Source organism: Pirellulales bacterium, from assembly GCA_036490175.1.
In the GTDB taxonomy this organism is placed as follows: Bacteria; Planctomycetota; Planctomycetia; order Pirellulales; family JACPPG01; genus JACPPG01.
In genome coordinates this window covers 1-57,671 of the sequence record DASXEJ010000119.1, presented here as the reverse complement: position 1 = coordinate 57,671, position 57,671 = coordinate 1, and the positions used below count along the sequence as shown (strand labels likewise).

The 57,671-nt window shown below is 62.1% G+C and carries 46 protein-coding genes; 31 read left to right on the top strand and 15 right to left on the bottom strand.

What is annotated here, in order from left to right; translation table 11 throughout:
• Nucleotide 1 precedes the first annotated feature (1 nt).
• The gene (locus VGG64_08705) at nt 2–1,117 is read left to right on the top strand and encodes a hypothetical protein (GenBank protein HEY1599668.1); all 1,116 of its coding nucleotides are present in this window, start codon (nt 2–4) and stop codon (nt 1,115–1,117) included.
• 7 nt (nt 1,118–1,124) lie between these two features.
• Here the strand turns inward: VGG64_08705 and VGG64_08700 are convergent, their stop codons facing one another.
• Together VGG64_08700 and VGG64_08695 are read right to left on the bottom strand one after the other, a co-directional pair.
• Entirely contained in the window at nt 1,125–2,426 is a 1,302-nt protein-coding gene (locus VGG64_08700) for a GAF domain-containing SpoIIE family protein phosphatase (protein ID HEY1599667.1), read from the bottom strand.
• 116 nt (nt 2,427–2,542) lie between these two features.
• Nucleotides 2,543–3,367, bottom strand: a complete 825-nt coding sequence (locus VGG64_08695; GenBank protein ID HEY1599666.1) for a hypothetical protein — start codon at nt 3,365–3,367, stop codon at nt 2,543–2,545.
• Nucleotides 3,368–3,739: 372 nt separating this feature from the next.
• Here VGG64_08695 and VGG64_08690 point away from each other — a divergent pair, with 372 nt between their 5' ends.
• Nucleotides 3,740–4,414: a hypothetical protein gene (locus VGG64_08690; protein ID HEY1599665.1), complete on the top strand. Its 675-nt coding sequence runs from the start codon at nt 3,740–3,742 to the stop codon at nt 4,412–4,414.
• 413 nt (nt 4,415–4,827) lie between these two features.
• Here VGG64_08690 and VGG64_08685 read toward each other — a convergent pair whose 3' ends face one another.
• A complete protein-coding gene (locus VGG64_08685; protein ID HEY1599664.1) occupies nt 4,828–5,727 on the bottom strand; it encodes a DUF4349 domain-containing protein in 900 nt (299 codons plus the stop codon).
• A 346-nt stretch (nt 5,728–6,073) separates the two neighbouring features.
• Here VGG64_08685 and VGG64_08680 point away from each other — a divergent pair, with 346 nt between their 5' ends.
• A complete protein-coding gene (locus VGG64_08680) occupies nt 6,074–7,894 on the top strand; it encodes an ABC transporter permease subunit (GenBank protein ID HEY1599663.1) in 1,821 nt (606 codons plus the stop codon).
• Nucleotides 7,895–8,026: 132 nt separating this feature from the next.
• Here the strand turns inward: VGG64_08680 and VGG64_08675 are convergent, their stop codons facing one another.
• Entirely contained in the window at nt 8,027–8,269 is a 243-nt protein-coding gene (locus tag VGG64_08675; protein HEY1599662.1) for a hypothetical protein, read from the bottom strand.
• A gap of 387 nt (nt 8,270–8,656) precedes the next feature.
• Nucleotides 8,657–9,625, bottom strand: coding sequence for a tetratricopeptide repeat protein (locus VGG64_08670; protein HEY1599661.1), 969 nt, complete (start codon nt 9,623–9,625; stop codon nt 8,657–8,659).
• Nucleotides 9,626–9,881: 256 nt separating this feature from the next.
• Between VGG64_08670 and VGG64_08665 the strand changes: the two genes are divergently transcribed.
• Both VGG64_08665 and VGG64_08660 read left to right on the top strand, forming a co-directional pair.
• Nucleotides 9,882–10,304, top strand: a complete 423-nt coding sequence (locus VGG64_08665) for a hypothetical protein (GenBank protein HEY1599660.1) — start codon at nt 9,882–9,884, stop codon at nt 10,302–10,304.
• Nucleotides 10,305–10,951: 647 nt separating this feature from the next.
• Nucleotides 10,952–11,170: a winged helix-turn-helix domain-containing protein gene (locus tag VGG64_08660; GenBank protein HEY1599659.1), complete on the top strand. Its 219-nt coding sequence runs from the start codon at nt 10,952–10,954 to the stop codon at nt 11,168–11,170.
• A gap of 81 nt (nt 11,171–11,251) precedes the next feature.
• On the opposite strand, the gene VGG64_08655 is transcribed toward VGG64_08660, so the two are convergent.
• Both VGG64_08655 and VGG64_08650 read right to left on the bottom strand, forming a co-directional pair.
• Nucleotides 11,252–11,803: a DUF456 family protein gene (locus VGG64_08655; protein ID HEY1599658.1), complete on the bottom strand. Its 552-nt coding sequence runs from the start codon at nt 11,801–11,803 to the stop codon at nt 11,252–11,254.
• A gap of 205 nt (nt 11,804–12,008) precedes the next feature.
• Nucleotides 12,009–12,290: a ferredoxin family protein gene (locus tag VGG64_08650; protein ID HEY1599657.1), complete on the bottom strand. Its 282-nt coding sequence runs from the start codon at nt 12,288–12,290 to the stop codon at nt 12,009–12,011.
• Between the two features lie 419 nt (nt 12,291–12,709).
• Here VGG64_08650 and VGG64_08645 point away from each other — a divergent pair, with 419 nt between their 5' ends.
• Complete coding sequence (locus tag VGG64_08645; protein ID HEY1599656.1) at nt 12,710–13,285, top strand: sigma-70 family RNA polymerase sigma factor; 576 nt, start codon at nt 12,710–12,712, stop codon at nt 13,283–13,285.
• Between the two features lie 66 nt (nt 13,286–13,351).
• Here the strand turns inward: VGG64_08645 and arfB are convergent, their stop codons facing one another.
• Nucleotides 13,352–13,774, bottom strand: coding sequence for an alternative ribosome rescue aminoacyl-tRNA hydrolase ArfB (gene arfB, locus VGG64_08640; GenBank protein HEY1599655.1), 423 nt, complete (start codon nt 13,772–13,774; stop codon nt 13,352–13,354).
• Nucleotides 13,775–13,893: 119 nt separating this feature from the next.
• Between arfB and VGG64_08635 the strand changes: the two genes are divergently transcribed.
• Complete coding sequence (locus VGG64_08635; protein HEY1599654.1) at nt 13,894–15,348, top strand: PQQ-binding-like beta-propeller repeat protein; 1,455 nt, start codon at nt 13,894–13,896, stop codon at nt 15,346–15,348.
• A 60-nt stretch (nt 15,349–15,408) separates the two neighbouring features.
• Here VGG64_08635 and VGG64_08630 read toward each other — a convergent pair whose 3' ends face one another.
• Entirely contained in the window at nt 15,409–16,770 is a 1,362-nt protein-coding gene (locus tag VGG64_08630; GenBank protein HEY1599653.1) for a PP2C family serine/threonine-protein phosphatase, read from the bottom strand.
• Nucleotides 16,771–17,224: 454 nt separating this feature from the next.
• Between VGG64_08630 and VGG64_08625 the strand changes: the two genes are divergently transcribed.
• The gene (locus tag VGG64_08625) at nt 17,225–17,842 is read left to right on the top strand and encodes a PEGA domain-containing protein (protein ID HEY1599652.1); all 618 of its coding nucleotides are present in this window, start codon (nt 17,225–17,227) and stop codon (nt 17,840–17,842) included.
• Here the strand turns inward: VGG64_08625 and VGG64_08620 are convergent.
• From VGG64_08620 to VGG64_08610, 3 genes are read right to left on the bottom strand one after another with little or no spacing between them, the layout of a single operon-like run.
• Nucleotides 17,839–18,996, bottom strand: coding sequence for an MlaD family protein (locus VGG64_08620; protein HEY1599651.1), 1,158 nt, complete (start codon nt 18,994–18,996; stop codon nt 17,839–17,841). The two genes, VGG64_08625 and VGG64_08620, sit on opposite strands and share 4 nt — an antisense overlap.
• 7 nt (nt 18,997–19,003) lie before the next feature.
• Complete coding sequence (locus VGG64_08615; protein HEY1599650.1) at nt 19,004–19,924, bottom strand: ABC transporter ATP-binding protein; 921 nt, start codon at nt 19,922–19,924, stop codon at nt 19,004–19,006.
• A 31-nt stretch (nt 19,925–19,955) separates the two neighbouring features.
• A complete protein-coding gene (locus tag VGG64_08610) occupies nt 19,956–20,738 on the bottom strand; it encodes an ABC transporter permease (GenBank protein HEY1599649.1) in 783 nt (260 codons plus the stop codon).
• A 507-nt stretch (nt 20,739–21,245) separates the two neighbouring features.
• On the opposite strand from VGG64_08610, the gene VGG64_08605 reads away from it, so the two are divergent.
• From VGG64_08605 to VGG64_08495, 23 genes are all read left to right on the top strand, one after another.
• On the top strand, nt 21,246–21,998 hold the full coding sequence (locus VGG64_08605; protein ID HEY1599648.1) for a DJ-1/PfpI family protein: 753 nt from the start codon (nt 21,246–21,248) through the stop codon (nt 21,996–21,998).
• A gap of 144 nt (nt 21,999–22,142) precedes the next feature.
• Complete coding sequence (locus VGG64_08600; GenBank protein ID HEY1599647.1) at nt 22,143–23,681, top strand: leucine-rich repeat domain-containing protein; 1,539 nt, start codon at nt 22,143–22,145, stop codon at nt 23,679–23,681.
• 783 nt (nt 23,682–24,464) lie between these two features.
• On the top strand, nt 24,465–25,349 hold the full coding sequence (locus VGG64_08595; GenBank protein HEY1599646.1) for an NAD(+)/NADH kinase: 885 nt from the start codon (nt 24,465–24,467) through the stop codon (nt 25,347–25,349).
• A gap of 179 nt (nt 25,350–25,528) precedes the next feature.
• The gene (locus VGG64_08590) at nt 25,529–26,815 is read left to right on the top strand and encodes a hypothetical protein (GenBank protein ID HEY1599645.1); all 1,287 of its coding nucleotides are present in this window, start codon (nt 25,529–25,531) and stop codon (nt 26,813–26,815) included.
• A gap of 262 nt (nt 26,816–27,077) precedes the next feature.
• The gene (locus VGG64_08585; protein HEY1599644.1) at nt 27,078–27,980 is read left to right on the top strand and encodes a PfkB family carbohydrate kinase; all 903 of its coding nucleotides are present in this window, start codon (nt 27,078–27,080) and stop codon (nt 27,978–27,980) included.
• A gap of 45 nt (nt 27,981–28,025) precedes the next feature.
• Nucleotides 28,026–28,604 carry an RNA 2',3'-cyclic phosphodiesterase gene (thpR, locus tag VGG64_08580; protein ID HEY1599643.1) on the top strand — a complete coding sequence of 193 codons (579 nt, stop codon included), beginning with the start codon at nt 28,026–28,028 and terminating at the stop codon, nt 28,602–28,604.
• Nucleotides 28,605–29,027: 423 nt separating this feature from the next.
• Nucleotides 29,028–30,065: a recombinase RecA gene (gene recA / locus VGG64_08575; protein ID HEY1599642.1), complete on the top strand. Its 1,038-nt coding sequence runs from the start codon at nt 29,028–29,030 to the stop codon at nt 30,063–30,065.
• 209 nt (nt 30,066–30,274) lie between these two features.
• Nucleotides 30,275–31,717 (top strand): trypsin-like peptidase domain-containing protein, encoded by a 1,443-nt coding sequence (locus VGG64_08570; protein HEY1599641.1) that lies wholly within the window; start codon nt 30,275–30,277, stop codon nt 31,715–31,717.
• Nucleotides 31,718–31,975: 258 nt separating this feature from the next.
• Nucleotides 31,976–34,597, top strand: a complete 2,622-nt coding sequence (alaS, locus tag VGG64_08565; protein HEY1599640.1) for an alanine--tRNA ligase — start codon at nt 31,976–31,978, stop codon at nt 34,595–34,597.
• Between the two features lie 195 nt (nt 34,598–34,792).
• Nucleotides 34,793–34,972 (top strand): 50S ribosomal protein L32, encoded by a 180-nt coding sequence (gene rpmF, locus VGG64_08560; protein HEY1599639.1) that lies wholly within the window; start codon nt 34,793–34,795, stop codon nt 34,970–34,972.
• Between the two features lie 236 nt (nt 34,973–35,208).
• Nucleotides 35,209–36,117 (top strand): ACP S-malonyltransferase, encoded by a 909-nt coding sequence (gene fabD, locus VGG64_08555; protein ID HEY1599638.1) that lies wholly within the window; start codon nt 35,209–35,211, stop codon nt 36,115–36,117.
• Between the two features lie 261 nt (nt 36,118–36,378).
• Nucleotides 36,379–37,149, top strand: a complete 771-nt coding sequence (gene fabG / locus VGG64_08550) for a 3-oxoacyl-[acyl-carrier-protein] reductase (protein HEY1599637.1) — start codon at nt 36,379–36,381, stop codon at nt 37,147–37,149.
• 412 nt (nt 37,150–37,561) lie between these two features.
• Nucleotides 37,562–37,810, top strand: a complete 249-nt coding sequence (locus VGG64_08545; protein HEY1599636.1) for an acyl carrier protein — start codon at nt 37,562–37,564, stop codon at nt 37,808–37,810.
• Nucleotides 37,807–39,060 carry a beta-ketoacyl-ACP synthase II gene (gene fabF / locus VGG64_08540; GenBank protein ID HEY1599635.1) on the top strand — a complete coding sequence of 418 codons (1,254 nt, stop codon included), beginning with the start codon at nt 37,807–37,809 and terminating at the stop codon, nt 39,058–39,060. Before VGG64_08545 ends, fabF begins: the two co-directional genes overlap by 4 nt.
• Before the next feature lie 272 nt (nt 39,061–39,332).
• Nucleotides 39,333–40,616, top strand: a complete 1,284-nt coding sequence (locus VGG64_08535) for a hypothetical protein (GenBank protein ID HEY1599634.1) — start codon at nt 39,333–39,335, stop codon at nt 40,614–40,616.
• 109 nt (nt 40,617–40,725) lie between these two features.
• The gene (locus VGG64_08530) at nt 40,726–42,027 is read left to right on the top strand and encodes a beta-ketoacyl-[acyl-carrier-protein] synthase family protein (protein HEY1599633.1); all 1,302 of its coding nucleotides are present in this window, start codon (nt 40,726–40,728) and stop codon (nt 42,025–42,027) included.
• 296 nt (nt 42,028–42,323) lie between these two features.
• Nucleotides 42,324–43,628 carry an ABC transporter ATP-binding protein gene (locus VGG64_08525; protein ID HEY1599632.1) on the top strand — a complete coding sequence of 435 codons (1,305 nt, stop codon included), beginning with the start codon at nt 42,324–42,326 and terminating at the stop codon, nt 43,626–43,628.
• A gap of 236 nt (nt 43,629–43,864) precedes the next feature.
• Nucleotides 43,865–45,262: a transcription termination factor NusA gene (gene nusA / locus VGG64_08520; protein ID HEY1599631.1), complete on the top strand. Its 1,398-nt coding sequence runs from the start codon at nt 43,865–43,867 to the stop codon at nt 45,260–45,262.
• A gap of 246 nt (nt 45,263–45,508) precedes the next feature.
• Entirely contained in the window at nt 45,509–48,148 is a 2,640-nt protein-coding gene (gene infB / locus VGG64_08515) for a translation initiation factor IF-2 (protein HEY1599630.1), read from the top strand.
• Between the two features lie 98 nt (nt 48,149–48,246).
• On the top strand, nt 48,247–48,717 hold the full coding sequence (gene rbfA, locus VGG64_08510; protein ID HEY1599629.1) for a 30S ribosome-binding factor RbfA: 471 nt from the start codon (nt 48,247–48,249) through the stop codon (nt 48,715–48,717).
• Nucleotides 48,718–48,860: 143 nt separating this feature from the next.
• The gene (locus tag VGG64_08505; protein HEY1599628.1) at nt 48,861–49,754 is read left to right on the top strand and encodes a hypothetical protein; all 894 of its coding nucleotides are present in this window, start codon (nt 48,861–48,863) and stop codon (nt 49,752–49,754) included.
• A 314-nt stretch (nt 49,755–50,068) separates the two neighbouring features.
• The gene (locus tag VGG64_08500) at nt 50,069–52,297 is read left to right on the top strand and encodes a tetratricopeptide repeat protein (GenBank protein HEY1599627.1); all 2,229 of its coding nucleotides are present in this window, start codon (nt 50,069–50,071) and stop codon (nt 52,295–52,297) included.
• Nucleotides 52,298–52,377: 80 nt separating this feature from the next.
• Nucleotides 52,378–53,130 carry a YebC/PmpR family DNA-binding transcriptional regulator gene (locus tag VGG64_08495; protein HEY1599626.1) on the top strand — a complete coding sequence of 251 codons (753 nt, stop codon included), beginning with the start codon at nt 52,378–52,380 and terminating at the stop codon, nt 53,128–53,130.
• 61 nt (nt 53,131–53,191) lie between these two features.
• On the opposite strand, the gene VGG64_08490 is transcribed toward VGG64_08495, so the two are convergent.
• The 3 genes from VGG64_08490 to VGG64_08480 form a co-directional block, all read right to left on the bottom strand.
• The gene (locus VGG64_08490; GenBank protein ID HEY1599625.1) at nt 53,192–54,712 is read right to left on the bottom strand and encodes a multiheme c-type cytochrome; all 1,521 of its coding nucleotides are present in this window, start codon (nt 54,710–54,712) and stop codon (nt 53,192–53,194) included.
• 116 nt (nt 54,713–54,828) lie between these two features.
• Nucleotides 54,829–56,001, bottom strand: a complete 1,173-nt coding sequence (locus tag VGG64_08485) for a DUF1573 domain-containing protein (GenBank protein ID HEY1599624.1) — start codon at nt 55,999–56,001, stop codon at nt 54,829–54,831.
• A 161-nt stretch (nt 56,002–56,162) separates the two neighbouring features.
• A partial coding sequence (locus VGG64_08480; GenBank protein ID HEY1599623.1) for an O-antigen ligase family protein occupies nt 56,163–57,671 on the bottom strand: 1,509 nt, incomplete at its 5' end.

Sequence of the window (57,671 nt, the reverse complement as noted above, 5' to 3'; positions counted from 1 at the left end):
CATGTATTTTCCGGTCGCGCAAGCAGTAATCCTCAGCCTTGTGGCCGTGGCGTTGACAGGTTGCCAAAGCGGCGCCACTTGGCCGTGGGCTAAAAAAGATCCGGCCGTTTCGCAGGCCTATCCTGGTAGCGCCGCCGTGCCGGGCGCCGCCGCGACACCCGGAAGTTATACGGGCAACGCTGCTGGTGGCGTTGCCATGCCCTCCACACAAACACCTGCGTACAACGTAGGCAACAACTACGCGCCTCAGGCGTCCGCCGCGACGACCGGTGCGGGTTTGTATCCTGAAGCGGCCGGCGCCGCGGCAACTGCCTATCCAGGCAGCCCGTCCGCTTATGGAACAGCTTCGACCTATGGCGCGGGTGCTGGTAACTTGGCGGGAGCGGGCACTACGCCAGCGGCCGGTTATCCAAGCACCGGTGCCGCGGCTGCGGCTCCTCAAGAAGGCTTATACAACAGCACTGCTACTGCCGGGGCAGGTGCTTACGGTGCCCCGGCGACGCCCGCCGCCTATGGAGCTCCGGCGGCCGGTGCCTATGGACAGCCCGCAGCCACGGGCGCTTATCCGCAGACTGCTTCGAGCTATCCGGCCAGTGGCGCCGCACAGGCATGGACGCCACCAGCCACGGGCGCCACGCAGAGTTGGGCGCCCCCGACAGGGACGAGCCCGCCGCCTAGCGATACCGCTCCGTACGCGGGCACCGCCAGCGGTAGCCCTGTCGCACAGACTGCCGATAGCCGGTACTCGCCCTACGGCAGTTCGGCCCCGGCCTCGAATGGCTACACCAGCCCGGCCGCTAGCTCGTCTTATCCAGCCGCCACGACGCCGGCGGCTGCTGGTGCGGGTGCGTACCAGGGATCGGCTTATCCGACGACCCCCGCGTCTTCGACCGCGCCCTCGGCGAGTGCTCCGTACCGCCCTGGCGGCACGTCGGACTATGTGCCCACTTCGCAAGGCGGCAGTGTGCCGAGCGGATACGGGGCAACCGGTTCTGGCGTTCATCCTGCCGGGTATGACGAGGCGTATTCCTCGGCACCGGGTACGGCGATGCCTGCGACACCAGCGACCAACGCGCTGGGCACTGGCTTGCCCTCCGATCCGACGATGACTCGCTAACGCGTCGTTACGGATTGCGGCGCGCGACGAGTATCGTGAGATCATCTGCCGGATGGTCCCCCACGTAGAACTGCTCGACTTGCTCGCCGACGTGGCGCACGAGTTCTGCCATCGGTTCTTCGGCATGTTCGCGCACGACTTGCTCCAGCCGCGCGAGACCGAACGGACGATCCTCGGCATCCATTGCCTCGACGATGCCATCGGTGCAGAGCACCACCATATCTCCCGCGGCCAGTCGCAGGGGCGGCGCCGCGGGAAAGTCCGGCTTGTCGGCAACTCCCATAGGCAGGCCTGTTGCCTTGAGCGGTACAAAGCAGTCTGCACTGCGCATGTAGTGTAGCGCCGGCGCGTGCCCTGCGTTGGCATAAGACAACGTATGCGTCACGGGGTCGAGCACCGCCACGACCATAGTGATGAAATGACCGTCGACCAGGTCGCTGGCCAACGACTCGGCCAGCAGCCGCAGCAGCACCTCGGGGGACGAGTGATCGAGCAACAGGGCGCGCAGCGCAGCCCGTGTCGATGCCATCAGCAGGCTTGGCCCCAGACCGTGGCCGCTGACATCGGCAATGATCAAGCCCGTATCGCCGCCGCGTAGCGGCAGCACGTCGCAATAGTCTCCTCCCACGGCCTGTTGAGGAAACCACCACGTGGCGACGTCGTAGCCGGCGATGTCCGCCAACTGGCCCGGCATGAAGCCGCGCTGTATGTCGCGGGCGATCTGCAACGATGCTTCCACGGCCTGGTTGCGCCGTGACCGCTCGACAAGTCGCGCGCGATCGAGCGCGACCGAAGCATGCGCGGCAAATGCTACGATCAATTCCTCGTCGAAGGTGTCGAATGGCCCACCGATGTTGTTCAACAACTCCAGCACGCCGAGCAGGGCATCGTCGTGCGGCGATACGAGCGGCGCCGCCAGGATGCTGCGGGTGTGATAGCCGGTTTGACGATCGACCTGCGAGTTCCAGCGTGGATCGGCCGAGGGATCGGGCACATTGACCAGCGTCCGCTCGCGCGCGGCGTAGCCCGAGATTCCCTGATCGAGCGGATGCCGAATTTCGGCGATCTCCAAATCCGTAGCGGCAAGCGTCACGAGGTCGCCCGTTTGCTCGTTGTACTGGTAGACCGTGGCTCGTTCGCAAGCCAGCGCCTGGCAGGCCTCGGCTCCGATGACCCCCAGAATCTTGTCCAGGTTGATCTCGGCGGCTAATCGGCGCGTCACCTCCAAGAGACGGTTTAGCGCCGCCACCCGCTGCTGGGACGTGTAGATCGTTTCGCTGGCGGCGGGATTTGTCGCGTCTCGTTCCATGCGGTCACTGTAAGCGGCGCATCACTCGGAGGGAAGGAACAGCAGGCGCCGCGGGGCGCGATCAATACCAGGAACGTACTTTGGAAAGAGATCTCGACGTTTGGCACGAGCAGCATCTATTGCTGCGACCTCGCCGCAATCCATTCGCGCGAGACAAATCGCTGCAAGTGCGCCACGAACGTACGCTCCTCGGCGCTGCGATCGGCAGACGCACCTGCGGAGGGGGCCGCTGCGCCGCCGCTGGCGCGATCCCGAATGCGCACACCCCACAGCATGCCATAGGCGTTGCGAAAATCGCGCCACAGTCCGTCCAGTGAATCTGCTGCAGGGCGTTGTCCCGGCCAACCAAGGATCGGCAGCAGACCTGCCAGCGCCGCCAGCGTCAACGCCGCCGGCACGCGAGCGCTTGCATAGATGGGCAGTGCAATCGGCAAGTAATCTGTCATCAGCACCACTTGCGCCAAGCCGAACAAGATGCTCGATGGCCAGAAACGCGTCGGTAAATAGTTTACCCATCCGACCGCGACCAGGATCGTCAGGAACCCACGCCAGGCCGGATCGAGCGCGACGGGTTGTCCGTAGTGGTAGAGCAGATCCTGTAGCGCGGGGAGCGACAAGACGCCCCACAGTGAAGCGACAATGATTTGCCAGGCCCGATCTTGCGGACGCTTGGCCCCCAGCACCGCCATTACGGGACAGAATGTCGCCAGGGCGGCCAGGCACCGGGCCGCGTTGAGCCAACGCGGCGGACCCTCGGTTGCAGTGATCGCCGCCAGCAGCTCGACTCCGGCGACAGAGAGCAAGGCCACCCACGCCCAAACGCAAGGCGCGGCCAGCGTCGTGCCACGAACGTAGGCGCGCGCGCGAACCAAAACGCCGCCAACAATCATGGCCGGCAGCAGTATCGCAGCGATCGGTAGTATTTTCGCAGAGTCGACCATCGTGCGCCGTACGTTACTCACAAACCGCAACAGCCAGCACAATCGTTATACGTGGCGCTGGTGTTGCCAAAAGTAAACACGGGATTTCGCCTGTTCATTCTAACAGCAAGTCGCTGCCCGACAGCAGGATACGCTCGGTCGCGGTGTTTCTGGCAAGCCTTGCCGGTTGGCGAAAAATAAACGGTTGCGTTTGCTCTACCGTCAATCGCGAGGCATGTTTCCCCAGACGCACGTCGCCTACCACGAGCGGCCGCCGCAGTAATCAACCTGCGAGCCAACGTGGATGACGTCTTCACGAACATGGCCCCGTGGGCTTCGTGCGTCGGAATTGTCGGCCTCCCCCTCTCGGAGTCGGAAGGAAGGAAAAAAACCATGTCACAGTTTATCTTGCAACGTATTGGACAGCGGACCGCGATGGGTGCCTTGGCGCTGTTGATCGGATGCGCGATCGTCGTCGATGCGAATGCCATCCATCCACGCCGCCGCGTCGTTGTCTATGACGCTGGTTGCGGTCTGCCGGCCAGCGTCGGACCGGGCAGCTTGAACCCGGCCGGATTCGGCTTTGGCGGCTATAGCTACGGTGGATATCCATACTACGGTTACTGGGGCTACATGCCCGGTCCGTACGCGGGCTTCAGCGGATACGGTCCGCCGGCCGGTCCGGCCTACGGCATGGTGGGCTACAGCGCTTACCCGGCAGCCATTGCTCCGCTAGGTGCTCCAGGCTGCGGTGCGGGTTGCCCCGCTCCCGCGGCGTGCGCCCCGATTTGCGGTCCTGCGTTGTGCGATCCTTGCACCATGACGCCATGTGCCTACCGTCGCTACCTGCGGCGGATGTATCGTGCGATGGCGTGGTGCAGCGTGCCCTGCGTACCCGCGGCCGGTTGCTCGTACGGAGCGCTGCTGGGTGCCGACGTCATTGGCGACGACGACGCGACGGGGATCAACGGCGAAACTATCGAGTTTCAGCCGAACGCCCCCGGCGCTGAATCCGTGGCCCCGCCCGCCCAGGACCGACCGAGCCCCTCGCTCGATCGCACGTTCTGATCAACTCCTTTGCGTCACGGCCGACCACGGATCCGGTCGCGGTGAGTAACGCAAAGGAGCCTACGCAAGACCTTCGGTCGCTGTGCCTGCTGTTTGCCTGTGTCATCGCTGGGGAGAGGGATGGCAAAGGGGGCTGCGGGCGCAAGCAATAACGGGCGTGCCTTGACCGGCACGCCCGTTTTTTTTGCCTGCCTTGCGCCGCAGTCAGCAATCGTCGAGAATGCCGCGACCGGCCGGCGCGGCATGTGTAGGATGCCAGCAAAAATCGGCTCCAGCCACTCGTTCGGGAGTGCCGATACGTTCAATACAATTGCCGGGAGGGCGGGGTAACGCCTAGGTTTACCCCGTTTCAGGATAGAGGTCATGGTAGCTCGACGGATCGAATTACCATGACCTTTTTTGCGCGCCAAGGGCTACCGGTGCGCTGCCTCGTTCGTTCGCCGGCTCCTGCGCCGCACGGCACGCGCCACGATATAGCCGGGCAGGCACGATAGGCCTACAGCCGCCAGCCAAGGCGCCATGGCGGCCGTTGCGACCACGGTTTCTTCTCCAGTCGATTGCAGGCTGTCGATCGACCCGTCGAAGGCACGTCGCACGCGGATGGCAAACGTCGGCGATTGTGGCGGTTCGTAGCCGTGGATCTCGGTGATGGAAAGATTCACCGTGGTCATGGCGGTCAGGTCCGTCAGCACGCGCAGCCGGCCTTGCAGACGCTCCATCTCTTCACGAGCCTGTGACAGGGCGCGCTCGATGGCCATGACGTCTTCCAGCTTGCCAGGTCGATCTTCCAGCAACTTTAGTAACCACTCTTCTTCGCGCGTTTTGTTGCGAATGCGGGCATCGATGTCGAAATACTCCTCGCTCATATCCAGCGACTCAGTGCGCGCACTTTGCAGTTCGCCTAGCCCTTGGGCCGCGCTGACGAACTCTTCGAAGTGCGCCACCGGCACACGGATCTTCCACACCGCACGGCGGCTCTCGCCGGTTGCGCCTGCCAGGTTGGAATCCGCGACGTAAGCGTCTAGCCGTTTCACTAGCGCCACAACGCGCGCCGGGACGTCATCAAAATCATCGACCACCAAAGCGACATGCGCCGTGTACACGATCTTGCGATTCAGCCCCGCGGGCGTCGTGTCAAAGCGATTGGTCGAAAGACCAGACTCGCCATCCGCAGTTTTCGTTGTTGCCATGGCAAAGTTTGCCAGGGCTTCGGCCGGCGGAGGACCCACTGGGCCGCTCGAACCGGAGCAACCTTGCAACACGATTAAGAGCAATAGCGCGCCAACGACGGTGCGGACCATAGGGTGCGACATGAACGTCCCCTCTTTGCGGAAATTCAACACGGCAGAAGCACGATCAGCCTCACAGCGATTGGTGCTCCCTGTGAATAGACGCGGTTGCCTGCCGAATCGTTCCCGTCGTGCGAGCGTGTTTTATTCGCCAGCCACTCGATACGAACGACGGTGCTGATAAATAGATACTGCCCGCGCTATATTTATTCCCGACGGGCGGCACGAGAGAAATGCACCGCTTCCGGCAATAGTCGACACCGACTCCGCAAGCTCACTTCGGCTGACTATAATGGGCCTGACCACGTGGCACTGCCCCGGGGTCGCACCGCATCGCCCGCCCCGATGTTTTGATTTCTTGGAGAGCCCGTTGTTTGCAGGACCAGTCTTTAGCCGCGAGGTGGTGACCGCGCCTCGCCGGCCACGGCTGTATGTCTCGCGCGCGGCTTACGTGGGGGCTTTGCTCGTCTTGCTGAGCACGGCCTGGCAGGTGGTCACCGGCACGCAGACAGTGCGCGATACGGGGGACCTGGCCCGCTTCGGCGTAACGTCGTTTCAGATCTTGGCGCCGCTACAGTTGGCGGTGGCGTTGTTCTTCGCCGCCTTGTCATCGGCCGGCGCCGTCGCGGCCGAAAAAGATCGCCGCACTCTCGACCTCTTGCTGCTTACCCGGATATCAAACAGCGAATTGGTGTTGGGCAAACTGCTGGCGAGCCTGCTGTCTGTGCTGATGCTGATCGTGGCGGCCTTGCCACTATTCATGCTGGTGGCGCTGCTGGGGGGGTTATCGTTTGCCCAGATCGGGCGCGTCATGGCTATCGCCTTGATCAGCGCTGTGGCGGCGGGCAGCATCGGAACAATGTTGGCTTTCTGGCGCGAAAAGACGTTTCAGTCATTAGCCAGCACAATGTTGGCCCTTGTACTCTGGCTGGCCGTGGGCGAACTAGTGGCGGCCGGCACCTTCGGTGACATGTTCGGCGGCACGTCGGCCACGGCCTGGGCTGCGGCCATCAGCCCCTGGCAAGCGACACTCGCCACGACACGCTCTTTCGCCGCCTTGGGCGAAGGGACCGAAAGCCTGCTGGGGCTGCGATCGGCGGCGGATCTGTTTCTACTGGACGCCGTGGGGCTGACTCTGGTGATCAATGGCCTCGCGATTGCGCTCGTGCGCGTGTGGAATCCTTCTCGTGAAGCGCGCCTGCCGACGGTCGAGGACGATGACGATGCGCGGCAGCCCACCGGGGCCGAGCATCGTTGGCGCTTGTCGCGGGCAGACAATGCAGCAACGGCCGTAGCGGCGCCGCGCAGACGCCTGCGCACGCGCCGTGTGTGGGATAACCCGATCTTGTGGCGCGAGGTCCGCACCTGGGCCTACGGTCGCAAGATGCTGTTGATCCGCCTGGCCTATTTGGTGATCTTCGGCGCATCGGCCGTGGCGTTGCACTGGACGCTCGGTGCGCGGCAAGGCGCGACTATGGCCGCGGTGGCGTTACCGCTCGTCCCTCTGTGCGTGCTCAGTTTGGTGCTGATCAACGTGCAATCGGTCACCTCGCTGACCGCGGAGCGCGACGTACGCGCGCTAGACCTGTTGCTGGTCACGGATCTGACGCCGCGCGAGTTCATCTTCGGCAAGATGGCCGGCGCGCTGTACAACACCAAGGAGATGCTGATCTTGCCGGCGCTGCTGTGCGTCTACCTGGCGGTGATGCGGCAGGTAACCGTCGAGAATCTGGTGTACCTGATCGGGGGTTGGCTGGTGATGGTGGCCTTCGTCACGATGCTCGGCGTGCATTGCGGCATGAACTATTCCAGCAGCCGCTTGGCGATCGCCGTGAGCGTGGGAACCGTGTTTTTTCTGTTCGTGGGCGTGGCGACCTGCATGCGGATCATGGTCGCCTTCAGCGGCTCGTTTCAATTCCAGCTGCAGCCGTTTTTGGCCTTCATGGTGGGGGGTGGCGTCGGATTGCTGGTCGCGCTGGGATGGAGAAATACTTCCACGGCGATCTGGATCGCGGCCTTTGCGTGCCCCTTTGCCACGTTTTACGCGTTGACCAGCTTCCTGCTGAACTACACGCTGGCTGTGTTTCTGGTGATTGCCGCGACGTATGGCTTTACCACCGCGGCGATGCTGATCCCGGCGCTCTTCGAGTTCGATGTGGCCACGGGCCGCACCACGGCCGACGAAGGTTGAGCCGCTCGAGACGGTGAGCGAGAGAGAGTCGCAGCGATACGACGCAAACAATTGCGATCTCGCGGCCGCTGCGTTTCGACGACGGCGCGCTGGCGGGTGACATCCGCGGGCGTTGCTGACTAGGAGCAACGCTTAGCGGTGATAACCCAGCGATTTGAACACGGCCAACATCTCGTCGTGCGTGATGAATCGCCGACGGTGCATCAGCTTGTACGCGTCGATCGCGCGGGCCAATTCCTTGGCGTCCGCCGTGAGCTCGTCATGGCTGTCGGCGAACTGCCGACGCTCGCGTCCGGGAGGCCCATCGTAGGAACCGTAACCGCGGCGATCGACAAACGTATCGGGTCCCGCGGTTAGCGCTTCGGGCATGCCCATTCGTACACTCCTAGTAAATTGACCGTTTGTCGAAGGGTCGCCGATGGCGCAACGCCAGCGACTGTGAAACCCGCAACGAGAAACGACCCGAGAAACAATACGTTGTCGTTCAGAGGTGGTCAAAATCTGACCGCTGCCCAGCGGCGAAACCGACCGGTCGTAGCGGTTGTAACGAAACGCGCGGCCGATTCGATCGAAGGACGCGACAACAGGCCACGCACAGAACGGCCGCGGCTGCAGCCGGGTACCCGGTGCCATGCCCACTCCATGCGTGGGCATGCGAAGTAACTTGACCGGAACACGCATGTCCATGTCGGACGTGGACATGGCACCCCAACCATGACACCTGGGTCGCCTTATTCCCGTCGCTGTATCGCCAGTGATTCGCTAGCGTGTTTGCGGCGGAGCCTGGCCGGGAAATCGTGCCATGAGCTGTTGATAGCGCGGGTTGGCCGGGTCGCGCGCCAAGGCTTGTTCCAAGGCGATGCGCGCATCGACGTTGTTGCCGCGGGCCATTTCCGCTTCGCTCAGATGGAACAGAATCTCCGGATTGGCTTTGTCGCGCACCAAAGCGTTTTGGTAAGAGACTACGGCATCGTCGAAGCGTCCCAAGCCCGCGTAGGCCAAGCCTGCTTCGTACAGCAATCCGGGAGGCTCGTCTCCCGGCGGATGCATATCCAGTAGCGACTGCAAATTCGAGAGTGCTCGTTGCGGCTCTCCCGCAGCCAGATAGGTTTGTGACAGCTCGTGCAGAATCTGTTGGTTGCGCGGATCGTAGGTCAGCGCCCGGTGCAGATCGGCCAAGGCCTGGCGATTGTCACCCAGTTGCCGCATGATCTTCCCGCGCACTAGCCAGGCATCAGCCGATTTGGGGTCGAGGTCGATGGCCGCTTCGGCGTCGCGCCGGGCATCCTCGACGTGGTTGGCCAGCAGCCGGAATTCGGCCAGGCGATCCAGCACGCTGGGATCCTCCGGCGCGATCTTGTTGGCCTCGGCCAATTGCGCAATGGCTTCTTCGCGTGCCCCGCGGCGCCACAGTGCCTCGGAATAGTGGCGCCGGGCGTCGACATCTACGGGACAGGCATTAACGGCTTGAGCGAACAACTTTTCCGATGCGGACCAATCCCGCCGATCTGCGGCGGTTACGCCCTGCTGAGTGAGCTGCCGCGAATTGAGCACGGCATGCGACTGGAACCCGCCGTAACCCGGAATGCGGCAACCGGCCGCGACCAGCGCGCAGATTGCGCCGGCGATCGGCAGCAGCCAGGATCGCAGTGCGCGCAGGGACACCGACCGGGCGACGCCGCGCGGCGTCGTCGGACCAGGATCGCGTGCCGCCATCAATCCGGAATCCATAGCGAGCCCGGTTCCCTGAGAATGCGTATAATCGGCCGCAAGCCAGAGCAGAGAAGGGACATAAGGGGGCGGGATAGTAGCAGATTGCCCAGCGGGCGACAATCCTGTCCCCAAGATACAGAGGTATGCCCTGGTGATTGCGGCCGCTTCAGCGGAGCGCGCCCCGAGGATTACGCTAGCATTGACGCGCGCTGCACCCCATTCGACCGCGGCGGCGAGACACACAAGCAAGCAAGCAAGCAATCAATCAAGGATCATGGCAGCAGTATTCGACAAATTAGGCATTCGCTTTCTTTACCCCGAGAACTGGACGCTCGATGAAAGCGAGGCATTGGCCGGCAATCAAGTGGTGACGGTCTATTCTCCGGGGGGTGCCTTTTGGTCCGTGATGATTCATCCGGCCGATGCAACACCGACCAAGCTGGCGACCACCGCGCTGAAAGCGATGCGCCAACAGTATGACGAGCTTGACGCGGAAGAAGTCCACGAGAACGTCGCCGGCCACGATCTGGTCGGCCACGATATGAACTTCTATTGCTTGGACCTGACCAACACGGCCCAGGTCCGCAGCTACCTAACGCCAGAGGCCGCCTATGTGGTCTTGTGCCAGGCGGATGACAGAGAATTCGCAGAGATCGAAGCCGTCTTTCGAGCCATTACGATGAGCTTGCTTAGCTAGCCTGATTCAGCCAGACGGTGGCGATCGCGGTGGATTGCGCCTCAAAGCCGCGCGAGGATTGTTTGTAAGAGTTACAAGCCGCCCCGGGCTGGCGGATGGCGCTCTGGCGACGATGCTAGCAAGCAAGACATTGCCATAATGCGGTTTATGTGCGGCTTTGCCCGCGTGCGCAAAAACTCGCCGCCGCTTTGGCACGGCACCTGCTATTAAGGCCCAACGTCCTGTGACCCAGTCAGCCCTGGGGCTTCCCGCAGCCTCAGGGCCGACAATCCAACAGGACACCGCATTGTAGGACCGTGAATCTTAGACGCCCGTCGCGGCCCACCGCCGCGACGTAAGACCCGAGACGGGTACGAGCCATTTTTTCACGGCTATCGGGCCCGGTTGGCCATCCCGCAGGCCAACCGGGCCCCTTTTTTTTGCGCTCGTTTCCTGGCGCTTCTGCGGGTCAAGATTGGCGCGAATGGCCGCACTTTCGGCATCGCCGGGCGCAATCGTCATCATCGGCTTGGTTGAGCCTTTTCTTATCTGGCCGCTATAATTTCCTGGCATTGGGACGGCCCGGATTTGGCAGAGCGCCCGTTGCCGCCGTGCCCTCTTGGCATGGCATTACAAGGAAGCAGTTCAAACCACGAGGAGCTGTTGCGATGGCAAGCGCTGCGGAAGTTTGTTGCGTCGGTCAGATTGGCGAAACGGCCGGTGCGATTTGGAGAGCTATAGCCGAACAAGGACCGATGAGCGTTTCGCGTCTGGTCAAGGAAATTGACGCGCCGCGCGACATCGTGATGCAGGCCCTCGGCTGGCTGGCGCGCGAAGACAAGATCGACATCGAGGACGGGCGCTCGCGCGTCGTATCGCTTCGCTAGGCAGGTCGGATCGTCGGCGACAGGAGAGTTAAACGCCGTGGACAGTTCTGGCAGCGGCTAGCACTAAGTTCAAATGCGCGTTCAGCTGCTGGCCGCGATCGCCGCTACGACAACCATTACGATGCCCAGCGTCGCCTTGCTGAGTGTGCCCAGCAAGCGGCCCCAGAAGGCGGCATGGCCGACGCGCCAACTGGCGTCCAGGCTGCGGCCAAGGTGCAATTCCCCCAACATGGCGCCGACCGTGGCGCCGGTCGCGCCCCCCAGCACGGCGGCCATTGCCGAACCAATCACCGGCACGGGCAACCCCACGACAGCGCCGGCAATCGCGCCGACAAAGGCGCCGGCCAGAGCTCCCAGGGCGCCGCGTCGCGAACCGCCGGCCCGCGTTGCCGCGGCCGAGCCGGCAGCGAACTCGACCACTTCGCCGGCGAGGGCCAACGCCAATAGCACGGCCAGATTGGCCCAGCCCATCGCAAAGCGCGAGTCGTCCGGCGCAAGCCAGGCCACCGCCGCCGATAGCGCCACTATGAGCCAATTGCCCGGCATGCCGAAAAGCGTCAGCCCCCAACAGAAAAGGAGCGCCGCACAGAAGGTAAGCCAAAGGGGCAAATCGACGAGTAGCGTGGTCAGCATGGCACACCGTTAGGGGCAGATACCAGGCCGTGGGCAAAGTCACATGTACAATTTGTAATTCGCAGGGAGTGCCTGCCGCTTGGAATGCGCAAAAGAAAACCCACCGGAGGCGCTTGGCGGGCACCGGCGGGCGCAGGGTGCAATGCAGTGACAAATTCGCAGCGGCAAACACAACACTGGCCAGATCGAGGCCGATGCGAGCGCGTTACTCTGCGCCGGGCAACGGGTCTTTCTTTTCGGTGATCACCGGGCACTGCGTTGCCATTTCGGCATTCAGCGCGGTGAAGTCCTTCCACTCTTCCGGCAAATTGTCTTCATGGAAGATCGCTTCCACAGGACACTCGGGAACGCAGGCCTCGCAGTCGATACATTCATCCGGGTGGATATACAACATCTGTTCGCCTTCGTAGAAGCACTCTACAGGGCAAACTACGACGCAATCCGTGTACTTGCAGCCAAAACATGGCTCGGCAACAACGTGAGTCATGGGAAACGCTTCTCCTTTCGGCTCACCTTCAACCGTGAGTCAAACAGGTCAAACTGCGGGCACACCACACATGGGCGTTAAGAGTCAAATTCCCGCTCGCCGGGGCACGATTGCTCACGGTCGCCGATCATTCAACACGCCCCAACGGGAAACGTCAAGTGCTTGCCGGAGAAGAGGTTGAAAGCGGCGAAACCGCACAACTGTGGGAATCATAGGTTCACCTCCCAGGCTCGTCAATTGCGCCCCGACCGGCCCTGCTTACTATCTCGAAGTGTCGGCTTGCCTCGATTTTTGATCGGTCTTAGAATCGAATGTGTGGATGGAGGCCATGGCTTTTTGGTGAGCTGGCTGGCCCTCACTTTTGTTTCAGGCAGGGATTGCTCTGCCCGCGCGCGCGGGTCAAACGAGGGCTTGTCTTCGTGGCACTCTCTGAAATCGACCGCAAACTGCTCGACCGTTGTCTCAACCGCAAGCCGCGCGCGTGGGAAGACTTCGTCGATCGCTTTATGGGGTTGGTGATCCACGTCATCAATCATTCATCGCAAGCGCGTTCCATCCGGCTCTCGCCCGAAGATCGCGAAGATCTGTGCGCCGAAGTGTGCATGACCCTGATCCGCGACGACTTCGCCGTGCTGCGCCGCTTTCGCGGTCAGAGTAGTCTGGCTACTTATCTGACCGTCATCGCGCGGCGGATTGTCGTCAAGCATTTACTGGCCAGCAAGTCGGCGGCCATGCTGGCCGTCGCGCCACCTGCGGGATTTCCGGCCGATGATCGCGACCACGAAGATCGTGTCGTCGATCGCGACGAGGTCGAGCGCTTGCTGGAAGACCTCGAAGGGAACGAGGCGCAGGTCGTACGGCTGTATCACATCGAAGGTAAGAGCTACCGCGAGATCAGCACGGCCATGGGCATGCCCGAGAACAGCGTCGGCCCGACGCTTAGCCGCGCCCGCGAGAAGCTGCGCCGCGACAGTGCCGGCCCGACAACGCACTGAGCTCGGCCCGACGGCGCACTGAGCACAGATCTTCCCTGACGCATGGCCGTCGTTCGGCGGCCGCATTCAATCGTCTCGCACGGGGCGGCGCCGTCCTTGCTTCTTGCTGGAATCCTCGCGCTTGGTCTCTAGACGGCGCTCGCGCGAGGCGCGGGTCGGACGCGTCCGCTTGCGCCGTGTCGGGGGCGTGGCGACCTCGAGCACCATCGCCCGCAGCTTTTCCAGGCAGTCGGCCGCGTTGCGCGACTGCTCGCGCGAGCGCTGGCTAGTGATCAACAGGTCTCCGTCACCCGTCAGCCGGCTGGCGTAGCGCGTGACGAACCGCTCGCGCACGTCGGCAGGCAGGCTCGGGCTGCGCGTCACGGCCCACCGCAGCTGGGCCTTCGAGCTGACCTTGTTTACGTTCTGGCCACCTGGGCCCGAGCTGCGCGCGTACGAGAATTCGAGTTCCTCAGGCGGGATTCGAATACGTGAGTTCACGACTAACATGATGGTTCGAGCGAACAGGCAGGGGGAAGCGTCCGAGGGTCAGTTACAGATGGCCAGCGGTGCCACGTCGACATGCCGGATGAATATAGTATAGTCCTGCGCTGTACAGGGAGTCGCTTATGTACTCGGTTCGCACGGGCCTGCTGTTGTTGTCGCTAGTTTTGATAGGCGGGCCGCCGCGCGCCGAGGCCGCGGAACCTGTAAAACAGCAAGCAACCAAAAAACGCTCAGCGGAGAAAACCAGTACCGCGGTCGTGCCGGACCTGGGCACGCGCAAGCAGGGAGAGGACTGGCCGGCATTCCTGGGTCCCACCGGCGATAGCAAATCGCGCGAGACGGGGATCATCGCGAGCTGGCCGCGCGAGGGTCCGCGGATTGTTTGGCAACAACGCGTCGGCGCCGGTTACGGCATGCCGACGATCAGTCGCGGGCGGCTTTTTCAATTCGCCCGCTTCGGCCTGCAGGCGCGTCTCGAGTGTCTACAGAGCGAGACGGGCGCGCCCCTGTGGAAGTTCGAGTATGCGACAGACTATGAAGATATGTACGGATACGACAACGGTCCACGTTGCTCGCCCCTTGTGGACGACGATCGCGTGTATATTTTCGGCGCTGAAGGCATGTTGCACTGCCTCACCGCAGTCGACGGGAAGTTATTGTGGAAGGTCGATACCAAGGAAAAGTTCGGTGTCGTGCAGAACTTCTTCGGTGTCGGGAGCACGCCCGTTGTCTTTGCCGAGCTGTTAATCTGTCAGGTCGGCGGCAGCAGCGAGGAGAGTCGCGACGTTGCGCCGGGCCAGTTGGATCGCGTGCGTGGTAAAGATAGCGGCGTGGTGGCCTTCGACAAGCGCACGGGCGCCGTCAAGTATCAGATCAGCGACGAGCTGGCCAGCTATGCCGGTCCGGTATTGGCGACAATCAACGATCGACCGTGGTGCTTTGTGTTTGCCCGCGGCGGGCTACTGGCCTTCAATCCGACCAATGGGCACATCGACTTCCACTTTCCTTGGCGGGCGCCGGTCCTAGAAAGCGTCAACGCCAGCAATCCCGTGGTTGTCGGTGATCGCGTATTGATTTCGGAAACGTACGGGCCAGGAAGCGCCTTGTTGCGCGTCGAGCCGGGCAAGTACGAAGTGCTGTGGAGCGACAAGGATCGTCGCCGCGACAAGCATTTGCAAACCCACTGGAACACGCCTGTCTACCACGAGGGATACGTCTATGCCTCGAGCGGCCGGCATTCGGCCGAAGCCCAGCTACGGTGCGTGGAACTGGAGACAGGCAAAATCATGTGGAGTCAGCCCGGCCTGAGTCGGTCGAGCTTGCTGTACGTGGACGGTCATTTCGTGGTGCTGACTGAAGGGGGCGATTTGTTGCTGATCAAGGCCACGCCCGAAAAGTTCGAGCCGGTGTCGATGGCCGCGCTCGAAGCCCCGCCCAACGCGGTCGATGCGCCGGGCGTGGGCCCGCGCAAGCTGCTGACCTATCCGGCTTGGGCGGCGCCGATTCTTTCGCACGGGTTGTTGTATGTGCGCGGTCACGACCGGCTGGTGTGCCTGGAACTGATTCCTGCGCACTGAGCGAGGCGCGGTGCCGATCGTAACGAGCGACCGACCTTCATAAGCGACGGTCCGTGTGGTTCAGCCGTTGGTGGGATAATCGCCGGTGTCGTGCTGGTGCCGCGATTGATGCCGGAGCTGATCCATCATGAAAGTGATGGCGTGACAGTGCTGCCGCACGGTTTCGCTGTAATTCTGTCGTTGGTTGGCGGCCATGGCCTTGGCTTCGTACCCCTTGAAGCGATCCCAATCGATCTGCCAGTCTTCTTCCGCGGCCGCATCGTGCAGTTGCTTCACGACCTTAGCCAGGCGCTCGACAATGCTGGCGCTGGCGGCGCAGTTGGTCGTGCGATAGGGTCCCTTTCCCAACTGCTTGCCGTCGAGCCGTGCCGTGGCGCTGATCGAGAAATGCTGCACAGCGATAAATATCCCGGCGATGATCGCCGCTGCCCCCACCGTGGCAGCCAACAACAGATTCCCGACAAACGCCATCGCCAGCGCAGTTAATACCAACACCCCCAGCGTGATCCAGGAAAACGGATGCACGGTCTTCTGCCCGACCGCGCTGCGGCTGCGCACTGGCGCTGCAACTGCCGCGGCATCGCCGACAGTCAACGGGCCAGCGATGCGCACGCCGATTACGGTAACGTTGTCAGGGCCGCCGCGCAGGTTGGCCAGGTCTATCAATGCCTGAATGGCTTCGCTGGGGGGCAAGTTCCCCAGGATGCAGCCGATCTCTTCGTCGTCGACCTGGCCTGATAGCCCGTCACTGCACAGCAGAAACGAGTCGCCTACTTGGATCGGGAACGGGCCTTCCAGGTCGACCTGTACCTCGGCATACGGACCGAGCGAGCGGGTGATGATGTTCTTCGGCACGTTCAGCTGAATGTCGGCGTCGCGCATCTGTCCGCTGGCTTGCATCTCCCACACCAGGCTGTGGTCGAAGGTAAGTTGATCCAGCCGGTTCGCTCGGAAGCGATAGACGCGACTGTCCCCCACGTGCGCCACGAGCGCTCCTTCGGGCAGGATCAACAGCGCGCTGCTGGTGGTGCCCATGCCGCGGAAATCTGGATTGCTCTGTCCGCGCGAGAAGACCCGCTCGTTGGCATCTTGAAAGGCAAAGCGGAGGGCATCGACGGGCGACTCGTCGGGTGCCTTGTAATACGTCAGCGAGACGAAATCGGTGGCCATCTTGCTGGCCAGTTCGCCAGCCGCGTGGGCACCCATGCCATCGGCCACCATGAACAAATGCCCGCGACGCAACCATTCGTGCTCGTCGGGAGAGACGACGGCCACGAACGAATCTTGATTGTTCGCGCGACGCAATCCGACGTCGCTAGCTGCGGCGTATTCGATGGCGTCTCGTAGATTGTGCGTGGGGGCAGACATCAAAGGTCCGGTCGTGGCGGCGCTGCTGTCACTGCTGCGAGCATCGCTCGCCATCCAGCCCACTGTATGTATCTTAGCCCCCCGAGCACCCTGGCAATAGCCAGCATGCTAGCGAGGCGGGCAGCCTTGCGCCTGTTGTAACGATAGCACGTTGCCCGGATGGGGGTCGCCGGAATACCGACAACACGCATCGACCTGGAAGGGGGACCGGACTGCCGCTATACTCCGCCCCTCATTTCACGGTTTTGTCGAGGCATTGTTGGTTCGTGGCTGCCGAGCCGCGCCTGACATCGACAAGCCATTTCGGGCGTTCGCCGCGTTCTATCGAGACAGAATCAACGTTACGAGATTCGTAGTTTTGCGCGCCGCCTAAAAGCGGGCGTATACACATACGACGGGTCCTCCTTTGGCCTTCAGGAAACCAAACTGGCGCGGATACCGAAGCAGCGGCGCATCGTGTGCCGTGGTGATGGCGTTGTTTTGCCTCGTTGGATGCGTGCAGCGGCGGATGACGATCCGCTCGAATCCCCCGGGAGCATACGTCTACGTCGATAACTATCCGATCGGCGTGACGCCGGTGGCGACCGATTTTGTCTACTATGGCAAGCGGCAGTTCCGCCTGGTGGCCGACGGTTATGAAACGCTTACGGTTGACCAGAAGGTGCGTGCCCCCTGGTATCAATGGTTCGGCATCGACTTCATCAGCGAAAACTTGGTCCCGTACAATATTCGCGACGAGCAAACGCTGAACTTCCAATTGGTGCCCCAGCAAATTCCCTCGATTCCCGAGTTGACTGCGCGCGGCGAAGAGTTGCGCACGTCGACGCAAGCGCAACGCTACGTGGCGCCGGTGCCGCCGCCGCAACAGCCTCCACCGGGGACGTATGGCGGGCCGCCGATAGGACCGCCGGGTGTGCCGCCCGCTACGGTGGCGCCGCCGGGCGCCATGCCGCCGATCGGGCCACCAGGCACGCGCGTACCAGCCCCCTCGACGGGTCAGCCGATTTATACGATGCCGCCGCCGAGCGGCCCGGGAGTTAACGTCCCGCCGCCGGCCTACGGGCCGCCACCAGGCGCCATGCCCCCGCCGGGCGCGATTCCGCCGCCGCAGCAGTTGTCCCCCTAACGGGTCATCGGCGTCCAGATGGGCGCGGATGCCGAAGGGGGGCAGACCATGTCCTGGCCCGTTTCGCCTTGCGCGCCGAACAACCCCTGCTTGGCCCCCGTGCTGCCGCGCAACGCACCGCTCACGCCTAGCAACTCGGGGTGGCGCGCGATCTTGTTGGAGAATTCGCGGGCGTCACGCACCACGGGTTGCAACTGCCGAGTGAGGGTCTCGACATTGGCCACTGCCGAGCTGACGCGCCGGTAGAGTTGCGGATCGCTCATCAACTGCCCCAACGAGCCATTGGGATCGTTCAAGTGTTCGGTAAAGATTTGCATTTCTGAAAGCACACGATCGAGCTTCTGCGCCGTGCGGTCGATCGACTCCACGAGTTGCGGCCCACGCTGTCCAAGCGGGCGGGTCAGACCTTCCATGTTTTGCAGATTGCGGTCGGCCGCTTGTAGCGTGGTTTTGAAGCCGTTGACCGCTTCGCGCGTGTCGTGAATCACATCGGGCAGGTCGTTCAGCGCCTGCTTCAACTTTTCCTGCGTATTGACGTCGCCAATGACGGAGTTGGCATTTTCGGTGACGGCTCGAATGCTATCGATCGTCTCCTCGGCTTTGCTGGCCACGCGTGCGATCTGCTCGTCATTGTTTTCCAGCAAGTCGGAAACGCGCCGCGCCAGACGGCCGATCTCGTCGCTGGTCGTGGCCACGCTCTTCACGGCTTCGGCCAAAGTGCCTTCCAGATTGCCGAAGGCTTGCAAGGGGTCAGGGGTGGCGATGCCGACCAGCCGGCTGCCGTCTTCGATCGGGTCGCGGGGAAGTTTTTCGTTCGATCCCACGATCTGGATCACCGCGTCGCCCCCCAGTAGCGAGTTGCTGACTTGGCAGATGTCGTTCGTGTACACCTTGTCCTTGGCCGTGATATCGGCCGTGACCAGCACGCCGTTCTCGTTCAGCTCGACCTCGGTGACGCGGCCGATAAGGACGCCGGATTTGCGAATCGGCGTCTCGCGCGAGACTCCCAGCGCCTGGTGGAAGATAATATAGACCGTTTTCGTCGGCGTGGTGACGTTAGGGAGCGAGCCAAACAATACCACCAGAATGCCGGCGATAATAAAGCTCGCCAGCACCATCACGCCCACCCGAAATTGAACGACGCGTTCGTCCATCGCTATGTCAGTTGTCCTTGCGGGCTGCTAGTTCGCGCATTTCCATAAGCCGCTCGCCCGCCTCGCCCTTGACGAACTGCGACACGCGGTTGTCGTCGCAATCGTCGAGATCCTGTGGCTTGCCGTCGTAAATCACTTGCGGGGCGTCCGCTTCCAGACGTGACAGCGGATACAGCATCACCACGCGGTCGGCCACCTTGCGGGCCGTGTGCATGTCGTGCGTGACGACGATGCTAGTGACCGTGTAGCGCTCGCGCGTGCGGATAATCAGCTCGTTGATCACGTCGCTCATGATCGGGTCGAGTCCGGTCGTCGGCTCGTCGTAGAGCATGATTTCCGGGTCGAGCGCCAGAGCGCGGGCCAGGCCGACGCGCTTGCGCATGCCGCCCGAGAGTTCGGCCGGTTTTTTGACGAGCGCCGTTTCCGGCAGCCCGACCTCGGCCAGCCGCTTGAGCACAATGTCGCGAATCTCTTCGTGCGACTTGCCGCTGTGCTGCCGCAAGGGAAAGGCCACGTTTTGTTCGACGTTCATGCTGTCGAACAAGGCCGCTTGCTGGAACAAGAAACCGAAGCGAATGCGCTGGCGGGTCAGTTCTTTGTCGCTCATATGCGACAAATCGACACCGTCGAACAGCACCTGCCCGCGCGTCGGATGTACCAGCCCAATGATGGTCTTCAACAGTACGGTCTTGCCGCAGCCGCTTTCGCCGATCAATCCCAGGGTCTGGCCCCGCGGAACGTCGAGCGTGATATTGCGCAGCACCCGTTGCCGTCCGAACTGCACGGACAGGTCGTGGATCTCGACCAGTTTGCGGGTTTTCTGCTCGGCGGTGATGGGTTTAGCGCTCACTAGTATCCGTTGGTCACGAGTTGCGACCCATTTGGGCCAAGGTGATGTGCTGGCGATTTGTCGAGTTGCGAGTGTCATGCGGCGGGCTCCTGCCGGCGGCGCCGCTCGCTCATAGGAAGGAAACTCCGTGTGGCCAGAGCATGTAATACAGCCGGTCGAGCATGACCCCCAAGCCGAAGTCGAGTATCAAAATGACGACAAACGAGTTGACGAATGCGCTGTATGCGGCGCGACCAACCCCTTCGGCACCGGGGTCGCAATGGAAGCCGCGATGGCAACTGATCAAGGCAATCGCGGCTCCGAAGAACAGGCTCTTGAAAACGCCGCCGAACAGGTCGAACGCGCCGACGAATTTCTGCGAGTTCTCCCAATAGTGATGGTTGTCGATGCCCAGCATTTGCGTGCTGTAAAACCAACCTCCGACCACGCCCATGAAATCGGCCATGACGGTCAGCGTGGGAATCAACACCAGGCAACCGAGGAATCTTGGCACCACCAGATACTGAATCGGGTTCGCGCCCATGCTCGACAAGGCGTCGATCTGCTCGGTGACGCGCATTGTGCCCAACTCGGCGGCCATAGCGCTACCGACACGGCCGGCCAGCATCGTGGCGGCCAGCACCGGACCCAACTCGCGGACCAACGACATATTGATGATCGCACCGAGTCGCGTCTCGAGATTCACGACGCGAAATTGCGAGTAGCTTTGTACGGCCAGCACCATGCCGATGAAGGTGCCGGTCAATGCCACCACAGGCAGGCTCAGCACGCCAATTTGATAAAAATTCGGCAGCAGCGTTTCGCGCTGTGGCACGCGCGAAACCAGCCACAGCATGGTCCGCGTGCCAAAGAGCATGATGTCACCCAACGCCGAGATCCACGTGATCACCATATCGCCCAGGTCGGCGACCCAGGAGGTAATCGCGTGTGTGATCGACCAGCGTCGGTCCACAGGCGCAAGTGTGGCGTTGTTGAAGGATGCGTTCATCGAGAGGAGTAGGCACTAGAGGGGATGTAAGGACCGCCAGCGCGGCGCCGGGCGCCACGACGAGCAGGTCCCAGTGCGCAGCGCCAGCCGCCGTCGCGCGGTAATCGTAGACGTCTACGATTACTTCGTCCTGTCCGCAGGACCGCTTGAAGAAACGTTACCGGTCGCCGGAACCTGGCTGCTTGCAGACCCTGGGGAATGCGGGCGTTTCGTGCAGCGGGCCGCTGGCCCCGTAAGACAGCGAAGACCGCTTCGCGGGGCTGGGAAGGGATTGCAAACTGAAATATCCGCGTCGCCGCGGCCCGCCGCATAACAGGATTCGCTCGGCACATTTCCTTCAGCTAGTATGCTGGCGGTGGCATCTGGCCAGCCGGGCATTCGCATTACTGACTGCGGGGGGAGTATTTCGCGATGAACACGCTAGCACGAGCAATTCAATTTTCGTGTCGGCTGGCAGGTTCGCTGGTGGTCACTTGGTTGTTGATGCCGACTCTGGCGCTGGCGGCGCCCGGGGAGGAACTCGCTGTTGCGTCCACTGCCCCCGCCGCCCAGGCCAAAGAGACGCGCACGCTAGGCGTCGTACTTTATCCTCGCTTTGAGCTGCTGGACGTTTACGGACCGGTCGAGATGTTCGGCAATCTTGGCAAGCGCCTGAAGGTGGTCATGGTGGCCGAGACGGCCGGCTCCGTGGCCAGCGCCCAAGGACCGCAAGTCGTCGCCGACTTCGCCTTTGCTGATTGCCCGCAACTCGATCTGATCATGGTCCCCGGCGGCTTCGGCACGCTCACCGAACTCAAGAATGACACATTGCTCGAGTGGTTGCGGACGCGTGCGCCGCAGGCCGAGATCGTGATGAGCGTTTGCTCGGGCTCGGCGTTATTGGCCAAGGCCGGCCTGCTGGATGGGCATCGCGCAACGTCGAACAAGAAATGGTTTCAGATGGCCGTCGGCAACGGTCCGCACGTCGAGTGGGTCAAAGAGGCCCGCTGGGTCGAGGACCGCGATCGGGTGACATCGTCGGGCGTGTCGGCTGGTATGGATATGTCGTTGGCCGTCATTGCCCGGCTTTATGGAGCCGCGGTGGCCGAGCAAATTGCCGATGGGACCGAGTACCAATGGCATCGCGACGCAAACGTCGACCCGTTTGCCAAGTTCGCGAAATGAGCAGCAGCGCCGGCGCGCTTGTCGACTGAGGGTCGCGCGGTCGCGTGTAGGGACAATTCGATGAGAGGCGGGGCGATGCGATTGCAATACGCTGTCCTCATTGTCGTGCTCTGCATGCCGATCGTTGTCATCGCTGCCGAAGACTTGCTGGACGAATCGCAGGCCATCGGGAAACTCGAATTGCTGGGCGCCAAAGTCCAGAGGGACGACAAGCTATCGAACGGTCCCGTGATTCGCATCGACTTTCGCGCCAGTGCCAGACTGAGCGACAGGTTCTTGTTCTTACTCAAGTCGTTCCCGCGACTGACGACGCTCCATCTCTATGGGACTGCGATCACGGATTCCGGTTTGGGGAAACTCCGGGAACTGAAAGCTTTGACGACGCTCACCCTGGGCGAGACCTCGATCACGGACGAAGGGCTAAAGGAAATCGGTGAGCTCGCGGGCCTGATCTCGCTGGGGCTTGGTAATGCACCCATTACGGATTTGGGACTGAAGGAAATAGGTCGCCTCAAACATTTGAAGTCGCTGTACCTCGCCGAAACCGCGATCACCGACGAGGGGCTGAAAGAAATCCGCGAACTGGTAGATCTGACGAACCTCGACCTTCAGCATACCGAGGTCGAAAGTGTCGGCTCGCTTGCCGGCTTCAAGAATTTGACATCGCTTACTCTCAACAACACTCCCCTGACCGATGATGGTCTGAAGGGGCTGAGCGAACTTGAGAACCTGACAACCGTCGGCCTCAGCTATACCCAGATTACAGACACGGGATTGAAGGCTTTGAGCGGCCTCAAACGCCTGAGAGTCCTCGACCTGCGTGGCACGCAGGTTACAGATGCCGCCTTCTTGGAAGGCCTGAAAGATCTGAACGTCCTCTATCTCGACAACTCCGCAGCCACCGACGCGGGGTTGAAGCAAGTAGGCCGCCTGACAAACCTCAGGGCACTCCTCGCCGGCAATACCCCGATCAAAGATGCCGGCTTACAGGAACTTGGCAACCTCACACGCCTGCAGACGCTCGGTCTCTCGGATACCCGGATTACGGATACCGGATTGAAGGCGCTGAGCGGTCTCAGTAGCGTTACGTCGCTCGGTCTCGGTGGCACCGACATAACCGACACGGGGTTAAAGGAACTGGGCGGTTTCACAAATCTAAAGTCGCTCGATCTACAAAACACCAAAATCACCGACGCAGGTTTGAAGGGACTAGCGAGCCTCACAAACCTGACGACGCTCTATCTGCAATTCACCCAAATCACGGGCGCGGGCATCAAGGACCTGCAGGGCCTCGAAAACCTGACGGCGCTCTTGCTCAGCGATACACCAATCACCGATGAGGGCTTGAAAGGACTCAGCGGACTGAAGAGCCTGAAATCGCTTGCTCTCGGCAGAACCGAAATCACGGACGCTGGATTGAAAGAAATCAGTGGCCTCGTGAATCTCACGTCACTGCGATTATTTGACAACCAGATCACGGATGCTGGCGTGAAGCAAATCATGGGTCTAAAGAATCTGACCACTCTTTACCTCGGCGGCACCCAAATCACCGACGCGGGCTTGAAGGATCTCGAAACGCTAAAGAATCTGACGCAGCTTTTCCTGCGTAACACGCCAGGCATCACGGATGCCGGCCTAAAACACCTTCAAGACTCTCTGCCGAACGCGCAGATTACGCGGTGAGACGTGGGCATGCTGCCCTGGTACTCAAGACTGGCATGGCCTAGCTCCCGCCTCCGTTTCTGAATCGCGTTGAAGGCAACACCGGTGATCCGGGTGGTAGCTCGAATCGGAACACCGTCGGCCAGGCATCGAATGACGTTTCGTTTCAGGCCGCCCTTCCCGCCTGATATCATGGGGACATGACGGAACTTATCTTCTTTGGCATGCTGGCCTTTCCATTCATATTCGTGGCAGCGCTATCACGCGAGCTTGCTAAAATGCGGTGCGATTTGCGATACGGGTGGGGGCTTTTCCTGCCGACCATTCTCCTCTTGGGCTGGAACTATCTCTCTGGCAAATCTTCGTCAGACGCTCTATTGGACGAGCGGAAATGGACTGCGGCGAGCCTTGTCTGGGGAGTCGTCGTGCTAAGAAGCGTTCCGATTGTTCTCGTGTGCTGGGTCCTCAAAGCCAGGCTTTGCCAAGGAATGAGTATTAATCGAGAGGATGGGCGTTCGCCCGTCGATTAATGCTCGCGCTTGTCTCCGCGAGGGTCAGGATGATTACTCGCACTCGTGCAGCGGCTAAACCTCGACCGAGATCGACTTGTTTCTGGCTCAACGCCCAGCAACTTCTCGCTGCGGAATTTCGGCCGCGCGACGCCCACGAAAACCGGCGTCTGCCGCACTGCCCCCGAGAGGGTTGCCGCAAGTCGTTTGATTGCCGTACGATAGTGCAGGCAGCCAGACATGCGAAAAATGGTGCGAACACGCACCCCGATCCGCGCTTACAATCAAATTGCATATGACTCGGACCGATGCCGCCGCCGCGCCCGCTCAACGAGAACGCCTTCGCGTGGTGGTGCTCGGCTCGGGGGATCGCCCGAGCATTCGCGAGCCGGCCGAAGCGCTGCGATCCGTCATTGCGGCCCATGCCGACATCGTCCGTTGGGACCTGGCCTTTGCCGAATCGCTCGCCGATGTCGACGCCGACCTGGCCATCGTCTTTGGCGGCGATGGATCGATCCTGCGGGCCGCACATCAGATGGCATACCGGCAGTTACCGGTCTTGGCGGTAAACCTGGGCAGGCTGGGTTTCCTGGCCGACCTGTCCACCGAGAAATTTCTCGAGGCGCTGCCGCAGGTCTGTCGGGGCGACTACCACGTCATTGAACACTTGATGTTCGAATGTACGATCGAGCACGAAGGGAAAGTCATTTGCCGGCACCTCGGGCTCAACGAGGTTGCCGTTCTCGCCGGCTCTCCGTTCGCCGTGCTCGACATTCATCTGTACGTCGATGCGGAATTGGTCACGACCTATAGCTGCGACGGCCTGATCGTTAGTACGCCGGTCGGCTCGACGGCGCACAGTTTGTCGGCCGGCGGCCCAATCTTGCGGAAGGATATGCAAGCATTCTTGGTGCTAGCAATCAGTCCGCACACGCTGACCAACCGTCCGGTCGTGGACAGTGCCGACCGTCGCTACGAGGTGGTTGTCACGCGACCGCACGACGGCACGGCCGTGGTGGTCGACGGGCGCGTGGTGCATAACCTGGTCGCCGGCGACTCGGTCCGCGTGCAGCGCGCAGAGCCCCGTTTCAAGCTGGTCGAAATTCCCGGACACGGGTATTATCGCACCCTTCGCGAGAAACTCGGTTGGGGCGGGCAACTGCATCTGGGTGACCGATAGGATCGGTCGTCCGCAGTGCGCGCGTGCGAACGGGGAGATTTTCCTGTTCGCCACGAGTGCGCTCGATCGGTGCTCGCCACGCGACGGCCGAGTGAATGACCGGTGTGCGTGCCGCTTCCCGCAGAGCGGCCGCGACGATTCAAGCATGCGACACTCCGACTCGAAAGGACGCGAGCAGGATGAGCCTTCGCCCCGTTTATTGTGTGGCGCTGTTGGCGGTACTGATGGCGGCCCGCGTCGCGGCCGCCGAGGACGAGGCCCAGACCGGCACTTCTAGCGATGGCAATACGGCGAGCCCGGCCGCGGCCGGCGATGCTGCCCCGGCTGCGGATGCCGCACCGGAAACGGCCAAGTATCTGCTGCGTTATAAGTTCGAGCCGGGCGAGGTGCTGCGCTGGAAGGTGGTGCACCAGGCGCTCGTGCGCACGACCGTCTCCGGCACCACGCAAACGGCCGAGACACGCAGCGAATCGGTCAAGCTGTGGCAGGTAAACGAGGTCGACGCCGAGGCGGGCAACGCCACATTCGTGCATTCGGTCGAAAGTGTCGACATGCGCCAATCGGTTAGCGGCCGGCAGGACGTGCGCTTCAACAGTCTGACGGATGCCGTCGTGCCGCCGGAGTTCGAAGAGGTGGCCAAGAGCGTGGCGATTCCTCTCAGCGTGATCACGATCGATCGGCGCGGCCATGTCGTCAAGCGGCACGAGGAACGTGCACAGCCAAACGCGCAGTCGGGCGAGATGGCTATCCCGCTGCCGGAAAAAGAAGTTGCCGTCGGTGAGATTTGGACACTGCCGCATGATACCAACGTGAGGCAGAAAGATGGCAGCAGCAAGCAAGTCAAAACGCGGCAGGAATTCACTCTGATCGAGGTGGCCAAAGGAATCGCCACGATCCGCATCGAGACGATCGTGTTGACCCCGGTTCGCGATCCGGCGCTCGAAGCGCAGCTGATCCAACATGTCACCGATGGCACCGTGCGCTTCGATATTGTGGCCGGACGCGTGGTGGGCCAGCAGACCGATATCGACAAACGCGTGATCGGCTTTCAGGGCGAAGCCAGCAGTCTGCACTACGTGACGCGATTCACCGAAGAGTACGTGCCCAAGCAGCCGGTGACGGCCATGCTCTCGAAGCCGGCCGCTAAGCCGGCTGAAGCCGTGAGCGCCGCCGGGACGAAAGCCAATTCTCCCGCTAGCGCGACGCCGGCCAAGGACGGCGATGCGGCAGCGGCGGCCGCGAAGACGCCCCCGACTTCAACCGCCACGACTGCCACGCCCAAGGCTGCGGCCACCACACCAGGCAAGAAGGGGGCCGGCAAGCCGGCGACCAATGCCGCGGCAGGCAAGGGACCCGCCAACAAGACGGCCGCTAAATCTCAGGCCAAATCGACGGTACGGCCGCCCGCGCCGGCGCGATCCAAGACCGGTAGCAAGCCGAATCCCGCGCAGCAGAATCGTCGCTAGCAGCGGGGCACCCGGGGCGTGACCGCAATGACGCCGGCATTCGCGGCGCCGTACTGCCTGTCGCCCCGATCGCCAGACTCTGGGCTTGTCCAACCGCGCGCCTCGCGAAGAAGCCACCGGCCCTGGCCCGCCTGTTCTTCAATTTTAGCGTTGCGCATTCCTCGCTCCACGCTTGGCTTGGCGCCTTGCACCTGCCGGGGTTTGATCCATAATCGCCCACTTGGGTTTTGGTTCCTCCGATTTTTCTCGATAGCGTGGGAATATGTCTTTATTGGTTTGGGGATCCGTGGCGCTCGACAGTGTCGAGACGCCGACGGCGAAACGCGACAACGTGCTGGGCGGCTCGGCTGTGTTCTTCTCGTATTCGGCCAGTTATTTCACCTCCGCCATGCTGGTCGGCGACGTGGGCGAGGACTGGCCTGCCGAGCACACCGCGCTTTTGAATGCCCGCAAGGTCGACACGCGCGGCCTGAACGTGCTATCGGGCGAGAAGACGTTTCGTTGGAGTGGCAAGTATCTGCCGAACATGAACGACCGCGAAACGCTGGAAGTACACCTCAACGTGCTGGGCAAATTCGACCCGATCATTCCCGAGGAGTTTCGCCGCTCGCGCTTCGTTTTCTTGGGAAATGGCTCTCCCACGATTCAGAGAAAAGTCTTGGAGCAGATGCCCGAGGCCGAATTGGTCGTGGCAGACACCATGGACCTGTGGATCAACATCCAGCACGACGAACTGCTGGATTTATTCAAGCGAATCGATGGCCTGGTCCTCAACGACAGCGAGGCCAGGTTGTTGACCAAGGAAGAAAACCTGGTCCGCGCGGGGCAGGCGGTTCGTAAAATGGGCCCGAAGTTCGTCGTGGTCAAAAAAGGGGAACATGGCGCGATATTCTTCGGCGAGAACGAGACCTACGTCATGCCCGCCTATCCCACGCCAGACGTGATCGACCCGACCGGCGCCGGCGATAGTTTTGCCGGCGGCATGATGGGCTACCTGGCCGAGCAGCGCAAGAGCGACCCCGAAACGCTCAAGACCGCCCTGGCCTATGGCACGGTGGTGGCCAGCTTTGCCGTCGAGGATTTTAGCCTGGAGCGCTTGAAAAAGATCGAGCGCGTCGATATCGAGCATCGCATGCGGGACTATCGGCGCATGCTCAGCTTCTAACGTCTGCGACACGCTCGCTAGCCAGTGGAGTGAGAGACAGGATCGATGCAGCGTAGCGTGCGGACCTTCATCGCCGTCGAGATTTCCTCCGAAGTTCGAATTCGGACCGGCCGGCTAATCGCCCGCTTGGCCGCCACGGGGGCCGACGTGCGTTGGGTAAAGCCCGAGCAGATGCACCTGACGCTCAAGTTTCTCGGCGATGTCGATCTGCGTGAAATCCCCGACGTGTGTGCGGCCGTCGAGCGGGCCGTTTCGCCGCTGCCGCCATTCAGCTTACGAATCGCAGGAACGGGAGCCTTTCCCAATGCGACCCACCCGCGCACCGTGTGGCTGGGTGCTGACGAGGGAGCGGAGGAAATCGCCGAGCTCGAAGAGCGCATCGCCATAGCTCTACAGGACCTAGGCTTTCCTCGCGAGCAGCGCCGCTTTCGTCCGCACCTGACTATTGGGCGAGTGCGCCGTGCCGATCAGGGAATGAGCGAGCTCGCACAACTGTTGGAAGAACACAAAGACTACCTGGCAGGCGTCATCGACGTCGACGAGGTAGTGACGCTATCGAGCGAGCTGGACCGATCGGGCCCGACCCACGAGCCGCTGGCCACGGCCGGCCTGCAAGGGGACTGATCGTCACGGCCTGTCCCCCCGGCCTGCGTGTTCGCCATCGGACGTGGACGTCGCGCCAGTTAGGTTTGCATCTTGCCGTCAAAATCCGTTGCGAAGTTGCGGTCTCTGGCCCCATAATGTCCCCTCGGTTTGGCTTTCTGAAGGAAGCCGGGAAATCCTGGTAAATCTCTCTTGAAGGGGGTAGTGAACACCGATATAGTATTCATGCGTTCACTATTTGATCAAGCGTCACGTGCGGGCTCCTGGTTTTGCTCGGCCCTGGTGACGTAAGCTGTTTCAAGAACAAGGATTGTGCGCATGGTTACCGCGGTGAAAACGAATCATCACATGGCGAAAAAAGATGGCTCGACAAACCGGTCACGTCGGACCACCGACGGGGACTCTGGCAAGGCGGGGTCCGGCAAGTCCGATCCTTCCAAGGTGATGCTCGACGGCAATCCTCCGCTGAAAAACGCCCTGGCCCAGATCGAGAAGCAGTTCGGCGAGGGGGCCATCATGCCCCTGGGAAGCGAGCACGGCGCCAAGATCCAAGGGATCCAGACAGGCAGCCTGTCGTTGGACTTGGCCCTGGGAGGTCAAGGAGTACCGAAGGGGCGAATCGTCGAAATCTTCGGCCCCGAGTCGAGCGGCAAGACCACGTTGGCCCTGCACGTCGTGGCCCGGGCCCAGCGTGCCGACGGCATAGCGGCCTTCATCGATGCCGAGCACGCCTTGGACCCCAGCTGGGCCAAGAAATTGGGCGTAGAGCTGGAAACGCTACTGGTTAGCCAGCCCAGCAGCGGTGAAGAAGCGATGCAAATCACCGAGATGTTGATCAAATCGAACGCGGTGGACGTGATCGTGATCGACTCGGTGGCCGCTTTGGTGCCGCAAAAAGAACTCGACGGTGAAATGGGAGATTCGCACGTCGGTCTGCAGGCACGCCTGATGAGCCAGGCGCTGCGCAAGCTGACGGGCGCCATCGCCAAGAGCAAAACCTCGGTGATCTTTATCAACCAGATCCGCGAAAAGATCGGCGTCATGTTCGGCAGCCCCGAAACCACGCCGGGTGGCCGTGCCTTGAAGTTTTATAGCTCCTGCCGCATCGACGTACGGCGGATCGGCCAGCTCAAGGAGGGAGAGGACGTCGTGGGCCAGCGGGTGCGGGCCAAGGTCGTGAAAAATAAGGTCGCACCGCCATTTCGCGTAGCAGAGTTTGATATGATGCATGCCGATGGCATCAGCTACGAAGGGGACGTGCTGGACCTGGCTTTGTTGCAGCATCTGGTCGTCCGTTCCGGTGCCTGGTTCCGCTATGGCGACCTACAATTGGGTCAGGGACGCGAGAAAACCCGCGCCTACCTGATCGAGAACCCGGCACTCGTGGAAGAGTTGAAGCAAAAAATCATGTCGGCGGGCACGGCCGCTGTGGCGGCAGTTGCCCCCGAGGCATCGGAGGGGGCGGCCGAAAGTCCTGAATAAGCGCCGATGAATGCGGTAGCGGAACCAAACCGCGACATTGGTCAGCAGTCCAGGTGCGTGCATGGCAAATGGTTGCGTGAACGCGAAGTGGCCGCCACTAATGCGAAAGGTTTGGTAGAGGCATGGTCGGCCGTCGGTTTTGCTTTCGATCCTTAGGGGCGGCGCTTTTGCATGTTACGAGCTCGGCGCTACACGGTTCCTGCGCTTTGATGCTTGTGGTTTGCGCCGCGCAGCTTTCGCAAATCTCGGCACGGGCCGACGAGCCGACCGGCCTGGCCGCCGCAGTCGCGCTCGAAGACGTGTTGATGGCGGCGATCGCGCGCGGCGAGAAATCCGTCGTCAGCATTGCCCGCGTCGCCGACCGAGTGGTCCCGCAAGGTGACGTGCTGCCCAATTTTTTGGGCCGGCCGGGCGCCGGCGGTCAACAAGGCCCCGGCGATCCTGAATTCGTCCCCACCGCGTTTGCCACCGGGGTCGTGGTCGGCAAGGGGCTGGTGCTGACCAATCATCACGCGCTCGCGCTCGACGAAAAGAGCCATTTCTATGTGACGACGTCCTCGCGCAAAACATATGCAGCCACGGTAAAAGCGGCCTCCCCATATAGCGACCTGACCGTGCTGGAACTCAAAGAGTCGCCGGCCGACGAAGAATTCGTGCCGATCACCTTCGGCGACGGCAGCAAGCTGCGTCGCGGACAAATCGTGATCGCGCTGGGTAATCCATACGCCATCGCACGCGACGGTCAGGCCAGCGCCAGTTGGGGCATCGTGGCCAATCTGCAGCGCAAAACTGCCCCGGCCGCCGGCGACAACGGTACGCCCAGCCGTCCCACGTTGCAGCATTTCGGGTCGTTGATCCAGACCGACGCCAAGTTGAATCTGGGGACCAGCGGCGGCGCCCTGCTAAACCTGCAGGGAGAGATGATCGGGTTGACCACATCATTGGCTGCGGTGGCGGGCTACGAGCAAGCTGCCGGTTACGCCATCCCCGTCGATGATGCCTTTCGCGAGACGGTGAACAAGTTGAAGGAGGGTGAGGAACGTACTCATGGACTGTTGGGCATCACGTTCCGCCGCGACGAAGAGAGTTCCGTCGCTGGAGTGCGCGTGGACCGGATCTATCCGGCCGGTCCCGCCGTCCAGGCGGATATTCGGCCCAACGACGTCATCACGCGCGTCAACGATCAGCCCATCCGCGATGGCGACGATTTGATGTTGAACATCGGCCGATTGCCAGCCGGTAGCCCCGCCCGTATTACGCTTGAACGTGGCGGCCATGTATTTCAGCGCGAGGTGTCGCTGGCGAAGTTCCCGGTGCAAGGCAAGGTGGTCGTCACGAAGCCGGCCCCCAGCTGGCGCGGACTGACGGTCGACTATGCCACGGCACTACTCGAATATCAGGCCCGCGTGAACTCCGGCGATGCACCGCTTGAGCCGTGCGTGATCGTGCGCGAAGTGGCTTACGAGAGTCCGGCTTGGGAATCGGGCTTGCGGCGCGGCATGCTGATCAGCCATGTCGGCAACGTGCGGGTTGAAACCCCCGATGAATTCGAGGCTGCCGTGGCCGCCAAGGACGACGACCTCGCCCTGCGCGTCGTTGGCGGACAAGGTAAGCTCGACACGATTACAGTTCGGGCGACAGCCGCCCCGTAGCGTGTCTCCTTGGCTGGTGACGAGTTCCGCTCGCCCTTTCTCCTGGGGCCGCAGTGCGGCTTCCGCTGGGGCTCTTCCGCTGGTCGCTTTTACCGGGTCCGGATATGATGACCGCTCCTTACGGATAGCCGCGCGGTCCATGCTGCAGGGCAACCTTCGTGAACCCCGTGAGTCGTGAATCGGTCCTTCCCTGAAGGACTTTATTTCCGCGCGATTTGGCATAAATACTCCCCACGGTTGGATAGGGCCGCGACTGCCATGAAGACGGACGAACTGCGCGAAAAGTATCTGGCGTTTTTCGAGTCGAAGGGGTGCGTCCGCCGCCCCAGCGACGTGCTGGTGCCGGTCTGGGATCCATCGGTGCTGTTCACGCCGGCTGGCATGAATCAGTTCAAGGATCATTTTCTGGGCAAGTGCAAGCTCGAATTCACCCGCGCCACAACCTGTCAGAAGTGCTTGCGCACCGGGGATATCGATAACGTCGGCCGCACGGCGTACCACCATACGTTCTTCGAGATGCTGGGGAATTTTAGTTTCGGCGACTACTTCAAGCGCGAGGCGATTCATTGGGCCTGGGAGTTTCTCACCAGCCCCAAATGGTTGGCCCTGCCGCCGGCGCAGTTGACCGTGTCGGTCTATGTCGACGATGACGAAGCGGCCAAGATCTGGTCGGACGAGATCAAGCTTCCCGCCGCCAAAATCGAGCGCTTTGGCGAGGACGACAACTTCTGGCCAGCCGGCGCCCCTAGCCAGGGGCCCGACGGTGTATGCGGCCCGTGCAGTGAGATCTTTTTCCACACCAAGACCGGTTCGGTCGAAATTTGGAACTTGGTCTTCACGCAGTTCAATCGCGTCGGCGATCCGCCCGACAACTTGCGGCCGCTGCCCAGCAAGAACATCGACACCGGCATGGGCCTGGAGCGCGCCGCGGCCGTGATGCAGGGGGTCGACACCAACTACCATATCGACATCCTTCGCCCGCTGGTCGAAGCGGCCGGCGAGGTTTGCGGCGTTCGCTACGACCCAGCCAGTGAAACTGGACGACGTTTGCGGCGCATCGCCGATCATGTGCGGGCCTGCACATTCGCCATCCACGAAAACGTGTACCCGGGACCGAACAAGGAAAAATACGTCATCAAGCGCCTGCTGCGGCGGGCCGTGCTCGACGGGCATCAGATCGGCATTCACGGTCCTTTCCTGCATCAGCTGGTGCCAAAGGTCGTCGAGTTGATGCGGAACTCGTATCCCGAGCTGCGCGAAACCACGACCCGCGTCGGGCAAGTCATCGAAAAGGAGGAGAGCAATTTCTTCTCCACGATCGATGGCGGTTTGGAGCGCATCGACCGCGTGTTCCGCGAGATGTCGCGCGAGGGTCGCGTGATGGTTTCGGGGGACGAAGCGGCGGATATGTATACGACTCACGGTTTTCCGCCGGAACTGTTCGAGACCATGGCCGCCGAGCGCAATTTCACATTCGATTGGGCCGGCTACCGCGCGGCCATGCAGCGGCACGGCATCGAATCGGGCGGCGGACAAAAGGTCGAGCTATTCCAATCTAGTCCGCTCGACGCACTCAAAAAAGCCCTGCACGGATCAGAGTTCGTCGGCTACGACGCGCTCGAATCCACGGCCCGCGTCGTGGGCATTATCGCCCAGGACAAACTGTGCGACTTGGTTGACGAAGTGGGGCACGCCAAGCCGGTGGCGGTGGTGCTCGACAAGACCCCGTTCTATGGCGAAAGCGGCGGTCAGGTTGGCGACACGGGCGAGATCGTCACGCCCGAGATGCGTTTCGAGGTAATCGATACGCAGCGCGAAGGATCGTTCGTATTGCATTTGGGCCATCTGCGTTCGGGTGTGTTGCGCCAGGGGGCCACGGTCACGGCCCGCGTCGACGCCGAGCGGCGGGCGGGCATCGTGCGGGCCCACTCGGCCACGCACCTGTTGCACCACGCGTTGCGCACGCACTTGGGCGCCCACGCGCAGCAGCAAGGCTCGAAGGTGGATCGCGACTGGCTACGGTTCGACTTCCCCAACCCCCGCGCTCTGTCGCGTGACGATCTGCGAAAGATCGAGGCGGAAGTCAACGCCCGCGTCACCTCGGTGGCGCCGGTGCAGTGGACGACGATGTCGATTGCCGAGGCGCGCAAGCTCGGGGCCATGATGCTCTTTGGCGAGAAATACCCCGATGTCGTGCGCGTGGTTTCAATGGGCGATTTCAGCAAGGAACTATGCGGCGGCACGCACCTGACCAACACCGGACAGGCCGGTTTTTTCAAGATCGTGGGAGAAGAAAGCGTTGCCGCGGGCACGCGGCGGATCACGGCGCTGACCGGCCCTGCCGCTCTGCAAAAGGTACAAGAAGAAGAGGAATCGCTGGCCGAGATCGCGGCCATTCTCAAGGTGCCGGCCAGCGAAGTGCCGGGCCGTGTGGCTGCCATCGCCAAGGAGCTGCGCGAGTTGAAGAAGAGCGCGCCCCGCGCCCAGGGAAGCAGCGAAGTATCGGCCGACAAGTTGCTGGCCGACGCCGAGAATATTTCGGGCGCCCAGGTGATCGTGGCCGAAGTGCCGGGCGGAACGCCGCCGGTGATGCGGCAACTGATCGATCAATTACGTCGCAAGGGGAAACCGACGGCCGTCTTCCTGGCCAGCCGCGAGGATGACAAGGTTGTCCTCATCGCCGGCATCAGCCGCGATCTGGAAGGCAAGGGAGTCCACGCCGGTGAGTGGGTTCGTGCTGTGGCCGAAGTCGTGGGGGGCAGCGGTGGCGGCCGCCCCGATATGGCCCAGGCCGGCGGCAAGGATCCGAACAAACTGCCGGCAGCACTAGAGCGCGCCCGCCAGACGATTCACGAGCAATTGGCGGCGCAGGTGCGGTAAGGGCAGGGGCCCGTTCCAATTAGTAAATCGAATGCCGATGGTCACATGGCAACGCGGACCATAGTCGTTGCCATTTTCCACGGATTGACAGCCCCCGCTTTGCCCCCTAAATTGTTCTGTTTCCGACGTTTCGAGCAGGGTTTGTTGGTGCCGGTGCGGCTTCGGGCCGCCTGGGCCCGAGGGAATTGAACGACCATGGCCGTCCCAAAGCGTAGACAATCGAACGCCCGTACGGGCACCCGCCGGGCCCACGACTTCAAGACGCCGCCCCAGTTGCACTATTGCCCCCAGTGCAGCACGGCGATCCCCTCGCACGTAATCTGCCCGAACTGTGGCTATTACATGGGCCGTGTGATTGTCGAGCCGGCTGAGTAGCATCGCGCCAGCCAATCAGCATTGCACGACGGGCTCGTTGGCCCATTTGAACTTCGATGCGCGGCCAGATCGGCCCCTTCTCGCAACACTTTCAGCTCTTCACCCTTCGGTTTCCTAGCTGCTCTTGCGCCGATCGGGCAGATTGCTACACTAGGCAAGACGTGCCGCCGGCGCGCGATCGCGGGCCGGCTATCTCGCACGTTCGATGATCCGGCGACCAATAAGGACCGATTTGCGTGTCGAAGATCGCATTTCTATTTCCAGGTCAGGGGGCTCAGACCGTGGGCATGGGGGCGGCGTTGGCCGATTCCCTCCCCGCAGTCAGGCAATTGTTCGATCGCGCCAATGAGATTCTCGGCTTCGACCTGGCGAAGCTGTGCTTCGAGGGGCCAGCCGAAGAACTCGATTCGACCGTGATCAGCCAGCCGGCTTTGTTTGTCACCAGCCTGGCCGCGGTCGAGTTGTTGCGGTCGCAATCGCCCGACGTGGTCCTTTCCTGCGAAGCTGCCGCCGGTTTGAGCCTGGGCGAGTACACGGCCCTGGTGTTCGCCGGGGTGCTGGAATTCGAGGATGGATTGCGACTGGTGCAACTGCGCGGCGCCGCCATGCAGAACGCCGCCGATGCCAGCCCGAGTGGCATGGTCAGCATCTTGGGTTTGGAGCGGGTACAAGTGCAGGCCGTGGTGGATCAGGCTCGTGGCGCCGACGTACTCGAGATCGCCAATCTGCTCTGCCCCGGCAATATCGTCATCTCGGGCAGCAACGCTGCCTGCGAGCGGGCTGCCGAGTTGGCCGAGAAGTCCGGAGCCATGAAGGCTGTGCCGCTAGCTGTGGCCGGCGCGTTCCATACCAAGATCATGGAACCGGCCGTGGCGCGTCTCTCGGCCGGTCTGGCAAAGGTAAAGATGCACGATCCCAAGATTCCGGTCGTGTCGAACGTCGATGCCCAGACGCACGCAAACCCGGAAGAGATTCGCGCACTCTTGGTCAAGCAGGTCGTGCATCCGGTGCGTTGGGAAGACTCGCTGCGCTACCTCATGGCGCAAGGCTTCGATCAGTTTTACGAAGTGGGCCCCGGCCGCGTGTTGCGAGGATTGTTGCGGCGCATCGACCGCAAGGTTTCCTGCCAGTCGGTCATGGAATAAACGGCGTGGCGAGGGTTCTCTCGGCAGGGAGCGCGTGCGAGGACCTTTTGACTCCCAGAATTGGTATCTTGTCGGGTGCCACGGTTGGCTGGTCAACCGTGTACGTCGCTGAGAGATTCTGAATACCACGCGCTGTCGCAGCCAGAGCATGTTCTGTCGGCAGTGGCGCCCGATAGTGAACCGATGACAGGCCCACGCGGGGCCTGCTAGGCCGTACGAAGTGCTTCCAACATTGCGACAGTTTCCACAGGAGCAGCAAGCGTGGCAGAGACCATCAACGCTCAAATGTCGGTCGATTTGCGGGGCCAAACGGCGCTGGTCACCGGCGCCTCACGCGGACTAGGGCGCTCGATCGCTGTCGGATTGGCGCATGCTGGCGCACGTGTGGCCTGCGTCGCTCGCGACGTCGAAAAGCTACAGGCCACGGTCGCCGAGATTACCGCGGCCGGCGGCACGGCGCAAGCGTTGGCCTGCGATGTCACCAGTGGCGAGAGTGTCCAGCAAACCGTCGAAGCAGTCCTCGAGTCCTGGGAGAAGCTGCATATCCTGGTGAACAATGCCGGCATCACGCGGGATGGATTGATACCGCGCATGCAGGACGAGCAGTGGGACGACGTGATCAGCACCAACCTGCGCGGGCCATTTCTGTTCACCCGCGCCGTAACGCGGCCGATGATGCAAGCACGTTACGGTCGCATCGTGAATATCGCCAGCGTGTCGGGCTTGATGGGTAACCCAGGCCAGGCAAATTATTCGGCATCAAAGGCGGGCCTGATCGGTATGACGCGCTCGGTAGCCCGCGAGTTGGCCACCCGCAAGATCACAGTCAACGCGATCGCGCCGGGCTTTATCGAGACCGAGATGACCGCGGCCTTGGGCGAGAAAGTGCTGGAAGAGGTTGTCGCCCGTGTTCCGGTGCGCCGGTTGGGGCACCCGGACGAGGTGTTGGGTGCGGTGCTGTTTCTAGCCAGCGGGGCCGCATCGTACATCACGGGGCAAGTGCTGACGGTCGACGGCGGTCTGACGGCCTAAGTCCGGCTGATTTGGCGAGATCGTTGGTCAAAGATGGTTTCCGGTGGCAAGGGCTGGCCGCGTCGAGGCTTGAGTCCGGCCGTTGTTCCGGAATAAGGGCTTCTGCCAGCGTCAGGCGAGTGTCATACTGCGTGCGCCTTGTGACGCGATCGCGGGCCGCGGCGTCTAAAGCGGGAATTACATGTCGCGGGTGTTGCCAGCAAGGTTTAGAACGCGCCGCTTGGGGATGTTAGTAGATATGGACAGGCTACGAAAAAGTCGCTATATCTTGACCTTCCTTCCGGAAACCCTGTAATTTGCTGGGGGTTCGAGTTGCCTTAGGGCGCGGCGGCGCGCAGCTCTCGTGGGCGTTGTACGTTACGGATACCCCCCATAAAACCACAAGCAAGCATGCGCAAGGAGGACCATTAAAGTGGCCTCAGTTAAAGAACGAGTGATTGACATCGTGGCCGAACAGCTTGGCGTAAGCAAAGATCAGGTCACGCCCGAGACTTCATTCGTGAACGATCTAGGCGCCGATAGCCTGGATACCGTGGAATTGGTCATGGAACTCGAGGAAGAGTTCGATATCAATATCCCGGACGATGCCGCCGAGAAGATTCAGACCGTCGGTCAGGCCATCGATTACATCGAGAAGTCGCAGTCCAACGGACATAAATGAAACGACGCGTTGTCGTAACCGGCCTAGGAACGGTCACTTCCTTAAGCTGCCGAGTCGACGATCTCTGGCAACGCATTTGCCAGGGTGAAAGCGGGGTCCATTCGCTGACCTCGTTCGACACCACTCAGTTTCGAGTGAAGTTTGGCGGGGAAGTTCAAAACTGGACCACGGACGGTTACATCTCAGCTAAGGATGCAAAGCGGCTCGACCGCTTTACGCAGTTCGCCATGGTCGCCGGCATTGACGCCGTGAACGACTCGGGTATCGACTTCTCTAAAGAAGACCCGTTTCGCTGCGGTGTCATCCTGGGGACCGGTATCGGCGGTCTCAACGAGATCGAAGCGCAGCACTCGCGGCTCTTGGAAAAAGGGCCCGACAAGGTGTCGGCCTTCACCATTCCGAAGCTGATGGTCAACGCCGCCTGCGGCCAGGTGTCCATCCAGTTCGGCCTGCGCGGGCCCAGCGCGGCTGTCGCCACGGCTTGTGCCAGCGCCACCAATGCCATCGGTGATTCGTACAAGGCCATTCAGTACGGCGATGCCGACGTGATGGTCACCGGCGGCACCGAAGCTGCCCTGACGCCAATGGGCATCAGCGGCTTTGCCAACATGCGTGCGCTGTCGGAGATGAACGATAATCCGCCGGCAGCCAGCCGCCCGTTCGATCGCGAACGGGACGGGTTCGTGCTCAGCGAAGGGGCCGGACTGTTGGTGCTCGAAGAACTCGAGCACGCCAAGGCCCGCGGTGCCAAGATCCACGCCGAACTGCTGGGCTACGGGCTCAGCTCCGACGCCGGGCATATAACCCACCCCGACGAGCATGGCACGGGCGCCGCCAAGGCGATGGCCTATGCCTTGAGCGACGGGCAGGTGCCTCGCGAAGATATCACGTATATCAATGCGCACGGCACCAGCACTCTGCTCGGCGATCAGGCGGAAACGGTCGCGGTTAAGTCGGTGTTCCAGGAACACGCCCGCGAGCTCAGCATTTCCAGCACCAAGAGCCAGTTGGGGCATCTTCTAGGCGCGAGCGGCGGTGTGGAATTGGTGCTATCCGTGCTGGCGCTGCGTCACAATGTGATCCCGCCCACGATCAACTATCACAATCCCGACCCGCTTTGCGACTTGGACTATACCCCCAACCAGGCGCGCGAGCGCAAGGTGGTCACGGCCATGTCCAATAGCTTTGGGTTTGGCGGACACAACGCGACCGTGATCGTGGGACGACTTCGCAACGGACATCACGGCTAGCAGCGCATCCGGGCCGCTGTTTCGTCGAGTGCCATGCTCACGCGCGAGCGTGGGCATGCCTGCACGTCGGTCGAGATGGCCGCACATGCCCACAACAACGTGGGCATGGCATCGCGGTGCAACCAGCAGTCTGGCGGCGCACGGTTGCGTTGCGGCCCGCGCCGATCGGCCTTGTCCCTCTTTTGCGCTCGACCTATACTCCCCGACCTCAATCGAGGGGGGCACGCGCGCAACTTCAGGCGCGGGCGAGTTTCGGCAAGGAGGCCGTGACGATGTTTGCCAAAGGTCTGTTGATGACGCTGGCCGTGGTTCTGGCTGGCAGTAGTCTCGCACGGGCACAAACAACCAGTGCTCCGCCGAGCTCGGGTCGTGCCACTGGCAAGTGGCGTTCGCCCACCACGCGGGCCGCTCCTGCGCCGGTGCGGCCTGTTGTCGATAAGACGATCCAGCAAACCAGTGGCGTGAGCGATGATGGTGTCGCTCCGCTGAATTCCGGCGGCGCGCCGTTGGCGGGCGCTCCGCCCGAGACGCCGCGGCAGCCTATCGCCCGCGTCACCGAAGGTTCGGGCGCGCTACCGAACGACGCCGGCCAGGTATGGCGCGAATACGACATTACGCCCTATGTGGTGCGGGTAACTTCGACCAATCGGCCCGAGCAAGCCATCGTCGACTGGATCCTGCGCGACACGGGCTACGAGGCCTGGCATTCCGAGCCGTTCGGTTTCCTCAGCGCCAATCAACGCACGCTGCGTGTTTATCACACGCCCGAGATTCAGGCCCGAGTGGCGGACATTGTCGATCGTTTCGTCAATACCGAGGCCGAGACGAGCGCCTTTAGCATTCGCGTGGTCACGATCGGCCATCCTGACTGGCGCGTGAAAGCCAAACAAATGCTGCATCCCGTGGCGGTGCAGACGCAGGGTATCCAGGCCTGGCTCGTCGAAAAAGAGGATGTTGCCCTATTGTTGGCCGAGTTGCGCAAGCGCACGGACTTTCGCGAACATAGCTCGCCGCAGATGCTAGTGAACAACGGGCAGTCGGCCACGGTCGCCGCCACCCGTCCCAAGACCTACACCCGCGACATCACGCTGCACCCCAACGCATGGCCGGCCTTCGAGCCCGAGATGGGGCAGTTCGACGAGGGATTCGCGCTCGAGCTGAATCCGCTGCTATCTATCGACGGTCACTCGATCGACGCCGTGATTAAATGTCACATCGACCAATTGGAACGGCTCGTGCCGGTGATGATGGACGTGCCCAGCCAGGTCGCGCCGCATCAGCGGGTCAAGGTCGAGGTGCCGCAGATCACGCATTGCCGTTTGCACGAGCGCTTCCGCTGGCCCACGAGCCAGGTGCTGCTAGTCGGGCTGGGCGTAGTGCCGACACCCGTGCCTACGGATACGGGCACGTTGAAAGTGCCGATGCCCTGGTCCAACGCCGGATCGCGGGCCGATCTGTTGGTGCTGGTCGAAAACAAGGGGAAAGTGGGGGATACTTCGCCGGTACCCGTGGCACCCACGCAGCGCGAAGCCCGCACTTACCACGGCCGCTACTAGCCAGCGGCGGCCGCGCCCAGCCTCGACGCTCGGAAACAAGCCCTATACAATTGGCCGCGTTTCGATCAGCCGGCTTACAGCCGGCCTTACAGCGTAGCGGGAGTCTACCGTGAGGCGTGTCGTCATTACAGGCATGGGGGCCATTTCGCCCCTGGGCAACACGGTGGAATCCCTCTGGCAAGCTCTGCAGCAGGGGCGCAGTGGCGTGGCACCGGTGCCGGCCGATCAGGGCGTCCTGGCCCGCAGTTTCGCCGGCCAGGCCCGCGACTTCACCGGCCACATCAATGATTTTGGCCCGCTCGAAGGCGAGCTGAAAAAGGCGATCCGCAAGGGTCTGAAGGTAATGTGTCGCGAGTCCCAAATGGGTGTCGCCGCGGCCCAGCGCGCCATTCACGACGCCGGAATATCGCCGGGGGTACTCGATCCGGAACGCGCAGGTGTCGTCTTCGGCTCCGACTATATGCTGACCGCGCCCGACGAATTCACCTCGGCCATGCGGGTTTGTGCGCCCGAGGATCGCAAGTTCGAGTTCTCGCGCTGGGCCTCGACCGGCATGTCGCAACTGTCGCCGCTGTGGCTGTTGAAGTATTTGCCCAATATGCCGGCCAGCCATATCGCGATTTACAACGACTATCGCGGGCCGAACAACTCGCTGACGCTGCGCGAGGCGGCCTCGAATTTGGCCGTGGGCGAAGCCTTTCGCGTGATCCAACGCGGCCATGCCGATTGCATGTTGGCCGGCGCCACCGGCACGCGCGTCCATCCAATGAAGGCCCTGCACGCCGTGATTCAAGAAGAGATCGCCCACAGCGAACAAGATCCCCAACGGGCCAGTCGTCCGTTCGATATGAATCGCTCAGGCATGGTGTTGGGCGAAGGGGCCGGCGCGATCCTGATGGAAGAACTAGGCGCGGCCCAGGCGCGCGGCGCGCGAATTTACGCCGAGATCGTGGGGGCCGGCTCATCGTCGGTCATCGACCGCAGCCGTGTTGCGCAGCGCGCCAAGGCGTTGGGCAACGCCATCCGCAGCACGCTCCGCGATGCAGGTTTCACGGTCGCCGACATCGGCCACATCAACGCACACGGGCTGGGCACGCGCAGCGGCGATGCCGAAGAAGCGGCCGCGATCCGCGAAGTATTCAATGGCCGGTCTACCTCTGTGCCAGTCACCGCAGCGAAGAGCTATTTCGGCAACTTGGGCGCCGGCGGCGGCATCGTGGAATTGATCGCCGGCACGCTGGCGCTTGCGCACAATCAGTTGTTTCCGATCCTGAATTACGAAACTCCTGATCCGGAATGCCCCGTCGCAGCTGTCACCGGCCGCGACATTCCGCCGGGCGATAGCTTTCTAAAGCTGAGCGTTACGCCGCAGGGGCAAGCCAGTTGTCTGTTGATCCGCCGCTGTGCGTAAAGCCAGTGTGCGATCCTTCTCGCTGCCACCCACCAAGTGCGTCATTGGTGTGCTCGGTCTTCGGCAGCGGCACGCCGGTATTTGCTGATTCAGATGCGGCGGATTCCGGCCGCGCGGAACCTTGACACTCCTCAGTCAAACGGGTACGTTCACCGGATTACGCACTGGCATAAGTAGTTTGGTGAAAAAGGCTTCGAGCGAGCAGACAGAGTGAGTGGACAGGGGGCCTGGGTGGTCTCCGGCGGCAAACGGCCAAGGACGCGGCGCGGCTACAGCCCACTATTTGCAGCGTCCTCATGGCCCAGGTCAGCCTCGAGCAGGTGTCGAGGGAGTTTCCGGGCGGCGTGCGTGCCCTCGATGCTCTTGATCTGGAAGTGGCCGATGGCGAGTTGCTGGTGCTGGTCGGACCGAGCGGGTCGGGCAAGACGACCACGTTGCGTCTGATCGCGGGACTGGAGCGTGCCACGACCGGAACGGTGCGAATCGCCGGCCGAGTGGTGAACGATGTCGCGCCGCGGAAACGCGGCGTCGCCATGGTGTTTCAGCATCCGGCCCTGTATCCGCATCTGAATGTGTGCGGCAACCTGGCGTTCGGCCTGGGGGCGCCGTGGAGTGGTAGCTGGCTGGGAAGATGGCTGGGAAGATGGTGGCATCGCATGGTCAAATCGACAGCGAAAACGCAGGAGCAACGGACGAGCCAGGCTGTCTCTGCGCGCCTGCACGAGGCGGCCGCGACGATGGGCCTTGCGAATTTGTTGGATCGATTGCCGGCCGAATTGTCGGGGGGCGAGCAGCAGCGCGTCGCGGTGGCCAAGGCCCTGCTGCGCCGGCCCGCCGTGTTTTTGTTCGACGAGCCGCTGTCGCATTTGGATGCGCAGTTGCGCGTGGAAATGCGCCGCGAGTTGAAACAGCTCCACCGCCGCACGGCCAGTACCATGATCTACGTCACCCACGACCAGGTCGAAGCCATGACGCTCGGCGATCGGATCGCCGTGCTCGATCGCGGACGATTGCAGCAAGTGGGGACGCCTGCGGAAGTCTATGACCGGCCGGCCAATCGATTCGTGGCAGGGTTCGTGGGCACGCCCGGCATGAGCTTTTGTGTAGGGCGGTTACGTGTGACGGAAGCAGGCCGTGACACAGGCCAGGGCAGCGCGGTGGCGTTTCAAGTGGGGGCCTGGTTGATCCCGATGCCGAGGATGGTGCCGGCGGAACTCGTCCCCTATGTCGACCGACCCATCGTGCTCGGTTTGCGAGCGGGCGACGTCCATTTAGGGCCGCCCTCTGGCGTAGCGGGTGACGGTGTCGAAGCTATGGTGGCGCTCGTCGAGCCGCTGGGTGACGCGAAGATCGTACATCTCGAGTGGGATCGTAACGAACTTGACGAAGCGCATGGCGCAACGGCGGTCGAGCATTACACTGCTGTAGGCCAGCAGAGCCGTTACCTGGCGTGCCAGGCCGACGGGGACGTACATGTTCCTGCTGGGGATCGTGTGCGAGTATGGCTCGATCTGCGGCGGGCTTATTGGTTTGATCCGAAGTCGGGGGTCAATGTCTGCCCGCAGTCGACCGCGGCAGCCGTGGAGAACCCTGCGGCGTAGAATAGAAGGCGGCAATAAGCTCTCGGTTCTCCAAAGTGGCCGCGGGGCCGGAAAGGAGGCGCAGCGACAAGCGAAAACGGCCGACAGAGTGAAAAAAGCGTCGGCACGGACGACCAAACACCAATGTCGTGGCGACCATCCGGCGACGCTCATCGGGGAGCAAGCCGATGCAGAAGGAAAACTCGGACAATTCGACAACTCGAATCAAAAGCACCACGGGTGCAGGAATAGCGACCATGAATTCTAACGAACTGCTGCGACTGATTGACTCGATTCATCGCGATAAGAACATTGATAAAGAGATCGTCTTCCAAGCGATCGAGGCGGCCTTTGCTTCGGCACTGAAAAAGAAGCATGGCGAGGAAGAAGAAGTCATCATCATTCATATCGACCGCCAAGACGGTTCGATCACCGGCTCGCGCGATGGCGTGGCACTCGACAAGGAAGAGACGGAAACGGTCGGTCGCATCGGTGCCCAGAACGCCAAGCAAGTCATCATTCAGAAAGTGCGCGAAGCCGAACGCGACGCGCTGTACAACGAGTACGACGAACAAAAGGGGCAACTCGTCACGGGCGTCGTGCAGCGCTACGAAGGGGGCGCCGCCACGGTGTCGCTGCCCAATTGCGAAGCCATCCTTCCGCGCAGCGAGCAAATCCCCGGCGAAACCCATCACGCCAACGAGCGCGTGCGGGCCACGGTCTGCGAAGTTCGCAAGCATGGCAGCCGCGTGAAAGTGATCCTTAGCCGTACGCGTCCGGCCCTGGTCGAGCGGTTGTTCGAGCAAGAGATTCCCGAAATCGCCGACGGCGTGATCGAAGTCCGCGCCATGGCCCGCGAGCCGGGCTACCGCAGCAAGGTGGCCGTTAGCAGCACCGATTCGCGCGTGGATTGCGTCGGCGCCTGCGTGGGCGTGCGGGGTAACCGCATCAAGAACATCGTCGACGAATTGGCCGGCGAACGCATCGACATCGTCCGATATAGCGACGATATGCAGGTCTTGATCCCCAATGCCCTGCAACCGGCCGAGGCCGAGGAAGTGATCCTCTGCTCCATGCTGGGCCGGGCCATCGTGCTGGTGCGCGAGGATCAGCTATCGCTGGCCATCGGCCGGCGGGGCCAAAATGTCCGTCTGGCCAGCAAGCTATGCGGCTGGGACATCGAGATCATGACCCGCGAGGAGTTGGACGAGCAAATCGAGCGGGCCGTGGGGGGCTTTAGCGCCCTGGACGGTGTCGACGAAAACCTCAGTGAGAAGCTAGTCGGCGAGGGTTTTTTGTCCTACGATGATCTTTCGGTCATCGAGCCTGATGCCTTGATGGAGATGGGGGGGCTAACCGCCGAGCAGGTGGACCACATCATCCAGCAGGCTGAAGCCAAGGCCGAGGAAGCTGAGCAGGCTGCCGCCGACGAACGTCGCCGGCAGCGGGCTCAGGAGCGTTTGGATGCCGCCACGGCGGCTGCCGAGGTTGTCGAAGGCACGACAACGGCCACGGCAGAGCCGGTAGCAACCGATGCGGCCGAGGACGCCGCGCCCTCGGAAGGCGTGTCCCACGAAGCGGAAGCAGAGGAAGTCGCGACGGAAAAAGTCGCCGACGAAGCTGCCTCAGCAGAAGGGACGTCGCACGACAGTTGACGCCGCACGACCGTCGACAGGGACCCAGCGCGGCGCGAGTCGCGTGTCCTGGTCGGTTCGTCGACAGCGCATGCTTCGTGAATTGCACGCCGCGTGAATTCATGTCGTCGGCGCTAATAGCCGATCCGGCAGCGGATGAGGTGGAGCACGAAAGGGAGACGGTTATGAATTTGTAAAGACGTTTTGTTGCTGGCCAGGCGGCTAGTAACCCGCACAGGTGTGCCAGCATTAGAGGGAGAGTTAGACTTGGCGCTACGGATCTACGCACTCGCTAAAGAACTGAACATCGACAGCAAAATACTCGTCGAGCTCTGCCTGAAGGCGGGGGTCACCGGGAAGGGGTCTGCGCTCGCCAGTCTAACCGACGACGAAACCGTGAAGGTCCGCGCCTACCTCAGCAGCGGTCCTACCGCGCGGGCAGCCGCTCCGGCAGCGGTCACGGCTCCCTCGCGACCTGCCCCATTGCGACCCGCGCCTGTGGCGCCAACCGCTACGGTCGAGCCGCCGGCATTTCGCCGCGAGGATTACATTCCGCCCACCGGCGCCGGCAGACCGCCGATGCTAGGGGGCCGGCCCGAGCAACCAGCCGGCGAGTCGAAGCGACGTCCTGCCGATGGTGATCGGAATAGATCCGGTCCGGCCATTCGCGTGGCGCCCATGCCGGTCGTCAATCAGCCGGCGCCGCCGACGGTGAACGAGCCGGCGCCGCAGAAGCCCGACCTGAAGTTGCCGGCGGACGCCATTCGCGCCAGCCGCACCGGCGGCAAGCCACTGCAAGAGCATCTGCGCAAGCACGAGGCCAAGCGCAAGGCTGACGTGGCCGGCAAGGGAAAGCCGGCCGGACACGGACCGAGCGCCGCCCCGGTGCCCTCGGAGCAAACACCCGGTCGCGATCGCGGCCGCAAGTCCGCCAAGTCGGCCGAGCCCGATGCCGAGTTCGCAGCAGCGCTGGGCGGCCGCGAGCAGCGGCAATTGACGCGCAAGCGGGTCGCCACGCCGGCACGCTTCCGCCCCACCGCCGGCGGCGAAGAGGAACCAGTCACGCGGTCGCGGCGTCCGCGTCCCAAGGTGCGCCGCAGCGGTCTCAGCACCGCGGCTCCGCGCAAGAGCAACGTCGTCGTGCAATTGCCGGCCACCGTGCGCAGTTTCTCGGAAGCGATCGGCGTGCCGGTGCCGAAGGTATTGAGCAAACTACTGAGCCTGGGCGCCAATCTGAGCACCAACGCCATCAACGCCGAGCTCGATGCCGAACGGGCCGAAATGCTGGCTCTGGAATTCGGCGTGGAAATCGAATTGAGGCACGCCCAGTCGCTCGAAGATCAACTGCTGGGCGACATCGACAATCTCGAGGACGATCCAGCCCAGCTCAGCCCGCGCCCGCCGGTAGTGACGTTCCTGGGGCACGTGGATCACGGCAAGACGTCGCTGTTGGACCGCATCATCGGCATCGACGTGGCCAGCGGCGAAAGCGGCGGCATCACGCAGCACATTCGCGCGTATCGGGTCGAGAAAGACGGGCGGACGATCTCGTTTGTCGATACGCCAGGGCACGAGGCCTTTACCGAAATGCGCGCTCGTGGTGCCCATGTCACAGACATCGCGGTATTGGTCGTGGCGGCCGACGACGGCGTCATGCCACAGACGGAAGAAGCCATCAGCCATGCCCGGGCGGCCGGAGTGCCGATCGTCATCGCCCTCAACAAGGTCGATCTGCCGGGCGTCAATTTCGACCGGATTTACACCCAGCTGGTTACAGCCGGATTGCAGCCCACGGAATGGGGTGGCGATACGGAATTGGTCAAGTGCAGCGCACTGACAGGCCAGGGGATCGACGATTTGTTGGAAACCTTGCTGACCATCGCCGAGTTGCACGAATACAAGGCGAATCCGCATCGTCCCGCGATCGGCACCTGTCTGGAAGCCGAGCTGCACGAAGGGCGCGGCGTGGTGGCCAAGCTGCTGGTGCAAAATGGCACGCTCAAGGTGGGCGACGTCGTCGTGTGCGGACCGGCATACGGTCGCGTGAAGGCGATGTACGACACGCTGCGTCCGGGCACATCGCATACCGAGGCCGGACCATCGATGCCCGTCAACGTGACCGGCTTGAACGTCGCCCCGGGGGCCGGCGATCGCTTTGTCGTACTCTCCGAGATTGCCCAAGCGCGCGAAATCGCCGAACAGCGTGCCATTCAGACCCGCCAGGTCGAACTGGGGGGCATCGTGGCTCACGTCACGTTGGAAAGCTTGTTCGATCGTTTAGATGGCGAGACGCCGCAAACGTTGAACTTGATTCTGCGTGCCGACGTGCGCGGTTCGATCGAGGCCATTCGCAAAGAACTCACCAAGCTCGAGCATCCCGAGGTGCAGGTCAAGATTCTGCAGGCCACTGTGGGCGGGGTTACCGAGGCCGACGTTCACCTGGCCGACGCATCGGACGCCATCATCATCGGTTTCAACGTAGTGCCCGACGAAGGTGCCCGTTCGCTGGCAGAGCAGAAGGGCGTGCAGATCCGCCGCTACGACATCATCTATCAGGTGACCGACGACCTGAAGAAAGCTCTGGAAGGATTGCTCCAGCCCGAGAAGCGCGAGGTCGAACTGGGTCGCGCGTTGGTGCAGCGCACGTTCACCGTCAGCCGCATGGGCACCATTGCCGGTTGCCGCGTGCTGGCCGGCACGATCGAGCGCAACACGCGGGTGCGCGTGATTCGCGACAGTCGCGTGATCGGCGATTACGCGCTGGAATCGCTACGCCGCGAGAAGGACGACGTCAAAGAGGTGCGCGAAGGCTACGAATGCGGCATGAAGCTGGCGGGATTTAACGACGTCAAGGAGGCGGACATTTTCGAAGTCTATCGCATTGAGGAAGTCGCCCGCACTCTGTAAGCCGGCCGTGGGGCCGGAGGCGTTCCGTGGGCGCACGTGCCCTGCGGACAGTCTCGGCGTGCGAGCCCCCGGAAGCATCGCGAGGAAGGCCCCCCTTTATGAGTTCCCGCAGAACGCAAAAGGCCGCCCAGGCGATCCGTGAAGTCGTCAGCATGGCTATCCTGGCTGATCTGAATGATCCGCGTGTGCAGGATGTAACGGTGACCTACGTCGAGGTCGCCCCGGACATGCGGCAGGCCAAAGTCCACGTCTCGGTACGGGGCAACGAGACCAAGCAGCGGCTCAGTTTGCAGGGGCTACGCAGTGCGGCCGGCTTTCTGCAAGCCAAGCTGGCCAGCCGAATCGAGACGCGATACACTCCCCGACTTGAGTTTGTACTAGACTTGGGGGTTAAGAAATCGATCGAAATGTCGCAAATCCTTGGGCGGGTGCTGCCAGCCAACCCCCCGGCCGAAGAGCCTGCGGAGTTCGACGAAGACGATGAGACGGACGAGAGTCTCATCACGGACAGCGATCGTTCCGCGGGGGCCGACGACCGCGACGACGATGATGACAACGACGACGATTGATTGTCCCGCCCGCGATCCTCAATCGACTCGCAACAGAATTGCCTGGCGCCCCCTGGGTGCCATGAACGACACAGACTTTGCTCGTGCGGCTCGTGGCGTGCGAGCCGACCGATACCAACGGCCACCGAAGACGAATCAGACGTATGGCGAATCTCAACCGTAGTGCCCTGCTCGCCAAGCTCCATAAGGTGCTCCGCAAGTATTACAAGCCGGTGCATCCCCCCGAGCGCCCCGTGCTCGAGCAGTTACTGTTTGCCTGTTGTCTGGAGAACTCGCGCTATGAACCGGCCGAGGAAGTCTTCGCGTCCGTGTCGACTGCCTTTTTCGACTGGAACGAGGTGCGCGTCAGCACGGTCAAGGAGTTGGCCGAAGGGATGCGCGGCTTGTCCGATCCCACGGCCGCCGCGGCCAGCCTGAAGCAGACCCTGCAGAGCGCGTTCGAGGGAACGTATTCGTTCGATCTCGAGACGCTGAAGAAGCAAAATCTGGGCCAGGCCATTCAACGTCTGGCGAAGTTCAACGGCACCACGCCCTTCACGGTCGGCTATGTTACGCAGGCCGCCTTGGGTGGTCACGCCATTCCGCTCGATCGCGGGGCGCTCGAGGTGCTGCACATCATTGGCGCCGCGACCGACGCCGAAATGAAAGCGGCCGAGGTGTCGGGTCTGGAGCGCGCGATTCCCAAGAACAAAGGGGTCGAGTTCGGCTCCTTGCTGCACCAGTTGGGTGCAGAGTTGGTTGCCAGTCCGCTGTCTCCTGCTGTCCATAAGATTCTGCTGGAAATCGCCCCCGACGCGAAGGATCGCTTGCCCAAACGTCATCAGAAGAAGCCGCAGCCCGAACCCACTCCCCAGCCGCACCACGGCAGCAAGGCCGCGGCGCCCGCTCCCGCCGGCAAACCCGGCGCAGTTGACAAGAAGAAGGAAGAGTCGAAGAAGAAGCCCCTTCCCAAGGCCGTGGCCGCTTCGAAGAAGATCAAGACCGGCGCCAAGAAGAAGTCCGACGCGGCCAAGCTCGTGAAGCGCAAGCCGCGTTAATGCGCCCGGCGCGTATCGCGGGGTCGTGACGGGTGTGAACCCCCGGGCCCCCTGGCGTTCGCTAGCTGGGATCAGACCGATCGGCGGCCATGCTGGCAGCCACGTTCTTGCCGACCGCGTTGCACAATATTGCCGTCCATCCTCGCACAATGGCAAGAATTTAGCGGCGCTGATAGAATTGCCTTAACGAGACGTGGCTCAGCAGTGCGGGCCTCGTATCCGTCAGGCTTGGCACGCTCTGCCCATCGCAGCGAGCAGGACCGCCGCTAAAGTACTCGCCCCACCCCCGATTCCACTCGCCGGAGGGCTTTTCGTTGAGGAGCCCAATCGTTTCGCACTTCGACTTGTTACGCCTCTGTGCAGCGCGCCTCTTGTTCGTTGCCGTGGGACTGCTCGCGCCGTGGGGTGCGACTCAGCTGCACGCTGCTGACGATTTGCAGGATCCACCGGCTCCGCTGGAAGAGAAGCAGCCGCGAACCCAGCAAGCGCAGGATCATTTGGAGGCGCTCAGCCTGTATAGCGCCGGACGGATCGAAGAGCAAAAAGAGCATCTCGGCGAAGCATTGCGGCTGTATCAACGGGCGCTGCGCTACGAGCCCGATGCCCTGCCGATCGTGCGCGAGATCGTCCCCTTGGCCTTTAGCCTGGATCGTCCCAACGAGGCGGTTCGTTACGCGCTGAAAGCTGTCGAGTTGGATCCGTCCGATCCGTTGTTGCTTCGTCAGCTGGGGCTGCACCTGGCCGAAGCGGGCCGCTTTCAACAAGCCCTGAAGTTGTATCAGCAGGCCCGTGTACACATGCAGGCCCAGCCCATGACAGCGGCCTATGTCTTGCTGTCGATGGAATTGGGGCGGTTGTGCTTTGTCACCGACCACGCCAAGGAAGCGGCCGAGGCCTTTGCCCAGGTCATGCCGGTCATCGACCATCCGAACGATTACGGGCTGACCGACAAACAAAAAACAATGTTCATCGGTGACGAAGGCGCGCACGCCTTGCAATTATTCGCCGAGGCATTCCTGGCGGCCGATCGCGCCAACGACGCGGATGCCGCCTACGAGCGAATGGACCGATTGCGACCCGATAAGGCGCTGCACGCCTTTCATCTGGCGCGGGTGAGCGAGTGCCGGGGGGATATGGCCAAGGCCGTCGAACAGTTGCAGGGGTATTTTGACGCGCACGGCACCTCGGCCGAAGCCGCGCCGTACAAACTACTGGCCAAGCTGCTGACTAAGCTGGACCAGCGCGCCCAATTGATCGAACGGCTCGAGGCGATCGCGGCTGCCGAGCCGAAGAACCGCGACGTCCGCAAAACCTTGGCAGTGGCACTAGCCGCGGCCCAGGACGACAAGGCCGAAGCGGTCTACAAAGAATTGCTCAAAGAGGCGCCCGACGAAGATGTCTACCAGGGCCTGATCGAGTTTTACCGCCGCACCGACCGTCTGACCGAATTGATCAAAACGCTAGGCGACGTCGCCGCCGATCGCGATGCCTTGGATCTGCTGGACGAGCAGGTGAAGGATATCGCCAAGGATCAGAAGTTGGTCGATCGCTTGTTAGACACCGGTCGGCAAGCGTTTCAGGCCGACCCCGACCGGCTCGATTATGGCGACCGCATGGCGCTGGCCCTATTGGCGCTCGAAGCCAAGCAGTTTGCCGCGGCCGATGAGTTTTTCAGCCTGACGCTCAAAGCCAAGCGTGAGGAGGCCGCCGGCATGTTCGAGGCCTGGGGCATAGGGCTGATCCTGGCCGAGCAGTATGCCGAGGCGGCGCGCGTGTTCCAGCGCGCGATCGACGAGAAGGTACTGCCCGAGGGGAGCACGGTCTTCCATCATTATCTGGCCGGCGCATTGGAAATGGCGGGCCGCACGGACGATGCCTTGGCCGTGGGACGCGCCGCCCTGGCGATGCCTGATGCGCCGCCGCGCATGTACTCGCGCGTGGCCTGGGTGTTGTATCACGCCAAACGAAATGCCGAGGCCGAGCAAGCGTATCAGGATTTTTTGGCGCGCTTTGATTCTCAGTACGAATCCGAGGAACTGAGAACGCTGCTGCGCGACGCGCGGCTAGTGCTATCGAACATCAGCGCCAGCCGTAACGATATGAAGCGCGCCGAAGAACTGCTGGAACAGGTGCTGGACGAGTATCCCGAGAATATCGGCGCGCTGAACGACCTGGGTTACCTGTGGGTCGAACAGAACAAGAACCTCGATCGGGCCGTGCGGATGATCGAGCAGGCCGTTGAGGGTGATCCCGAGAACGAAGCCTATCTCGACAGCTTGGGCTGGGCCTACTATCAACGAGGCCGCTTTACCGAAGCGGTCGAACAATTGCAAAAGGCCGTTGCCGCTGGCGGCGACAGTCCCGATGGCGTGATCCTGGATCACCTGGGCGACGCGCATCAGAAGGCCGGGCAGCCCGACGAGGCTCGTCAAGCCTGGCAGCGGGCGCTGGCCACCTTCGAGCGCGAGAAGGATGCCGAAAAGGGAGAAAAGACGAGACAAAAACTCGACGGATTCCCGCCCAGCGCGCCCGAAAAACCATAAGAAACAAATGACCCCTGGGAAGAGGACGCGCCGGCGGCGACGGGCCAGTTCCCTCGGACTCACTTTCGCACAGGATCGTCATGGCCGGTCATTCTCATTGGGCGAATATCGCCCACAAAAAATCGCTGATCGACGCCAAGCGTGGCAAGGTATGGAGCAAGATGTCCAAGGCCATCATCGTGGCCGCCAAGATGGGCGGCGGCGACCCGGCCATGAACCTCCGGCTACGCTACGCCATTGATGCCGCCAAGGCCGTCAGCGTGCCCAAGGACAATATCACCCGTGCCATCAAGCGCGGCACCGGCGAGCTCGAAGGAGGCAACCTGGACGAGTGCTTGTACGAAGGTTACGGCCCGTCCGGCGTGGCCGTGTTGTGCGAGATCCTCACCGACAACCGCAATCGCACGGCGGGCGAAGTCCGCAAGATCTTCGAGCTGGCCGAGGGAAAGCTGGGCGAAACCGGCTGCGTGGCATGGATGTTCGATCGCAAGGGTCTGTTCGTCATTTCGGCTGCCAAGATCGAAGAAGACGCGCTCATGGAAATCACGCTCGACGCTGGCGCTGATGACGTGCGCCGCGTCGATGCCACCTTCGAAGTCACGACCGATCCCAGCACTTTCCAGGCCGTCGCGGACGCGCTGGCTCAGCATGGTATCGAAACCGAGATGAGCCAGATCACACGTCTCCCGAAGACGACCGTGGACCTCGATGCCGAGACGGCCCGCAAGGTGCTCAAGCTGATGGAGCGGCTGGATGACCACGACGACGTGCAAAACGTCTCGGCCAACTTCAACATCCCGCAAGAAGCGATGGCCGAGATGGGCGAAGGGTGATCGTTACTGCTGCGCCGCACACAGCTAACCGCGGTACGACTTCCCGATAAAACCCCAGGGCTTACTTCATGCCCTTGTGTTCGACCTTCGGCCAGTAGGCGTCGAAGTTGAAGTGCGGGTCGTTGTCGCCGTCGTGGCACTTCGTACACTGGTTCTCGGCCACCGTGGCCTTGGTCAGCCGCATGGCTTGCCGCATCGTGTTGCGTCGGCCCAGATCCTTTTCGGCCTCGGCCTCCACGTGACCTCCGCCCGGTCCGTGGCAGTTTTCGCAGCCGTTTCCTACCAACAGCGGCGTCTCGGCCAGGCTCACGAAGCCTCCCGCGAATGGCTGAAACTCTTGAGGGCTCCAACCGGTGGCATGGCAGCTAACGCACTCTGGGTCGGCCAGTCGTGGCGGATGGGCCGTGGCCAGCGACTGCGTGGCCTGGGCATGCTTCGTTTTGCTCCAAATTCCAAAGGCGGTCTTATGACATTCGCCGCACTTTGCGGCACCTACGAATTGTCCGGTGGCATCGCCTGCCTGCGCCGCGCGCGGATGTGTCTTGGGGCGTAATCCCAGGCCTTCGAATCCCAGGTCTTCCAGCTGGCCCTGATAGGCGACCATCAGTTGTTGCATCTCGGGCGAATCGGGAAACCGCGCGTCGAGCGGCACACGCTGATAGCGCCAGGGTTCTTGGGGATCGTCGTACATGCCCAGCACAATGGCGTATTTTCCTTTGTGGCCGACTTCCACGAATAGCGTCTTCTGACCTTTGACCTTGGCCAGTTCGTGCGGCGGTTCTTCAGCGCCGCCGGCCGTGACAACAATGTCGAAGTCCGGAAATCGTCGGGCCAACTCCTGCGACTCGTCCGGCGTGGCGTGCGATAACAGAATCAGCAGGTCGCAGCCGGCAGCCTTCAACTTCGGCAGGACGTTTTCTAGCGCCGTTTGTGCCGACGACAGCGTGAGTTGATCGTTGTTGATCTCGGTCTGGTACTTGTCCCCCAGCACCGACGTGATGCCCACTTTCTTGCCGCCGGCTTCGACCACGCGGAACGGCTGCGTGAGGTCGAATAAATTCACGTTAGCCGAGACAAACGGACACGTCTCGCCGCTGGTGACCGCGAGTAGGGCTTCGGCCGGTAGCTTCAAGTCCTTGGGCCCGAAACCGATCGCGTCGTACCCCATGGTCGCCATGGCGTCAGCCGTGATCTGATATTTGATTTCCGCCTGTCGCCCGAAGCGATCGGTCAGGCCGCCGACATCGACGGCAACCGTTGGCCAGCCGTCGGCCTCGAGCTTGCGGAGAAACGAGTGGCGGCGAGCCAGCCCGCCCAACTGATTCTCGCGTCCTTGGCAGCCACAGGGCTCGATGTAGCCGTCCTGCTCGCCGGTGAAAACAAGCGCCAGCTTGGGCTGTGGCCATTTTTCAAAGATTTTGCCGTTGGCCGTGATGGGGTCCAGCGGCTTGGCGGCCCTTTTGCTTTCAGCGGGCGCCGAGCGCGTGCGCTCGCTCTGTTGCTCGCGCGGGGCGGGGCAACCGGCGAGCAGTACCAATAGGACGATGGCCAGTGACGGCAAACAGGGGGCTGCTCTTCTCATGGTGTCGTTTGTTCGACGCTCTCCGAGGAATGCGAAGGACAGCTGGCCACAATCCTGCGAGGCCCGTTTTGTCTGCAATTGCGCCCCTGGAAATGCTACTCACTCTTATGCCCCGCCTAGTCAGTCACCGCAAAGGCGACGTTGAACCGTAGCTGTCCGATTTCTGGTTGATTGGTCTCGACCGTGATTTCCCCCAGGCTGCCCGGCGCATTGCCCAGATGGTCGGCAACCGGTGAGCCGGGCGGGATCTCGATTAACATCGGCACCGCCAGGACGTTCCCCAACTCCTCGGGCGTTTGCAATGTGACGTGCAGCGCCTCCGGCTGTGACACTACATTGCGCATTTCGATCTGCTGGCGGTGTGGCCCCCGAATCATCACCTTCAGCTGAACCTTCGTTCCTTTAGCGCGGTCGATCGTTCCCAGTCGCAACAGGCCGCGTTCTTGATCCCATCCGCGCGGACCCACGATCAGGATTGGGCTGCCAATGCGCCCCTTGATCGGTACTTCGGCATCAGGGACGTCGGGGATGTTCAATTGCAGGCGGATTTTCTGCTGAATGTTCCCCGGGGGCAAGCCTGGTTTTAGGCTGATCCGGATCTCGCGACCGCTTTGCATGTTCTCGGGCAAAGCCTCTTTGGGGAGCGGCTCGGTCTCGATCGCAAAAAACTGGGCTGTTTCCGGATTGTCGAACGTATGGCCCACGATCTCCAGACTATCACTGAGGCTGGTGAATATGCGCGTCTTGCCATGCGCTTCCTCGTCGGCCGTCAGATTCGAGAAGACTACCTCCGGGGGGGTCACTACGACGGAGTCGACGACGATCCCCTCGATGGTCAGCTTGACCATCTGGCGACGGGGGTCGTTGGTATAGATTGTGGCGTCTTGGCGGAACAACGAATCGTGCGTTTTGGCGGTCCATTCCAGCGTGACGTCTAACGATTCTCCTGGCGCGATTTTGGTCTGCGTCAGATCGCTCAACGTGCACTTGCAGCTGGTTTTTCCCTTGACCAGTTCCAGCGGGTAGCTCCCCACGTTTTTCAGAACAAACGTGTGCCGCCCCGTGGCCTTGCGTTCCATGCGGCCAAAGTAGTAGTGGGGCGTGTCGATCACCAACCGCGGCTCCGGGCCGCCTGGCGGCGGCAGCACCGGCAGCTCGGGCAACTCCAAGGGGGGCGTTTGCACGACGATCAGCCGCGGCGAGAAGATGTCGGTTTGCCAGAGGGCCGAGACCGCACCGACAAATGTCCCCAAAAGAATCGCCGCGAGGGCAAAAAACCAGAGTCTCATGGCGCCTGATACCCAGTTAAAGAATCGATAGAGATGAAAGCAAGAATTGCACGTGAGATGCCGCGAACTTTTTCGCGCGCCAGACCGCCGCGACCGGCCCCGCGTCCCGGAACGTACCCGCGGTCAGGACATTCTAATTCTAGTGGACCTGACGAGGCCGTTCAATTCGGCGGCGTTTCAGCAGGCCCGGCGGCAAGCGGCTCGAGCTGCGCGACGATGTCTTCCGGCAGCTTTTGGTCGGCGTGCGGTGTCGCCGTGCTCGCACTCAGCGCGGCAGCCGCGGCGACGGCTGCTTGCTGCGCTTGGCCGGTCTCGGCCAGAACGAGGGCCCACTTGGCACGGCACAGGATATTGGTCGGGAACAGTTCCAACGCGTGCTCGTAGGACTGCGCGGCGAGCCCCAGTGGAGCAATGGCCCCCGTGCGTCGATAAACCTCGCGGCAAATATCCCCTTTCATTTCGGCCGTGGCCGCCGCGTGCGGGTCAAGCCGCATCGCCTCGTTCAACAGCGCCACGACGCGATCCAATGCCGCGTCGGACGGATGCCGCTGCCACCCGCTCCATTCCACCATCGCCAGACGGTTGATCGGTTCTGCGTTAAAAGGATCCGCGACGGCCGCGGCACGCAAGTAGAATTCGGATCGCTCGGGTTCGATATCGGCCCGATCCATGGCGAGGTTGCAGGCCATGGCCGGCTGGTAAACCGTCAGGTAAAACGCTCCGCTCAACATAGCCGTGACGGCCAGCAGCGCTACGGCTGGTAAGGTCGTCAGCTTCCGCCAGCGTTCGATTGTCGCCATGCACAACGCTGTCAGTAGCCACAGCGAGCCAGCCACGCCGGCAAAGTTGATTCCTCCGCCTGCCAACAAGTTCACGAGCAAAACCGCGGCGGCCAAGGCCAATACAACGGCCGGCATGGCGCCTCGCACGATCCAGGGGTACAAACTCGCCACGACAATGGCCGCCACCGCCACTCCACCCATGCAAGCGGCCAGACCCAGCGGCACAGTCGCCAGCGGGCCAAACAGCAGTGCCAGCAGAAAACCGCCCGCTCCTCCGGCCAGGATATGGCGTGTGGCATCAATAAACGGCGGGGCCGCTACGCGCGACGGGAATCCCGACGCGTTCTCGGGTGATTGTCTTTCCGACGTCCGCTGCGAATCTCTTAACACGTGCCAGGCCACTATGCCGATCACAGCCAATAGCGCGAGCGCAGCGGGCGTGCCGGCCGTGGCCCAGATTTCCATGAGAAAGTTGTGCGGATCGGCGACGGTCTCGCTTGCTTCCGGAAGCTTGTATTGCGTGTAGTAGCTTTGAAACTGCCCGGGACCGCACCCAAACCAGGGCCGCTCGCGGATCATCTCGGCCGTGGCTTGCCAATACTGCAACCGATAGCCAAGCGATTTGCCAGCTTCGGTAAGCATCTCGCGATCGAGCGCCCCGACCGTGGCCGCCGCTGCGACCACAACGACGACGCACGTAACTGCCACCGCCACGATGCGTCGAGAGAGTCGACTCCCGGCGGCAGCCGTCCAAGCGGCAAGCAGGAATGCGCCCATGGCGCTAGCCAATATTCCTGCGCGGCTCTTGGTAAGAATCAAGCAGACCAAGATGATGGCGGCACAGGCGACGGCCGGCGCCCACACCCGCGGATCGCGCAGCCGCAACGC

What these genes read in the sequence shown, in the direction of transcription:
- VGG64_08705 (HEY1599668.1), top strand. Translation starts at nt 2, where the DNA reads ATGTATTTTCCGGTCGCGCAAGCAGTAATCCTCAGCCTTGTGGCCGTG.
- VGG64_08700 (HEY1599667.1), bottom strand. Translation starts at nt 2,426, where the DNA reads ATGGAACGAGACGCGACAAATCCCGCCGCCAGCGAAACGATCTACACG.
- VGG64_08695 (HEY1599666.1), bottom strand. Translation starts at nt 3,367, where the DNA reads ATGGTCGACTCTGCGAAAATACTACCGATCGCTGCGATACTGCTGCCG.
- VGG64_08690 (HEY1599665.1), top strand. Translation starts at nt 3,740, where the DNA reads ATGTCACAGTTTATCTTGCAACGTATTGGACAGCGGACCGCGATGGGT.
- VGG64_08685 (HEY1599664.1), bottom strand. Translation starts at nt 5,727, where the DNA reads ATGTCGCACCCTATGGTCCGCACCGTCGTTGGCGCGCTATTGCTCTTA.
- VGG64_08675 (HEY1599662.1), bottom strand. Translation starts at nt 8,269, where the DNA reads ATGGGCATGCCCGAAGCGCTAACCGCGGGACCCGATACGTTTGTCGAT.
- VGG64_08670 (HEY1599661.1), bottom strand. Translation starts at nt 9,625, where the DNA reads ATGGATTCCGGATTGATGGCGGCACGCGATCCTGGTCCGACGACGCCG.
- VGG64_08665 (HEY1599660.1), top strand. Translation starts at nt 9,882, where the DNA reads ATGGCAGCAGTATTCGACAAATTAGGCATTCGCTTTCTTTACCCCGAG.
- VGG64_08660 (HEY1599659.1), top strand. Translation starts at nt 10,952, where the DNA reads ATGGCAAGCGCTGCGGAAGTTTGTTGCGTCGGTCAGATTGGCGAAACG.
- VGG64_08655 (HEY1599658.1), bottom strand. Translation starts at nt 11,803, where the DNA reads ATGCTGACCACGCTACTCGTCGATTTGCCCCTTTGGCTTACCTTCTGT.
- VGG64_08650 (HEY1599657.1), bottom strand. Translation starts at nt 12,290, where the DNA reads ATGACTCACGTTGTTGCCGAGCCATGTTTTGGCTGCAAGTACACGGAT.
- arfB (HEY1599655.1), bottom strand. Translation starts at nt 13,774, where the DNA reads ATGTTAGTCGTGAACTCACGTATTCGAATCCCGCCTGAGGAACTCGAA.
- VGG64_08635 (HEY1599654.1), top strand. Translation starts at nt 13,894, where the DNA reads ATGTACTCGGTTCGCACGGGCCTGCTGTTGTTGTCGCTAGTTTTGATA.
- VGG64_08630 (HEY1599653.1), bottom strand. Translation starts at nt 16,770, where the DNA reads ATGGCGAGCGATGCTCGCAGCAGTGACAGCAGCGCCGCCACGACCGGA.
- VGG64_08625 (HEY1599652.1), top strand. Translation starts at nt 17,225, where the DNA reads ATGACGATCCGCTCGAATCCCCCGGGAGCATACGTCTACGTCGATAAC.
- VGG64_08620 (HEY1599651.1), bottom strand. Translation starts at nt 18,996, where the DNA reads ATGGACGAACGCGTCGTTCAATTTCGGGTGGGCGTGATGGTGCTGGCG.
- VGG64_08615 (HEY1599650.1), bottom strand. Translation starts at nt 19,924, where the DNA reads ATGACACTCGCAACTCGACAAATCGCCAGCACATCACCTTGGCCCAAA.
- VGG64_08610 (HEY1599649.1), bottom strand. Translation starts at nt 20,738, where the DNA reads ATGGTGATCACGTGGATCTCGGCGTTGGGTGACATCATGCTCTTTGGC.
- VGG64_08605 (HEY1599648.1), top strand. Translation starts at nt 21,246, where the DNA reads ATGAACACGCTAGCACGAGCAATTCAATTTTCGTGTCGGCTGGCAGGT.
- VGG64_08595 (HEY1599646.1), top strand. Translation starts at nt 24,465, where the DNA reads ATGACTCGGACCGATGCCGCCGCCGCGCCCGCTCAACGAGAACGCCTT.
- VGG64_08590 (HEY1599645.1), top strand. Translation starts at nt 25,529, where the DNA reads ATGAGCCTTCGCCCCGTTTATTGTGTGGCGCTGTTGGCGGTACTGATG.
- VGG64_08585 (HEY1599644.1), top strand. Translation starts at nt 27,078, where the DNA reads ATGTCTTTATTGGTTTGGGGATCCGTGGCGCTCGACAGTGTCGAGACG.
- thpR (HEY1599643.1), top strand. Translation starts at nt 28,026, where the DNA reads ATGCAGCGTAGCGTGCGGACCTTCATCGCCGTCGAGATTTCCTCCGAA.
- recA (HEY1599642.1), top strand. Translation starts at nt 29,028, where the DNA reads ATGCTCGACGGCAATCCTCCGCTGAAAAACGCCCTGGCCCAGATCGAG.
- VGG64_08570 (HEY1599641.1), top strand. Translation starts at nt 30,275, where the DNA reads ATGCTTGTGGTTTGCGCCGCGCAGCTTTCGCAAATCTCGGCACGGGCC.
- alaS (HEY1599640.1), top strand. Translation starts at nt 31,976, where the DNA reads ATGAAGACGGACGAACTGCGCGAAAAGTATCTGGCGTTTTTCGAGTCG.
- rpmF (HEY1599639.1), top strand. Translation starts at nt 34,793, where the DNA reads ATGGCCGTCCCAAAGCGTAGACAATCGAACGCCCGTACGGGCACCCGC.
- fabF (HEY1599635.1), top strand. Translation starts at nt 37,807, where the DNA reads ATGAAACGACGCGTTGTCGTAACCGGCCTAGGAACGGTCACTTCCTTA.
- VGG64_08535 (HEY1599634.1), top strand. Translation starts at nt 39,333, where the DNA reads ATGTTTGCCAAAGGTCTGTTGATGACGCTGGCCGTGGTTCTGGCTGGC.
- VGG64_08525 (HEY1599632.1), top strand. Translation starts at nt 42,324, where the DNA reads ATGGCCCAGGTCAGCCTCGAGCAGGTGTCGAGGGAGTTTCCGGGCGGC.
- nusA (HEY1599631.1), top strand. Translation starts at nt 43,865, where the DNA reads ATGAATTCTAACGAACTGCTGCGACTGATTGACTCGATTCATCGCGAT.
- rbfA (HEY1599629.1), top strand. Translation starts at nt 48,247, where the DNA reads ATGAGTTCCCGCAGAACGCAAAAGGCCGCCCAGGCGATCCGTGAAGTC.
- VGG64_08505 (HEY1599628.1), top strand. Translation starts at nt 48,861, where the DNA reads ATGGCGAATCTCAACCGTAGTGCCCTGCTCGCCAAGCTCCATAAGGTG.
- VGG64_08495 (HEY1599626.1), top strand. Translation starts at nt 52,378, where the DNA reads ATGGCCGGTCATTCTCATTGGGCGAATATCGCCCACAAAAAATCGCTG.
- VGG64_08490 (HEY1599625.1), bottom strand. Translation starts at nt 54,712, where the DNA reads ATGAGAAGAGCAGCCCCCTGTTTGCCGTCACTGGCCATCGTCCTATTG.
- VGG64_08485 (HEY1599624.1), bottom strand. Translation starts at nt 56,001, where the DNA reads ATGAGACTCTGGTTTTTTGCCCTCGCGGCGATTCTTTTGGGGACATTT.